At 56.6% G+C, this 57,671-nt stretch carries 49 protein-coding genes (2 of these 49 running past the window's edge); 24 read left to right on the forward strand and 25 right to left on the reverse strand.

Annotated features, from left to right (window positions below; genetic code table 11):
- From ACYVGU_RS04460 to phhA, 4 genes are all read left to right on the forward strand, one after another.
- On the forward strand, positions 1-489 hold the final stretch of the coding sequence (locus tag ACYVGU_RS04460; protein ID WP_460621078.1) for a helix-turn-helix domain-containing protein. It extends 810 nt beyond the left edge of the window; only the last 489 of its 1,299 coding nucleotides appear in the window; its start codon lies beyond the left edge, outside the window; the stop codon is at positions 487-489.
- A 119-nt stretch (positions 490-608) separates the two neighbouring features.
- Positions 609-1,016: a hypothetical protein gene (locus tag ACYVGU_RS04465; RefSeq protein ID WP_460621079.1), complete on the forward strand. Its 408-nt coding sequence runs from the start codon at positions 609-611 to the stop codon at positions 1,014-1,016.
- Between the two features lie 525 nt (positions 1,017-1,541).
- Complete coding sequence (locus ACYVGU_RS04470; RefSeq protein ID WP_460612263.1) at positions 1,542-2,276, forward strand: phenylalanine 4-monooxygenase; 735 nt, start codon at positions 1,542-1,544, stop codon at positions 2,274-2,276.
- Positions 2,277-2,685: 409 nt separating this feature from the next.
- The gene (gene phhA, locus ACYVGU_RS04475) at positions 2,686-3,450 is read left to right on the forward strand and encodes a phenylalanine 4-monooxygenase (protein WP_460621080.1); all 765 of its coding nucleotides are present in this window, start codon (positions 2,686-2,688) and stop codon (positions 3,448-3,450) included.
- Positions 3,451-3,564: 114 nt separating this feature from the next.
- Here phhA and ACYVGU_RS04480 read toward each other — a convergent pair whose 3' ends face one another.
- From ACYVGU_RS04480 to ACYVGU_RS04505, 6 genes are all read right to left on the reverse strand, one after another.
- Positions 3,565-4,050 (reverse strand): Mpo1 family 2-hydroxy fatty acid dioxygenase, encoded by a 486-nt coding sequence (locus ACYVGU_RS04480; RefSeq protein WP_460621081.1) that lies wholly within the window; start codon positions 4,048-4,050, stop codon positions 3,565-3,567.
- Between the two features lie 162 nt (positions 4,051-4,212).
- Positions 4,213-5,073 carry a dienelactone hydrolase family protein gene (locus ACYVGU_RS04485; protein ID WP_460621082.1) on the reverse strand — a complete coding sequence of 287 codons (861 nt, stop codon included), beginning with the start codon at positions 5,071-5,073 and terminating at the stop codon, positions 4,213-4,215.
- Positions 5,074-5,173: 100 nt separating this feature from the next.
- Entirely contained in the window at positions 5,174-6,502 is a 1,329-nt protein-coding gene (locus ACYVGU_RS04490) for an ABC1 kinase family protein (RefSeq protein WP_460621083.1), read from the reverse strand.
- 102 nt (positions 6,503-6,604) lie between these two features.
- On the reverse strand, positions 6,605-7,234 hold the full coding sequence (locus ACYVGU_RS04495; protein WP_460612259.1) for a TetR/AcrR family transcriptional regulator: 630 nt from the start codon (positions 7,232-7,234) through the stop codon (positions 6,605-6,607).
- Positions 7,235-7,351: 117 nt separating this feature from the next.
- Positions 7,352-8,674: a cryptochrome/photolyase family protein gene (locus tag ACYVGU_RS04500; protein ID WP_460621084.1), complete on the reverse strand. Its 1,323-nt coding sequence runs from the start codon at positions 8,672-8,674 to the stop codon at positions 7,352-7,354.
- Positions 8,675-8,794: 120 nt separating this feature from the next.
- A complete protein-coding gene (locus tag ACYVGU_RS04505; RefSeq protein WP_460621085.1) occupies positions 8,795-9,508 on the reverse strand; it encodes an SDR family NAD(P)-dependent oxidoreductase in 714 nt (237 codons plus the stop codon).
- Positions 9,509-10,224: 716 nt separating this feature from the next.
- Here ACYVGU_RS04505 and ACYVGU_RS04510 point away from each other — a divergent pair.
- The 3 genes from ACYVGU_RS04510 (at position 10,225) to ACYVGU_RS04520 (ending at position 16,116) form a co-directional block, all read left to right on the forward strand.
- On the forward strand, positions 10,225-13,674 hold the full coding sequence (locus tag ACYVGU_RS04510; protein WP_460621086.1) for a pyruvate carboxylase: 3,450 nt from the start codon (positions 10,225-10,227) through the stop codon (positions 13,672-13,674).
- A gap of 64 nt (positions 13,675-13,738) precedes the next feature.
- Positions 13,739-14,470, forward strand: a complete 732-nt coding sequence (locus ACYVGU_RS04515; RefSeq protein ID WP_460621087.1) for a hypothetical protein — start codon at positions 13,739-13,741, stop codon at positions 14,468-14,470.
- A 311-nt stretch (positions 14,471-14,781) separates the two neighbouring features.
- Complete coding sequence (locus tag ACYVGU_RS04520) at positions 14,782-16,116, forward strand: zinc-binding metallopeptidase family protein (protein WP_460612254.1); 1,335 nt, start codon at positions 14,782-14,784, stop codon at positions 16,114-16,116.
- 165 nt (positions 16,117-16,281) lie between these two features.
- On the opposite strand, the gene ACYVGU_RS04525 is transcribed toward ACYVGU_RS04520, so the two are convergent.
- The 9 genes from ACYVGU_RS04525 to ACYVGU_RS04565 all read right to left on the reverse strand — a co-directional run bounded on the left by ACYVGU_RS04525 (position 16,282) and on the right by ACYVGU_RS04565 (position 29,847).
- A complete protein-coding gene (locus tag ACYVGU_RS04525; protein WP_460621088.1) occupies positions 16,282-17,136 on the reverse strand; it encodes a transporter in 855 nt (284 codons plus the stop codon).
- Positions 17,137-17,325: 189 nt separating this feature from the next.
- Positions 17,326-19,797, reverse strand: coding sequence for a M1 family metallopeptidase (locus ACYVGU_RS04530; RefSeq protein WP_460621089.1), 2,472 nt, complete (start codon positions 19,795-19,797; stop codon positions 17,326-17,328).
- A gap of 140 nt (positions 19,798-19,937) precedes the next feature.
- Positions 19,938-20,831: a DUF5996 family protein gene (locus tag ACYVGU_RS04535; RefSeq protein WP_460621090.1), complete on the reverse strand. Its 894-nt coding sequence runs from the start codon at positions 20,829-20,831 to the stop codon at positions 19,938-19,940.
- 344 nt (positions 20,832-21,175) lie between these two features.
- A complete protein-coding gene (locus ACYVGU_RS04540) occupies positions 21,176-24,331 on the reverse strand; it encodes an efflux RND transporter permease subunit (RefSeq protein ID WP_460621091.1) in 3,156 nt (1,051 codons plus the stop codon).
- A gap of 144 nt (positions 24,332-24,475) precedes the next feature.
- The gene (locus ACYVGU_RS04545; protein WP_460621092.1) at positions 24,476-25,570 is read right to left on the reverse strand and encodes an efflux RND transporter periplasmic adaptor subunit; all 1,095 of its coding nucleotides are present in this window, start codon (positions 25,568-25,570) and stop codon (positions 24,476-24,478) included.
- A gap of 85 nt (positions 25,571-25,655) precedes the next feature.
- Entirely contained in the window at positions 25,656-26,942 is a 1,287-nt protein-coding gene (locus ACYVGU_RS04550) for a TolC family protein (protein ID WP_460621093.1), read from the reverse strand.
- Positions 26,943-27,357: 415 nt separating this feature from the next.
- On the reverse strand, positions 27,358-28,710 hold the full coding sequence (locus ACYVGU_RS04555; RefSeq protein ID WP_460621094.1) for a sensor histidine kinase: 1,353 nt from the start codon (positions 28,708-28,710) through the stop codon (positions 27,358-27,360).
- 47 nt (positions 28,711-28,757) lie between these two features.
- Complete coding sequence (locus ACYVGU_RS04560; protein WP_460621095.1) at positions 28,758-29,435, reverse strand: response regulator transcription factor; 678 nt, start codon at positions 29,433-29,435, stop codon at positions 28,758-28,760.
- Between the two features lie 70 nt (positions 29,436-29,505).
- Positions 29,506-29,847 carry a tetratricopeptide repeat protein gene (locus ACYVGU_RS04565; RefSeq protein ID WP_460621096.1) on the reverse strand — a complete coding sequence of 114 codons (342 nt, stop codon included), beginning with the start codon at positions 29,845-29,847 and terminating at the stop codon, positions 29,506-29,508.
- 75 nt (positions 29,848-29,922) lie between these two features.
- On the opposite strand from ACYVGU_RS04565, the gene ACYVGU_RS04570 reads away from it, so the two are divergent.
- The 4 genes from ACYVGU_RS04570 to ACYVGU_RS04585 all read left to right on the forward strand — a co-directional run bounded on the left by ACYVGU_RS04570 (position 29,923) and on the right by ACYVGU_RS04585 (position 33,261).
- Entirely contained in the window at positions 29,923-30,663 is a 741-nt protein-coding gene (locus ACYVGU_RS04570) for an electron transfer flavoprotein subunit beta/FixA family protein (RefSeq protein WP_460621097.1), read from the forward strand.
- An 87-nt stretch (positions 30,664-30,750) separates the two neighbouring features.
- Positions 30,751-31,728, forward strand: coding sequence for an electron transfer flavoprotein subunit alpha/FixB family protein (locus ACYVGU_RS04575; RefSeq protein ID WP_460621098.1), 978 nt, complete (start codon positions 30,751-30,753; stop codon positions 31,726-31,728).
- Between the two features lie 199 nt (positions 31,729-31,927).
- A complete protein-coding gene (locus tag ACYVGU_RS04580; protein WP_460612242.1) occupies positions 31,928-32,551 on the forward strand; it encodes a bifunctional nuclease family protein in 624 nt (207 codons plus the stop codon).
- A gap of 155 nt (positions 32,552-32,706) precedes the next feature.
- Positions 32,707-33,261, forward strand: a complete 555-nt coding sequence (locus ACYVGU_RS04585) for a metal-dependent hydrolase (protein WP_460621099.1) — start codon at positions 32,707-32,709, stop codon at positions 33,259-33,261.
- Positions 33,262-33,352: 91 nt separating this feature from the next.
- Here ACYVGU_RS04585 and ACYVGU_RS04590 read toward each other — a convergent pair whose 3' ends face one another.
- Together ACYVGU_RS04590 and ACYVGU_RS04595 are read right to left on the reverse strand one after the other, a co-directional pair.
- On the reverse strand, positions 33,353-34,162 hold the full coding sequence (locus ACYVGU_RS04590; protein ID WP_460612240.1) for an ABC transporter ATP-binding protein: 810 nt from the start codon (positions 34,160-34,162) through the stop codon (positions 33,353-33,355).
- 102 nt (positions 34,163-34,264) lie between these two features.
- Positions 34,265-34,996, reverse strand: a complete 732-nt coding sequence (locus tag ACYVGU_RS04595; RefSeq protein ID WP_460612239.1) for an MlaE family ABC transporter permease — start codon at positions 34,994-34,996, stop codon at positions 34,265-34,267.
- A 105-nt stretch (positions 34,997-35,101) separates the two neighbouring features.
- On the opposite strand from ACYVGU_RS04595, the gene ACYVGU_RS04600 reads away from it, so the two are divergent.
- Positions 35,102-35,812, forward strand: coding sequence for an SDR family oxidoreductase (locus tag ACYVGU_RS04600; protein ID WP_460621100.1), 711 nt, complete (start codon positions 35,102-35,104; stop codon positions 35,810-35,812).
- Positions 35,813-35,883: 71 nt separating this feature from the next.
- Here the strand turns inward: ACYVGU_RS04600 and ACYVGU_RS04605 are convergent, their stop codons facing one another.
- Positions 35,884-36,666 carry a head GIN domain-containing protein gene (locus tag ACYVGU_RS04605; protein ID WP_460621101.1) on the reverse strand — a complete coding sequence of 261 codons (783 nt, stop codon included), beginning with the start codon at positions 36,664-36,666 and terminating at the stop codon, positions 35,884-35,886.
- Positions 36,667-36,678: 12 nt separating this feature from the next.
- On the opposite strand from ACYVGU_RS04605, the gene ACYVGU_RS04610 reads away from it, so the two are divergent.
- From ACYVGU_RS04610 to gldG, 4 genes are all read left to right on the forward strand, one after another.
- Complete coding sequence (locus tag ACYVGU_RS04610) at positions 36,679-37,371, forward strand: SDR family oxidoreductase (protein WP_460621102.1); 693 nt, start codon at positions 36,679-36,681, stop codon at positions 37,369-37,371.
- 110 nt (positions 37,372-37,481) lie between these two features.
- Positions 37,482-38,390 carry a gliding motility-associated ABC transporter ATP-binding protein gene (gene gldA, locus ACYVGU_RS04615; RefSeq protein ID WP_460621103.1) on the forward strand — a complete coding sequence of 303 codons (909 nt, stop codon included), beginning with the start codon at positions 37,482-37,484 and terminating at the stop codon, positions 38,388-38,390.
- Positions 38,391-38,433: 43 nt separating this feature from the next.
- Positions 38,434-39,159 carry a gliding motility-associated ABC transporter permease subunit GldF gene (gene gldF, locus ACYVGU_RS04620; RefSeq protein WP_460621104.1) on the forward strand — a complete coding sequence of 242 codons (726 nt, stop codon included), beginning with the start codon at positions 38,434-38,436 and terminating at the stop codon, positions 39,157-39,159.
- A gap of 14 nt (positions 39,160-39,173) precedes the next feature.
- Complete coding sequence (gene gldG, locus ACYVGU_RS04625; protein WP_460621105.1) at positions 39,174-40,886, forward strand: motility-associated ABC transporter substrate-binding family protein; 1,713 nt, start codon at positions 39,174-39,176, stop codon at positions 40,884-40,886.
- A 32-nt stretch (positions 40,887-40,918) separates the two neighbouring features.
- On the opposite strand, the gene ACYVGU_RS04630 is transcribed toward gldG, so the two are convergent.
- Positions 40,919-41,362, reverse strand: a complete 444-nt coding sequence (locus tag ACYVGU_RS04630; RefSeq protein ID WP_460612232.1) for a BLUF domain-containing protein — start codon at positions 41,360-41,362, stop codon at positions 40,919-40,921.
- 258 nt (positions 41,363-41,620) lie between these two features.
- On the opposite strand from ACYVGU_RS04630, the gene dnaN reads away from it, so the two are divergent.
- The gene (gene dnaN / locus ACYVGU_RS04635; RefSeq protein ID WP_460612231.1) at positions 41,621-42,745 is read left to right on the forward strand and encodes a DNA polymerase III subunit beta; all 1,125 of its coding nucleotides are present in this window, start codon (positions 41,621-41,623) and stop codon (positions 42,743-42,745) included.
- An 80-nt stretch (positions 42,746-42,825) separates the two neighbouring features.
- Positions 42,826-43,164, forward strand: coding sequence for a gliding motility protein GldC (gene gldC, locus ACYVGU_RS04640; RefSeq protein ID WP_460612230.1), 339 nt, complete (start codon positions 42,826-42,828; stop codon positions 43,162-43,164).
- A 97-nt stretch (positions 43,165-43,261) separates the two neighbouring features.
- Here gldC and ACYVGU_RS04645 read toward each other — a convergent pair whose 3' ends face one another.
- From ACYVGU_RS04645 to ACYVGU_RS04665, 5 genes are all read right to left on the reverse strand, one after another.
- Positions 43,262-43,783: a hypothetical protein gene (locus tag ACYVGU_RS04645; protein WP_460612229.1), complete on the reverse strand. Its 522-nt coding sequence runs from the start codon at positions 43,781-43,783 to the stop codon at positions 43,262-43,264.
- A 304-nt stretch (positions 43,784-44,087) separates the two neighbouring features.
- Positions 44,088-44,624, reverse strand: a complete 537-nt coding sequence (gene dcd, locus ACYVGU_RS04650) for a dCTP deaminase (RefSeq protein WP_460612228.1) — start codon at positions 44,622-44,624, stop codon at positions 44,088-44,090.
- Positions 44,625-44,717: 93 nt separating this feature from the next.
- The gene (locus tag ACYVGU_RS04655; protein ID WP_460621106.1) at positions 44,718-45,599 is read right to left on the reverse strand and encodes a hypothetical protein; all 882 of its coding nucleotides are present in this window, start codon (positions 45,597-45,599) and stop codon (positions 44,718-44,720) included.
- 125 nt (positions 45,600-45,724) lie between these two features.
- Positions 45,725-47,050: a glutamate-1-semialdehyde 2,1-aminomutase gene (hemL, locus tag ACYVGU_RS04660; RefSeq protein WP_460621107.1), complete on the reverse strand. Its 1,326-nt coding sequence runs from the start codon at positions 47,048-47,050 to the stop codon at positions 45,725-45,727.
- Positions 47,051-47,164: 114 nt separating this feature from the next.
- Positions 47,165-49,075, reverse strand: coding sequence for an ABC transporter substrate-binding protein (locus ACYVGU_RS04665; protein ID WP_460621108.1), 1,911 nt, complete (start codon positions 49,073-49,075; stop codon positions 47,165-47,167).
- A 453-nt stretch (positions 49,076-49,528) separates the two neighbouring features.
- Between ACYVGU_RS04665 and ACYVGU_RS04670 the strand changes: the two genes are divergently transcribed.
- The 6 genes from ACYVGU_RS04670 to dgt all read left to right on the forward strand — a co-directional run bounded on the left by ACYVGU_RS04670 (position 49,529) and on the right by dgt (position 57,240).
- The gene (locus ACYVGU_RS04670) at positions 49,529-50,203 is read left to right on the forward strand and encodes a TetR/AcrR family transcriptional regulator (RefSeq protein WP_460621109.1); all 675 of its coding nucleotides are present in this window, start codon (positions 49,529-49,531) and stop codon (positions 50,201-50,203) included.
- 51 nt (positions 50,204-50,254) lie between these two features.
- On the forward strand, positions 50,255-51,985 hold the full coding sequence (locus ACYVGU_RS04675) for a peptidase domain-containing ABC transporter (protein ID WP_460621110.1): 1,731 nt from the start codon (positions 50,255-50,257) through the stop codon (positions 51,983-51,985).
- 96 nt (positions 51,986-52,081) lie between these two features.
- Entirely contained in the window at positions 52,082-53,482 is a 1,401-nt protein-coding gene (locus ACYVGU_RS04680) for an HlyD family secretion protein (protein ID WP_460621111.1), read from the forward strand.
- Positions 53,479-54,978 (forward strand): TolC family protein, encoded by a 1,500-nt coding sequence (locus tag ACYVGU_RS04685; protein ID WP_460621112.1) that lies wholly within the window; start codon positions 53,479-53,481, stop codon positions 54,976-54,978. The genes ACYVGU_RS04680 and ACYVGU_RS04685 overlap by 4 nt, the downstream gene beginning before the upstream one ends.
- A gap of 86 nt (positions 54,979-55,064) precedes the next feature.
- Entirely contained in the window at positions 55,065-55,760 is a 696-nt protein-coding gene (locus tag ACYVGU_RS04690) for a DUF1361 domain-containing protein (RefSeq protein WP_460621113.1), read from the forward strand.
- A gap of 58 nt (positions 55,761-55,818) precedes the next feature.
- Entirely contained in the window at positions 55,819-57,240 is a 1,422-nt protein-coding gene (gene dgt, locus ACYVGU_RS04695; protein WP_460621114.1) for a dGTP triphosphohydrolase, read from the forward strand.
- Positions 57,241-57,291: 51 nt separating this feature from the next.
- On the opposite strand, the gene ACYVGU_RS04700 is transcribed toward dgt, so the two are convergent.
- Positions 57,292-57,671, reverse strand: the 3' portion of a protein-coding gene (locus ACYVGU_RS04700) for a hypothetical protein (protein ID WP_460621115.1). The gene runs 2,857 nt beyond the window's last position; the window shows 380 of its 3,237 coding nt (coding positions 2,858-3,237); the start codon falls outside the window, past its right edge; the stop codon is at positions 57,292-57,294.

Genomic DNA, 57,671 nt, shown 5'->3' on the forward strand with positions numbered 1-57,671 from the left:
GCACCAACCCATACAGCAAGTTCAGCCTCTGGCGATACGAGTACGCTGCCCACCCTGCCTGATACATTCGTTGAACCACATCAAACGGCCACTGCGTCGGGAGTGCTTACGGCTCCGGCAGTAGCGACTGAAGCCCAGGATGTTTCCAGTGATATCAAGCGCTGGACCATCCGGCTCGCAAAGCATATGGAGCTGGAGCGACCGTACTTGGCCCCTGAGTTGACCCTAGGCGAATTGGCAACCCAGCTGCAGACTAATACCTCGTGGCTCTCGAAGGTGATTAATAGCGGGTTCGGGCAGAACTATAACGACTATATAAATGAGTACCGCGTGCGAGAGGCCGAGCGCCGGCTGCGCGACCCCCAGTTTCGGCATTACACGCTGCTTGCAGTGGCCTTAGAGTCGGGTTTCAATTCCAAATCAACGTTCAACCGGGTATTTAAAAAGCTCCGGGGTGCCACGCCCAGCGAGGTGGCTCGCCAAGGCTAGCAGGTATCGGCACCACGTGCCAAACTATAAGTTGGGTCGGGTCAGATTGCAAACTAGGGCGTTTTTCGTGTGTAGAGCCGGTTTCTTTAAGGTGTTATTTCACTTCAAACCTCTTGGTCATGCGCATCTTTTTGAGTTTCCGCCCCGTGCTTTTTCTGCTGGCAGCCGTCTTGCTGGCTGGGACTATTTCGGCGGGTCGGTCTGGTATTCATTCCCAACTGCTCATTGAGCCTGGGAAGCAGTTTGTGCTGGGCGGTGGGCAGCCTGGGGCCTTTAAGGTGGAAGCCCGCAACATGGGCAAAGTGCCGGTTGAGTTCAAGGAACGGCCTAGAGGTGGTGGCATCTTTGGGCGTACTACGCTGGCCCCGGGGCAGCAGGCTACGCTGCGCTTTATGGCTGGTTCATCGGCGCTGCTGCTCAATCCATCTGCCCAACAGGCCGAGCTGAAGCTACACGTAACCGGTGACACACGCCTGAGCATGGGCTATGAACCGAACGGAACCAGGGAGGCCGCTGGCAAACTATAAAACACAAGCCACTAGGTCTTGTCTTGCCACTAACCCCACTGGATGCTGCGCCTAGCTTTGCCTCGCCATACAGCAGTAACGCTTCGTGGCTGCTTGCTATGTAGTGCGATAGGCTGAAGCGGTTTGTGTTTAGGCCAAAATCAAATAGCTTAATGATGAAAATAGAAATAGGCCCTTAATAGCAAGGGTGAATCTCATGAAAAGAGCAATTTCATTCAATGATGACCCTAAAACTTATAGGGGAATTTGCAATATGAATAGCCAAGGTCAAGAAATAGGGTTGAAAAATATATTGCCTGATGGTGTTGGTTATTTCTGAAGAAGTATATATTTGCATCATCATGCTGAACCTAACCGCGAAATGCTTTAACCTGATTAATGTCCGCCCTATGCAGGGTGGAGTCGGGCTCTTTTGCGGTTATGAAAGCTAGAAGCAACATGAAGCTTCTCCTCTGAAAATCACACAAGAGCCCGACTCCGCTAGGAGCCGGGCTTTTTTTCTGCCCAATAATCTGCTTTAACCTTATGGTACAGCAACACTACGACCAGTACACGGCCCAAGACCAGTTGGTTTGGAAAGTATTGTTCGACCGCCAGACGGCCCTGCTGCATAAGCGTGCCTGCGCTGCATTCGGGCAGGGGCTGGCTGCCATTGGCTTTCACCGCAACGCCATTCCTAACTTTGCGGAAGTAAGCCAGCGGTTGCAGAAAGCCACGGGCTGGCAGTTGGAGCCAGTGGCGGGCATGCTCAATGATGCCGATTTCTTTGGGTTGCTGGCCCAGCGCAAATTTCCGGCTACGGTCTGGATTCGCTCCATGGCGCAGTTCGACTTCATTGAAGAGCCTGACTTGTTCCACGGTGTGTTTGGGCACGTGCCGCTCCTGATGGATAAAGCATTTGCCGATTTCCTGTATTTCCTGGGCCATGTAGCCGCGCAGCATCTGCATGATCCGGTAGCCTTGGCCCGGCTGGAGCGCTTGTATGGCTTCACGGTGCAGTTTGGCCTAGTACAGGAGCGGGGCGAAGCACGTATGTACGGCGCGGGTTTGTTGTCCTCATCCGGTGAAATTCACCATTGCATCAGCGACGTAACCCGCCGCTACCCCTTTGATCTGGCCACTGTGCTGCACACGCCCTACAGCGAGGCGCACTTGCAGGACCAGTACTTCGTGCTCAACAGCTGGGACCAGCTCACGGAAAGCGTGGCGGAACTGGCGGCGCTACTGGCTACCAACTGGCAGCTGAAGCCGGTGGAATAAGTGTAGCTTGCCCGCGGCCGTAGTATCTGGTTTCGGGCATGGTCATCTGAAACCAACAAATCAAAGTGTAGAGACTGACTTCGCAGAAAACCGGTTTTTTACAGAACAAAGCAGCTTTTGGGGGTGGGATACTAAGTGCTGCTGTTGCCCGGTTATCCGCACACGCGGGCTGTAAGGTTAGTTTCTACGCTTTTGGTTTGTTTCCTAAGCTCGTCCGTTTACTTTTGCATCACATGTTGTTACTGACCTCCCGCTATTACGCCTACGCTTATTACGCTCCTGCCCGGAGCGGAGCGGCCACGGCGTGTTTCAGAGGATAATAACTTTCTCTCCTGACACTTTCAAAAGCCTGCTTCCGCTCTGCGGAGGCAGGCTTTTTCTTTTTAACCCCCTTCATTTCTTACTCACTATGATGTCGCTTTCTGCTCCTGCCCCCACTGCTGCCCCCGCCGCTTTACCGTTTCTGACTCAGGAGTACAGCGCATATACTGCCGATGATCAGCATGTGTGGCAACTGCTCTTCGACCGCCAGATGGCCTTGCTGCCCGGCCGCGCCGCCGATGCTTTTCTGGAAGGGGTGCGTCTGATTGGATTCACGCGGGATGCCATACCCGATTTTCGGGAAGTGAACCCGAGGCTGCAGCAACTTACAGGCTGGGAGCTGGTAGTAGTGCCGGGCATCGTAGATGATGCCGTGTTTTTCGGGTTGCTGGCTCAGAAGAAGTTTCCGGCTACCACATGGCTCCGGAAGCTGGAACAGCTGGATTACCTGGAAGAGCCCGATATGTTTCATGACGTGTTCGGGCATGTGCCATTGCTGACTGACCCTGGTTTCGCCGATTTTCTGCAGCAGCTCGGCAGTGCAGCTCAGCACCACGCTCAGCGTTGGCCCGGCACCCTGGAGCTGTTCACGCGGCTGTACTGGTTTACCGCCGAATTTGGGCTAGTAGAGCAGGCAGATGGGTTGCGCATTTACGGCGCCGGGCTGCTGTCGTCGCACGGAGAAGTAAAGTTCAGCCTCGGCGAGCAGCCTACCCGCCTCGATTTCACCCTGGATGGCGTACTGGATACGCCCTTCGAGAAAGACAAATTCCAGGAACTCTACTTCGTGCTGCGCCAGATGCAGCAACTGCCCGCTGCACTCACCACCTTGCTGGCACGACTAGCTGAATAACAGGCAGCGGTTCAGCCCGTTTCAGGACCTAGTAAAACAAGCCGTCCCGCGCCTTCACAGCGCCGGGGCGGTTTGTTGCCTTCTGTGGCCTAGTGCTTTGGGCTCTGAGAAGGCCTAGTAGCGCCAGCCCAAACGCCGGTAGATAAAGTGCAGCAGCCACAGCGGCCCAATGAGCAGAAATTGCAGGTCTTTCAGAAACGACGGCTTTTTGCCTTCTACCTTATGGCCCCAAAACTGCCCAATCCAGGCCAGCACAAACACGATCAGGCAAACCGCCCATAGCGGCAATCCCGCCGCGGCATCTACTACGTGCAACAGGCCAGCCATTAGGGCCCACACCAGCACCATGCCCACAGCCAGCCGCCCCGATAAGCGCAGGTAGTAGCCCACGGCCAGTACCATAATCAAGGTAGCCCAGTTCAGCCAAGGGCTAATGTGCTGAAGACTTTGCGGCACCGGAATCGACCACAGCAGCCCCAAAATCGAGAACATGATCAAGGGCACGCACACCCAGTGCACCAACTTGTTGGTGGGGTTCTGGTGGCTTTCGCCGTACTCGTTAAGCAAACTTTGAACAGGGGAGTGGAGGTCGGGCTGCATAGCGCAAAGAGTGGTGGGAGCTAAAATATAGCAGTTTAAAGCCTATATCGAAAACAACCCTAGCATGGTGCCCGCCAACAAAAAGGGCTGCCCCAACGAGCAGCCCTTTTCAACGGTACAGACAGATGCGTACAATCTCACGCATCCGTTTACATCCGTGATTTACTTCAGTTTTAGGTTTTTCTTAAGGTAGGCCACGGAAGCGGCATGGGCTTCTTCCGCAAAGGTTTTGCTGTATTTGGGGTTAGATGGGTTGGCGAAAGCGTGGTCGGCATCGTAGGTTTTCACCGTCAGGCCTTTTTTGGCGGCGGCCATGTCTTTCTGGAACTGGTCTACTACTTCCTGATTAATCCACTTGTCCTGCTTCGCAAAAACGAAAAGCACATCGGTGTTCAGGGTTTTGAGCTTGGCCACGTCTTTCTCGGGCATGCCGTAATAGGCTACGCAGGCTTTAGCTTTCGAGCCGGCTAGCAGCGCCGTCTGGATGCTCCAACCGCCGCCGAAGCACCAGCCAATGCTGGCAATCTGGGCTTTAGGGCCGGCGTGCAGCAAAGCCCCGTTGATGATGGCCTGGGCGCGCTCTGTTTTTACGCCTTGCATAAGCTTGCCGGCCTGGTCGGCATCGGTGGCTATCTGGCCATCGTACAAATCGAGGGCAATGACATTCACGCCCGGCAACTCTTTAGCAAAACGAGCCGCTTCCTGCTTAATGTAATCGTTGAGGCCCCACCACTCATGAATCACGAACAGATACTTGTCGGAGCGAATGTTGCTCTTGATTTCGAAGGCTTTGCTGCTTTGGCCGTCAGTGGTTTTAAATTCCACCATTTCGCCGGTTCCTTGGTAGGTGAAGGGTAGGGGTGCATCGTGGCCGCCGGAAAAGTCTTCGTTTGAAGCCAGCATGGCAAATACCTCCGTAGCATTTTGGCCAGCGGCGGGCTTGGCACAGCAGCTCAGCGTCTGGCCAGAGGCCATAGAAACTACGCTCAGGAGCGCTACGCAAAGGGTCCAGATTTTTTTCATGAAAGGGGAAGATGGAAGTGAAAAAAGAAGCAGTCCGATGGTACCAGTGTAGATACACGAGTACCGCCGGACTGCTTAAACTGCTCAGCTTCCGTTAGGTTTAAGAATTGCTTACGTCCGTTGGATTTGTTTGAATGCAGGCGCGCAATTCAGTAAGTAAAGCATAGAGGCCCACATAGGTACGGTTCAGGTAAATAAAGTGCTCTGAGCCGCGTGGCTCCCGCTGCTGGCGTAGTTCGGGCTGCTGCATCAGGTCGTCGCCGAGGGTATAAAGGCTTTGCATATAGGCCGGGTCCCCGAAATCGAAAGTAGCCTGCCGGAAGGGGCGGCCCACCAGTTCGAGCGAAGACTGCATGGTGCTGACGTAGAACGTGCGTTGCGCTTCAGAGTCTTGCGGGCGTACTACCCCGGCTTCGGTCAGCAAGTCGGTTAAGCGGGTTTGATCAGCTAGGGCTTCGGGCGTGAGCAAGGCCGTGAACAGGCGGTGCACATCGGCCGGGATTTCCTTGACGCAGCCAAAATCCAGCACGCCCAGCGTGCCACCCGCCTCAGTGCGCAGCAGGAAGTTGCCCGGGTGCGGATCGGCATGCACCTGCAGCAAGGTGTTCAGCTGAAACATATAGAAATCCCAGAGCGCCTGCCCAAGCTGATTGCGGACTTCCTGGCTGGGCTCGGTGGTAAGAAACTCTTTGAGATGCTGGCCGGGCAGCCAGTCCATGGTAAGAATGCGGGCCGAGGACAGTTCCGGGTAATACTTCGGGAACTGCAGGTGCGGCAGGGTGGCACAAGCGGCCGCAATCTGCTGGCCGCGCCGTAGCTCCAGAGCGTAGTCGGTTTCCTCAATCAGGCGCGTTTCCACTTCCTGCAAATAGGGCCGAACGGTAGCTTCATCTAGCCCCAACACGCGTAAGGCAATGGGTTTTACCAGCCGGATATCGGAGCGGATGCTGTCGGCTACACCAGGGTACTGCACCTTCACAGCCAGATCCAATCCATCTTTTCGGGCAAAATGTACCTGACCGATGCTGGCGGCCTGGCGGGCATTCAGGTCAAATTCCTCAAACACCTCAAACGGCGACTTTCCGAAAGCATCCCGAAACGCCTTCACTACCAGCGGCCCCGAAAGCGGCGGGGTTTGGTACTGGGCCTGGGCAAACTGGTCGGCGTAGGCAGTGGGCAAGATGTTCTTTTCCATGGCCAGCATCTGGGCCACCTTCAGCACCGAGCCTTTCATTTCGCTGAGGGCGCCGTACAGTTCCGCCGCGTTGGCTTCGTGCAGGTCGGCGGTGGTGCTGTTGGCGCCTACGGCACGTTTGGCGTAGTGCTTCACGTAATTGGCGCCCACATTCAGGCCAGTTTTGGCAAAACGGGCCGCCCGCGCCACTTTGGTAGTGGGCAAGGAGGATAGTGATTTGGAGGTTTCGTCCATCAAAGGGGTAAAGAGAAACGCCAAAGCAGCAGAAGCCGCCAGCTTTTCAATGGAGATGTTGCGCAGGGTTTGGCCATCTAGGAACCCTAGCGAAAACGCACACTATTTCTGCACCAGAAACCGCACCAAGTCAAGGGCCGAGTCGAGGGTGTTGCGACCCACCAAATCGAAGCTGAGAGTAACGGCTTTCTCCACGGCGGCATCGGTGCGCTGGAAATCTACGGTGTCGTCTTTGGCAAAGAAGCCGAGCACAAACAGCACCTGCTGCCAGAACGCGCGCGGATACTGGTCTTCTACCAACGTACGGCGCGCTACTTCCTCGGTGCGGCGGCCGTCGCGCAAGATGCCGCCCACAAATACTTCAAAATCCTGGCGGAAATCATCGAGCACGCGGGGCGTAAGGCCAGGCATGCGATGCATAGAGCGGCGCAGGCTTTGCAGTGCGAAGCTGCGGTTGCGCTTCAGAATCTCAAGCAAAGTATAATAGAAACCCAGCAGCTTTTCGCGGGCGCCATACTGCTCCCACACGGGCTCTTTGCTGGCCGTAGCCAACGCCTCGCGCCCAAAATCGGCCCACAAATCCCGGTCGATGGCATCAAAGGTGGCATAGTAGCGGTAGAACTCCTGCTCAGGCAGGCCTAGCTTTTTGGTGAGTTTGAATACGGAGGCCGGCTGCACCCCTTTGCGCAGCACGTAATCGAGATAGGCTTGTTTGATGCGGTCCTTTTCCATGAAACTATAACCGATAAGATGGCCGGAAGTTGCTTGACACGGGCGTTTCGCTAGCGTAAAACCAAGGGTAAACCCAAGCGGGATTCAGAGATGCAGAAGGCCTAGGGAACAGGGCCCTCACGAGCCAGCTGCTCGGTAAGCCGTGCGTAGGGTTTCGATGGCGCGCTCCCGCGCAAATTTGTGGTCAACAATCGGCTTGGGGTATTCGCAGGTGCCAAACTCGGGTATCCATTGCCACACGTAGGCAAATGTGGGGTCATACTGCTCCTGCTGACTTTGGGGGCTGTACACCCGGAACCACGGCGCGGCTACTACGCCGGTGCCGGCCATCCACTGCCAGTTGCCTACGTTCTGCGACATATCGTAATCCAGCAGCTTATCAGCAAAATACCGGTCGCCCCAGCGCCAGTCAATGAGCAGGTGCTTTACTAGGAAGCCGGCTGCGGCAATGCGGGCTCGGTTGGGCATATAGCCGGTTTGGTTTAGCTCGCGCATGCCCGCATCCACCAAGGGGTAGCCTGTCCGGCCCTCGCACCAAGCCCGGAACTCCTCTTCGTTGTTGCGGTAAGGCACGTGGCGCAGGCGCGGATCGAAGCTTTCGGTGGCCGTAATGGGGTAGTGCCAGAGCAGCATCATGAAGTAGTCGCGCCAAATCAGCTCAGCCAGCAGCTTCGGGTTCAGCTCGCGGGCCTGGCGCATCAGCTCCCGCACGCTCAGCGTCCCGAAGCGCAGGTGCACGGAGCGACGCGTACTGCTGTCCACACGGCCGGGCGTGTCGCGGGTGAGGTGGTAGTTGCGCACCAGGCTTTCGGGGGGCAGTTCGGCTAGGGGTATTTCCTGCCGGAACTCCTCAAAACCCATGTCCTGGAGCGTAGGCCGCGGTGGGGCATCGGGGAGTTTGGCTAGGTGCTCTGAGGTATACAACTCTGCTGAAGGGTAAGGTTGCAGATGCGCGTCCTGAAGCTTTTCCAGCCACGCCTTGCGGTAGGCCCCGAACACCCGCGCCGGCTTGCCGGATTTACCCAGCAGCTCATTCTTGGCAAAAATCACCTGGTCTTTCAGGGCCTGAAAGGTGGCGCCGTAGCGGGCTGCCAACGCGGCCACGGCTGTATCCCGCTCCGTAGCGTAGGGCTCGTAATCCTCGTTGGTGAAGATGGCCGCTACCTCGTGTTGGGTTAGCAACTGCTCCAGCACCTCCAGCGGCCGCCCATACAGCGCCAAAAACGTACCACCGTGCTGCTCCGTCTGCTGGGCTAGGCGCTCCACCTGCTCATAAATAAACGTAACCCGGGCGTCGCGGCGGGAGGGAAGCAAATCCAGAATTTCCCGGTCGTAGATGAACAGCGGCACCACCGGGTGGCCGCTATGTAAGGCGGCAGCTAGGCCGGCATTATCATGCTGCCGCAGGTCGCGCCGATGCCAGAACAGAGTAATAGGCATAGATACAAGTATACGTTAGGCAAAAGCTAAAAATGGCTGGGGCAAGCGGTTTACCTCAGTCTGAAGGCTAGCAAAAGAATACTCGTCGTGCTGTACTAGCCTCCAGATCAGGGTAAACCGTTATTTCAATCGGCTCATTCCGCCATCAACGGGCAACACCTGGCCGGTTATGAACGAGCCGTGGTCGGAGAGGAGGAACGATGCCATGTAGGCCAGATCTTCGGGCTCGCCGATGCGTTGGAGCGGATGCCGCTTGGCGCTGGCCTCCATTTTTTCCGGCGTATTGAGCAGGGCAGCGGCCAGGGGCGTGTTGGTCAGGGATGGCGCCACGGCATTCACCCGGATGCCACTGGCAGCGTACTCAGCGGCCAGGGCACGCGTGAGACCCTCTACGGCTGCTTTGGCCGTGGCAATGCTGGCATGAAACGCCATGCCCGTATCGGCAGCCACAGTGCTGAAAAGCACTACAGAAGCCCCATTCGCCTTTTTCAGGCGCTTCATGGTGGCCTGCAGAATCTGAACTGCGCCTAGCACATTCAGCTCAAAATCGGCCCGGAAATCAGCCACCGGAATCCGCTCAAAGGGCCGCAGCTTGATGTTGCCGGGGCAGTACACCACGCCGTGCAGCACCTCAGGCAGGCCATCGAGGCGGCCTGCTAGATCTTGGGTTACGTCCAACTCCACAAAGGTAGTGCCCAACTCAGCCAGCTCTGGTGAGAGGTGGCGGGAGGCCGTGTACAGGTTGGCGTTGAGCTTGTGCAGCAGGCGGGCGGTAGCCAAGCCAATACCGGACGATGCCCCAACGAGGAGAATATTTTTGTCAGCAAATTCCATGGGAGGCGGTTCAGGTGAAAATGGTCTTCTGCTAACTGAACCGTGGCCGGAAGGTTTAGCTCCGGGAGTAGGCTAGGCGAAGAGGCTTCGGCAAGTTGCTGGCCCTAGGGTGCCTAGGCCAGTGGCTTCACCAAACCTTCTGAATGAAACGTCCCTCGGACAGGCCACCAGCGTCCTGCTGCTTTCCGTTATTTTCAGCTCAAAGGGTCTTCCCAGACGCTGCCGACCCCGACCAAGGGTGTTGGTATAGCTGCGGCACGCTTCTCACTGCTCGCCGTTGAACTCATACTCATATACCGGCTCCATCGCCGCGCTACTAGGCGGGCACCACGATAGCTGCCTTCAACACCTAGTCTGTTCTCACACCCCAGTGCCCGCTTGCCAGCCGGTAGTTGGGGTGTTGTGGGCGTGAGGCTGCGCGCTTAGCACTGGTACAGAAAGTACTAGAGATAAAAACACAGCCAAATAAAAATACATATTCTTATACTTGAATGAATAACTCTTTATGCGCTCAGTTCCCTACACAGCTTTCATTCGGAAGGGTGCACAGGTTTCCTCTTGACTGCGCTGCGTAGCTGGTGACTGTAAAAGTGGTTCTGTAATGCTGAGCTTATTTGCGAAAAAACACTTTTTAGCAAAAATTCGCTAACTGTTGTAAGTCGCTTTCCGTAGCTTGCACTCTCTTCCCTGTTCTACTCCTAACACCGCTTTCCACGATGAATATCCGCAAACTGCTGGTCGCCAACCGGGGCGAAATTGCCATTCGAGTACTACGGGCGGCCACCGAGCTAGGCATCCAGACCGTCGCCATCTACACCTACGAGGACCGCTATTCCCTGCACCGTTACAAAGCCGACGAAGCCTACCAAGTGGGCCGCGACGATGAGCCACTGAAGCCCTACCTCGATATCGAAGGCATCATCCGGACGGCTAAGGAAAACGGCGCCGACGCTATTCACCCCGGCTACGGCTTTCTTTCGGAGAATGCCACGCTGGCCCGGCGTTGCGGCGAAGAAGGCATCATCTTCGTCGGGCCGCGACCCGAAGTGATGGATGCCCTCGGCGACAAAGTAGCGGCTAAGAAAGTGGCGGTAGAGTGCCAGGTGCCCATCATTGAAAGCAGCATTCAGGACCTCACCGACCTGGACATTGCCCTAGAAGAAGCCCACCGCATTGGCTACCCCGTGATGCTGAAGGCGGCGTCTGGCGGCGGCGGCCGTGGCATGCGTGTCATCCGCGACGACGATCAGCTGGAACGCGGTTTCTTTGAAGCCCGCAATGAGGCCCTGAAAGCCTTCGGCGACGATACCGTGTTTCTGGAGAAGTTTGTGGAGCAGCCCAAGCACATTGAAGTGCAGCTGGTAGCTGATAACTACGGCGGCCTCACGCACCTGTATGAGCGCGACTGCTCGGTGCAGCGGCGCTACCAGAAGGTGGTGGAAGTAGCACCCTCGCTGAACCTACCGGACCACATGCGCCACTTGCTGTATGAGTACGCGTTGCGCCTAGGCCGTGCTGTAAACTACAACAACGTGGGTACTGTGGAATTCCTGGTGAACCCCGAGCACGACCGGATTTACTTTATCGAAGTGAACCCTCGCATTCAGGTAGAGCACACCGTAACCGAAATGATTACGGGCATTGACCTGATTAAAACGCAACTGCACATTGCCGATGGCCGCCGCCTCACTGACCCCGAAATAGGGTTAGGCCCGGAGGTGAAACCTATGAAAATAGGCGTAGCCATTCAGTGCCGCATCACCACCGAAGATCCTGAGCAGGACTTCAAGCCAGATTATGGTACCATCACGGCCTATCGCTCGGCGGGCGGTTTCGGCATTCGCTTAGACCAGGGCTCGGTGTATACTGGCGTCAAGGTGTCGCCCTTCTTTGATTCTCTATTGGTAAAGGTTTCGACGCACGCGCCCACATTAGCCGACGCGGCTCAGAAGATGGCGCGGACGCTCGATGAATTCCGGGTGCGCGGGGTGAGCACCAACATCCAGTTCCTTCAGAACATCATTGCCCACCCTGTTTTCATGGCGGGCGAGGCGAACGTGGACTTTATCAAAGACCACCAGGAGCTATTCAAATTCAAGGCGCGCCAAGACCGGGCTACCAAGGTGCTCAGCTTCCTCGGCGACGTGATTGTGAACGGCAACCCCGATGTGAAGGGCAACTTGGACCCCAAGCGTGAGCTGCGCAAACCTCGCCTGCCCGATGCTGACCTGACCAAAGCCCCTAGCCCCGGAACGAAGGACAAGCTCACGGAACTGGGCCCCGACGGATTTGCACAGTGGCTTCGCGCCGAAAAGCAAATCCATTATACCGACACGACCCTGCGCGACGCTCACCAAAGCTTGCTGGCTACGCGCATGCGCACCTTCGACATGCTGAAAGTAGCGGAGCGCTACGCCCACCAACATCCACAAACCTTCTCGCTCGAGTGCTGGGGCGGCGCTACCTTCGATGTGGCCCTGCGCTTCCTGCACGAAGACCCCTGGGAGCGGTTGGCTAAGCTGCGCAAAGCCGTGCCAAACATTTTGCTCCAGATGCTGATTCGAGGGGCCAATGGCGTAGGCTATAAGGCGTACCCCGATAACCTCACGGAGCGTTTTGTGCAGCAGGCCGCCGAAACCGGCATCGACGTATTCCGCATCTTCGACTCGTTGAACTGGATGCCCGGCATGGAGGCCTGCATTGAGTTTGTGCGCAATAAAACCGACCGGCTCGCGGAAGCCAGCATCTGCTATACTGGCGACATCCTGGACCCCAAGCGCAATCAGAAATACTCGCTTGAGTACTACCTCCGGTTGGCCAAGCAAATTGAAGATGCCGGCGCTCACATCCTGTGCATTAAAGACATGGCCGGCCTGCTGAAACCGTATGCCGCTACCGAGCTGATTACCGCCCTGCGCGACACCATCAGCCTGCCCATTCACTTGCATACTCACGATACATCTTCTTTGCAATCAGCTACTTATTTAAAAGCGATGGAAGCAGGAGTTGATGTAATTGACGTGGCCCTAGGCTCACTTTCGGGGCTAACCTCCCAGCCGAACTTCAACTCCATTGTGGAGATGCTGCGCGGCCAGGAGCGACACCGCGAGTTCGATCAACGCTCACTCAACGACTTCTCGAATTACTGGGATACGGTGCGCGAGTATTACTACCCCTTCGAGTCGGGCCTGAAGGCCGGAACTTCGGAGGTATTTCAGCACGAAATTCCGGGTGGGCAGTACTCTAACCTCCGGCCACAGGCCGCTTCCCTTGGCCTGATTGATAAGTTTGAAACCGTGAAAACCACCTTTGCCGATGTCAACCAGCTGTTTGGTGATATCATTAAGGTAACGCCTTCCTCGAAGGTAGTCGGCGATATGGCGCTGTTCCTGGTTTCCAACAACCTCACTACCTCTGATGTGCTGGACAAGGCCGCCACGCTGAGCTTCCCGGAATCGGTACGGGAGCTGTTTCGCGGCGACATTGGCCAGCCGGAAGGTGGCTGGCCCAAGGATGTGCAGAAGGCTATTCTAAAAGACGAGCAGCCCTTCACCGACCGGCCCAACGAGCACCTCGCGCCCATTGACTTTGAGCAGGAGTGGCAGAAGTTTGAGGATAAGTTTGGGCAGCGCGCCAAGTTCACCGACTTGCTCTCGTGGCTGCTCTACCCCAAGGTATTCGAGCAGTACTGGAAGCACCAGCAGGAGTACGGCGACGTTTCCGTTGTTCCGACCGGTGCCTTCTTCTACGGTCTGCAACCTGGCGACGAGACCATCATCGAAATAGCCCGCGGTAAAAGCATCATTGTAGGCCTGCAAAGCATCGGGCCGGTAAACGAAGACGGCTGCCGCACCATCTTCTTCAACCTGAATGGCCAGACGCGCAACCTGGAAATTCGGGATACTTCAGTGGAAGTCAAGAAGGTGCAAAACCCCAAAGCCGATAAAGCCAACACCAGGCAGATTGGGGCACCGCTACAAGGGCTTCTTTCCAAGGTACTCGTGGAAAAGGGCCAGCCGGTAAAGCGCAACTCACCGCTGTTCATTATCGAAGCCATGAAGATGGAAACCACCATCACGGCTACCGACGACACAACGGTGCAGGCCGTGAATCTGCCCGAAGGAACTCTCGTGAATGCCGACGATTTGGTGCTAACCTTAGGCTAGGGTCTGGTTGGCAGAAAACCAGTAAATTGGGGAATAATTGCTTTCACCGTTTCCGTTCTTCCTTATGTTTATTCGTTCTTTTCTGCTAAGTGCTCTGTTGGTTTCAGCGGGCACCGCGCTTGCCCAGCAGACAGCTATTGAGCAAACCGGGGCGGCCGCCCAGGCCAACCTCAATGCCTTGGTAAGCGGGTCGCCTACGGTGGTGCCGCGCGGCGCTACGGAAGCGACCAAAGGCTCGCCGTACGCGGATGGCCGCTGGCTGCCCGCTAAGCTGCGCATGACCAATAATATGCCCTTGGCATCTGTGCCTCTGAAATACGATGTGCTAAACCAGCGGCTGATGATGCGCCCGGTAAACCGACCCACCGACTCGTTGCAGCTTGATGACCGGTTGCTGGCGGGTTTCGTGCTGGAAGAGCCCGCAGTGGGAGCAGGTGGCGTGCGGCAGCGTACGTTCCGCCGATTCACGGAGGCTCCGGTGGCCACGCAGCGCCTAGAGTTTGTGGAAGTGCTGCACGAGGGAAAGTATGCTCTGCTGAAACGCTACGTGAAAGTGCTGCGCAAAGCCGACTATCAGGGTGCCTACAGCACCGACCGGCGCTACGATGAAATTGAGGACAAACCCTTGTACTATCTGCGCCGCCCCGATGGCACAGCCGTTCCGGTAAAACTCACGCTGAAGGGTATACAGACTGCGGCTCCGGAGCTGGCTTCAGCACTTAAGGCCGCCAAATTAGATGATGCTAAAACGGATGCCGAGTGGTCAGCAGCGCTGGCCAAGGCGGATGCCAAATAGCCTGTAAGAATTCCTTACTCAAACGGGAGGCCGAAGCCAGCTGCTCATGCTGATTTCGGCCTCCCGTTCTGGTTTCCAAGAGAAGTTACTAGGGCAATTCAGGCCCGCAAGTGCCGCTAAGCAGGTGATAATTTATTACGGTTTGCAGCCATCCAGAGGCTAGGGAATGACATGCTTGGGTTTGCTGGGTAAGTAGCCGAGTGGCAGCAGTATACTGCCTGGATAAGGGGGCAAACCAGGGCTACAAAAAAAAGCATCCTTGCCGAAGCGGAATGCTAGTTTGGCAAAGGTCAAAATAGCTACCTTCGGCTATGAAATCACTCTTTTTGGGCTTCTTTTTATTCTATTGCGCCCAGACTGCGCTAGGACAGAAAAAAGCAGTTAAGGTTATTAGTCCCAGCGTTGCCTCTACTACGGTTACGCGGGTAGTGCGGGCACTGGCCGCCGATGATATGCAAGGCCGGGCAACTGGCAAGCCCGGTAGCTTAAAAGCAGCGCAGTTCCTGGCTGCCGAGTTTCAGCGCATTGGGTTGCAGCCGCTGCCAGGCCTAAGCGGTTTTGAGCAAACTTTTCCGGCGTACGAGGTGCGTACGGCCGCGGCCCTGGTTTCCCTTAACGGCGTGATTGTCAACCAGGAGAAAATTGTGTTGGTATCGGGGCAGCCGCACCTAAACTGGACCGATGCCGATGAGCCTGCGCCCCGCATCGTAACCATTGATGCCAAAGCCAACCTGATGCGCGAAGTGCGCCCGCTGCTGGACCCCAAGGAAAATACCATTGTTTTCGTTGACCCGCTGCAAGTTTCCACCTTCGATAAACTAGCGGCTTATGTAAAGCGCGGCGGCTTACGCCCCGAGAAGCCAGCGCCTTTTACTACGCTCTTCGTGTTGGGCACCCCACCTACGGCACCGCTAAAGTTTATGGTTGCTGGTAATACTACCATCCGGACAGTGGAGCTGCGCAACGTGGTGGGCGTGCTGCCCGGTAAAGATGCTGCCCGTACTGCGGAGCAAGTGATTTTCAGCGGCCATTACGACCACCTCGGCATTGTGCCCGCCGTGCAAGGTGACTCCATTGCCAACGGGGCCGATGACGATGCCAGCGGCACTACGGCTGTAGTGGCCCTCGCTGAGTATTTCAAGCTGAAAAACGACAATGCCCGCCCGCTAGTATTTGTGGCGTTTACGGCCGAGGAAATTGGCGGCTTTGGGGCGCGCTACTTCTCTAAGCAACTCGACCCAAAACAGGTAGTGGCCATGTTCAATATTGAAATGATTGGCAAGCAGGCCAAGTTCGGCCCGAACACGGCTTTCATTACGGGTTTCGATAAGTCGGATTTTGGCAAGATGCTTCAGGAAAACTCGAAAGGCACCGTCTTCCGCTTTGAGGCTGACCCATACCCCGATCAAAACCTGTTCTACCGCTCTGATAACGCTACGCTGGCCCGCTTGGGCGTGCCCGCCCACACCATCAGCACCGACCAGATTCCGACCGATAAGCTCTACCACAGCGTTGATGATGAAGTAGAAAGCCTTGATTTGGCGAACATGACCGCCGTCATCACCGCCATCGGGCGCAGCGCTGCCGGTATCATCAGCGGCCAGCAAACGCCCACCCGCATTGCCGCCGATCAGGTAAAGCAGTAACAGAAGTAGCTGCCTAATTGGGTTTGCTAGGCACATCATGAACCCCAAACACCTGGCCCCCTCCAGCAACCCTAGTAAAGGGTAGCGGAGGGGGCCAGGTGTTTTAGTGTGGTATTCCAGGAAAGCTACTTGCTGCGCGACTAGGTAGCGCCGCCAAGGCCAATGTTACTTTCCGAGGCGGGCACTCAGGCCCGCGCCTACCGTAAAGCCACCGGCCGCTGGCGTAAGGCCGTGTGCCGCCGTTACATCAACTCGCAGACCGGGCAGGGGGCGATAGTATATGCCTGAGGTAAGGCCAGGGCGCCAGCCCTGCTGCCGCTGCCAAGTGGCGTAGGTTTCAGCAAAAAAGCCGAGGTGGGTGCCGGAGGTTAGCGGGCCGTTGAGGGCTAGGGTAGTCAGGTACTGGCCTTGTTTGGTGCCTTCCGCTTTAAAGCCCTGCTGCCGAAACCCTAGGTTGCCTTCGAGGCCAAACCGCTGCCCGAGCTGCTGCGAAACCAATAGGCGTCCGCCCGGCTCGTACACTTTGTTCTGGAAGCTGGCGTCGCCGTTCCGCAAGGTCATGTCGAACAGTACCACCACCTGCGAGCGGTTATTCTGCGTAGTAGAAGCCAAAAACTTAGCTCCCACGTTTAGCGGCGCAAAGCCCTGAGAGCCCGCAAATGCCACTGGCTTGCCCGCGTCAGTTGTAAGGGTGGTGGTGGTAGGCGTCAGGAGGTAGTTCTGAGTAGCGCGCAGCTCGATGTGGTTGAAAAAACCCACTCGCAGGGTACTGCCCCAGGCCGTGCGCCCGGCATAGCCCACGCTGCTTTTGGTGTCGTAGCTCGTAAGGCCGGTTTCCACCTGAAACTGGCCGGGATAGAGCATGTTGGTGGTGATGGTCTGACCGGGCCTGTCGGGGCGGATGAGGCGCACGAAGGGCGAGTCCTCATTGTTCTGGTTGGGGTCAGTGGTTTGGGCCAGGGTGCGGGCCGCGCCAGCAAAAAGCAAGGCGCCAGCGGTCAGCAGAGTGGTCTTTCGCATGTCCCCCCGACGCCATTCGGTTTGTAATAGTTCGATTTTACGAAGACGGTGTAACCTAACGGCCGCGTTTACGTGGAGCTCGTAGACGGCTTATTTAGGCCGTGAAGCTGGTTTTTACAGCAAATTGGGCAAGAAAAAAAGACCGGAAAAAATCCGGTCTTTTTCAAAAAATCAAGAAGTTGAAACAACTTACTCCGCTTGCTTAATGGCCTGAACGGCGGCTTCCACAGTAGCTTTCTGATCGGCGGGCTTGTCTTTCTGCACCTTCTCTAGCATCGCCAGAATTGGTTCATCAACGCCATATTTCTTGTACTGAATAGCCATCTGCTGCAAGCGCGTAACACCTTCCTTCAAAACAGTAGCATCATTGAGGCGGGTCATGAAGTTCACTAGGCTCTCCATCATCTCAAACTTGCCTTGAGGGCCAGCCGCGTCAAACTGATTGCGCACATACGTCCAAGTAGAGGCATCGCCGTGCTGGGCATACACGCTGGATACCGCCCGGCTCAAGCTGCCTTGGGCATCTTTCTCTAGTGACTGGGCTTTAGCCAACGCCTGCTTGGGCTGTACCTGTGCTAAGCCTTGTAAAGCCGCTCCCTGCACCGCATACGATTGGCTGTTGAGCGCTTGCGTGAAGGCTTTCTGGTCTTTCTTGTCCTTTAGCTCAGCTAGGGCCAGCAGCAAAGCCGCTTGGTTGTTGGTGTTTTTCTCACGGGCTAGCTGCCGGCGCAGTACCGGAGCAGCGGCCTTAGCCATGGCTTTGTCCTCGAGCTTTAGGCTGGATAAGGTTGCCAGGCGGAGCCCGTAATAGTTATCGGTGAGGCCAGCCAGCAGCAGGTTGCGGGCTGCCGCATCGGTAGTAGGTTTGGTAGCTGCCGCTGCAATGGCCTCCCGGCGGTCAACGTAGCGTGGGGCATTTTTGTACTGATACACAAAGTCCTCGAAGGGCTTGTTGTCAGTTTTTTGCCAGAGCAGCACTTTGTCGGCATCCACGTTCACTAGTGTAGGTTTGCTAGCGGCCGGAAAACGGAAAGTTTCGGTAGCCTGGCGCATCGTTACCATGTGGCGCTGGGGCTTGCCGTTCACGTACACATCCACCGCCATCGGCAGCTGGAACACCTTGCCGGGCTGGGTTTGCTTGATGGTGACGGATTGCTCCTTTCGGGCGGCATCCCAGGCGTAATCAATCGTCACGACGGGGTGGCCGGCATTAAAGTACCACTGGTTGAAAAACCAGTTCAAATCCTGACCCGAAACGGCCTCCAGCGCCAGGCGCAATTGGTGCGCTTCGCCGTTGCCGAAGCGGTTGTCTGTAAGGTATTTCTTGAGGCCCGCGAAGAACACGTCGTCGCCGAGGTGGTTGCGCAGCATGTTCAGAATCTGTCCGCCCTTCTGGTAGCTCACCAGGTCGAACATGTCTTCCTTGTCCGCATAGTGGAAGCGTACGAGGTGTTTCTGGGCATCTTGGGGGCTGCGCAGGTAGTTGCGCATGTACTGGTAGGCGTGCGCATCAGCGGCATCCTGGCCATACTTATGTTCCGCCCAAAGTGCCTCCGAAAAGTCGGCAAACGACTCGTTCACAGTCAGGTTGCTCCAGCTTTCAGCCGTTACCAAGTCGCCGAACCACTGGTGGAACAGTTCATGGGCAATGACGGATTCGCCGTTGGCATATTCTGCGTCGAGAGCTTCGCGGGCATCTTTTTGCAGAAACTCGCCATGTAGGGTAGCTGAGGTGTTTTCCATGGCGCCGCTCACGTAGTCGCGCACCACAATCTGCGCGTACTTATTCCAGGCATAGTCGACGCCCAAGCGCTGCGAGAAGAATTCCAGCATTTCGGGGGTGTGCCCAAAAATCTGCTTAGCGAAAGGAGCGTACTTGGGCTCGAGGTAGTAGCTAACCTCTTTGCCGCGCCAGGTGTCTTTGGCAATCTTGAAGTCGCCGACGGCCATCATGAACAAGTAAGGCGCGTGGGGCAGCTCCATCTTCCAGGTGTCGGTGCGCAGGCCCGCGCCGGCGGATTTCTGGCTTACCAATGCGCCATTGCTGAGCGTGACGTACTTGCTGGGCACGGTCATGCTGATTTCAGACGTAGTCTTCTGGTTGGGCTTGTCGATGGTCGGGAACCAGGCCGACGAGCTTTCTGTCTCGCCCTGCGTCCAAATCTGCACGGGCTTGCCGGCTTCGGTGCTGTCGGGGTTGATGAAGTACAGGCCTTTGGCATCGGAAATGGCCGCGCTGCCTTTGGCTTTCAGCTCATTGGGCTTGGCTGTGTACTCAATGTACACGGTGTATTGCTGGCCCGGGGTATAGAGCTTGTCTAGCCGGATATTGAGCTGCTCCTGGTTATAATCGTACTTCAAGGTCTTGGTGTCGGCCCCGTTTACCATCGTCACCGATTTGATATCCATGCCTTTGGCATCTAGCCGCAGCGAATCGGTAGCGTAGGCTAGGGGCTGCAACGTCACCCATTCTTTGCCATAGAGGTAGCGTTTCGCATAGTCGAACCGCACGTCCAGCTTGGTATGCACCAGCGCATTGATTTTGCGGGCAGTTTCGCGGTAGGGGAGTGTAGCAGATGAGTCGGGGCGGGCCGCCGGGCTTTGAGCAAATGCGGGAGCCGCGCCCAGTAACCCCAGGCTCAATAGGAAAGCTTTCGTCATGGATAAAAGAGCGTGTAATTAGGCTGCTAGTTGCAAACTTTTTAGCACAGATTTCTTCGCCATCGTGGATTCCGGAAGTCAAGCTTTGAAAAACGCTAGAAACACTAGCCCTGCTCATGGCCTCAACCGTCAGGAAGGCGCTATTGGCGCTCTAGGCTGCCTCGGTCCCAGTGCGCGAGGTTGGCGGCGGCGTTGTACGTGCTGTTGAGAAACTGTGCTAGCGTGGCGGCTGGATCTGGGCTTTGCCGCACGGCCTCATAAGGGAGCAGAAACTCACCTAGCTCCGTGCTATAATATGCAGCGGCGGGTGTCACGTGGGCTGCCGGCAGCTCTGTAGGGGCGGGGGCTGCATAGGCATAAAAAGCTGCTTCCTGCCCGTTGCCGCCGGGCCAGAAACCGTGGCTGATGACCTCATGCGAGTAGGCTTCGCGGGTAATGCTGTCGGCGCCGGCGCGGGGCGGAGCCGTACGGCCCGAAAAACGCGTGACGGCCAAATCGAAGCTGCCCCAGAAAAAATGCACCGGGCTGCACTTGCCCATAAACTGGCCCCGAAACTCCTCCATCACGGGAGCTACTAGGGTCAGGACGCGCCAAAACCGGTGGGCTGCTGCGGCATCGTAGGAGGCATGCTGCGTGTCCTCGAGAAACGGAATGGGATGCTCCAGCTCTACGGGCACAGGCCAAATGGTCATCTTAATGTCTAACTCCATCAGCAAGCGCATCACTTCCCGATAAAAATCGGCCACGGAGCGTGGCTCAAGCGCCAGCTGGCGTTCGGCCCCGTCGCTGCATTTGATGAGCAGCTGATGGTCCAGAAAGTCGAAGTCAATCTGAAAGGCGCGCTCCTCGTAGGGCATTGCCGAGGTAGTGAGCCCGCGAGCAGTAACGTAGAGCGGCACATTCCACCAATGATTTACAAGGGGCGTACAGGCCAGCCGCACTTTGCCGACTATTTGCGTCCAGAGGTGAAGGGTAGCTAACGTATCGGCCCATTCGGCAACAGGCAGCGCAGGCCAAGAGGAAGTAGGTGGCATATGCATCGTGCTAACTGGCAGAGATACGTAAACGAAAGCAACTCCTGTGTGCTAGGAAAACGCTTGGTGGCTCCTAGCAGTGCTTGATGGGTCGCCGGCTCACGCGAGGTTGAAGCGTTCTGCTAACCTAGGAAAACTACTGGTATCTACCTCTACCTCAGACGAGAAACTGTACAATTGCCCGATGTAGTTGGTGTAGGGTTTGACCGCCACGCTACCCTAGGAAAACGGGTAGAATGCCTGCTGCTGGTTAATACCTACGCAAAACAATCACTAGGCAGAAACCTAGCACAAAGCCCGGCACTGTGCCGGGCTTTGTGCTAGGTTTCTGCCTAGTACAATACTTAGGCTTCGACTAGTTGCGGCTGGTGTTGTGGGGCAGCTGGCGTGGTAGTTTCCGTGTGCCGGTCGCGGTAGGCGCGCTCGAAGATGAGCGGGAAAATAAAGAGCGTGAGCACGGTACCCGTGATGAGGCCCCCAATCACTACAATGGCAAGCGGCTTTGAGGTTTCGGAGCCGATGCCCGTGCTCAGGGCAGCCGGCAGCAGGCCAATAGTAGCCATTAGGGCCGTCATCACGACGGGGCGCACGCGGGTGGTCACGCCGTCGAAAATGCTGTCGTCGAGGCTCATCCTTCGGAGCAGATTCTGCTTAAAGACCGAGATAAGAATCACCCCGTTCTGAATGCAGATGCCAAACAGGGCAATGAACCCAATGCCTGCCGATATGGAGAAGTTGGTATGCGTAAGCAGGAGTGAGGCTATTCCGCCAATAATGGCAAATGGCACGTTCAACAACACCAGCCCAGCATCTTTGAGGTTGCTGAAAAGAATGAACAGAATAAAGAAAATCAGGCCCAGAGATATGGGCACTACCTGCATGAGGCGCTGAGTGGCGCGGCGCTGGTTTTCAAAGTCGCCGGTCCACTTCATTGAGTACGCTTTGGGCAAGCTCACCACCTCGTCTACCTTCTTTTGTGCTTCCTCAATGGTTGAGCCCATGTCTCGGCCCCGAATGCTGAACTTGACGGCGGCAAAGCGCTTGTTGTCGTCGCGGTAAATCAGCGAGGGGCCATTTACGGACAGAATATGTGAGATTTCCGCAATCGGAATCATTTTGCCAGCCAAGGTGGGCACCATCAAGCGGCTGATTTCGGCTGGGGTTTGGCGAAACTGTTCCTCGTACCGCACCCGCACCGGAAACTTCCGCTCGCCCTCGTAGAGCTGCGTGGCTTGCTTGCCGCCCACGGCCATTTCCAGCACCGCGTTGGCGTCGGTTTTGCTTACCCCGTAGCTGGCCATTAGCTGCTCATCTAGTTCCACGTGCAGTTCAGGCTGGCCCACGTTGCGCAGCAGCCCAAGGTCGTCGATACCGGGTATGTCCTTCAGTACGTTGTACACTTCCCGGGCCTTGCCTTCCATCACCTCCAGATCGGTGCCATAAATCTTGACGGCAATAGAGCCTTTTACCCCCGAAGCAGCCTCCTCCACGTTATCCATAATGGGTTGCGAAAAGTTGAACACTACCCCCGGAAAGCGCGCCAACTGTCCTTTCATGTTGGTGATGAGCTTCTCGCGGTAGGCAGCGTGCTTCATCTTATTCTGCACTGCCTTGGTGTGCTTGATCTGCACCAGAAACTCATTGTTGTAGAAGCCCGTGGGGTCAGTGCCATCATTGGGGCGTCCCGTTTGGCTAACCACGTCTGAAACCTCGGGGTAGGAAAGGAACACCCGGCGCATCTCGTTGCAAAGCTTGTTTGACTCATTGAGCCCAATGCTGAGCGGCAGCTGTGCCCGCACGTAAATGGAGCCCTCGTTCAGCTCCGGCAAGAACTCGGAACCCAGAAACTTGAACGCGCCCAGCCCCACCACAACTGCCACCGTGGCCAGCAGCAGGCTTATGGCTTTGTGCCCGTACGTGACGCGAAAGAAGCCTTGGGCTCCGCGGTTAATGCCCCGCACGAAAAAGTTGTCCTTTTCCCGCACATCCTTGTTCAGCAGAATGCTCGTGAGCACTGGTACTAGGGTCAGGGTGAAGATAAGTGCCCCGAGCAAGGCGAAACCCAGCGTCCAGGCCAGGGGCGAAAACATCTTGCCTTCCACCTTCTCAAAGGCAAAAATTGGCAACAGGGCCGTGATGATGATAGCCTTCGAGAAGAAGATAGCCTTGCCCATGTCGCGGCCGGTTTTCTTGATCAGGCCAAGCTTTGCTAGGTGGTTAAATCGCTGCATCCCTACCCGGTGGGCCTTATGGTCGAGGGCCACGAAAAGCCCTTCTACCATCACCACGGCCCCATCGATGATGATACCAAAGTCGATGGCGCCCATACTGAGCAGGTTGGCGCTCATGCCCTTCAGCCTTAGGCAGATAAAGGCAAAGAGCAGCGCCAGCGGAATAATCACCGATACAATCACGGTGGTGCGCCAATCGGCCATGAACAGGAACACAATCACCGTCACGAGCACAATGCCTTCGAGCAGGTTGTGAATCACCGTTTCCGTGGAGAAGTCGATGAGCTGCTGCCGGTCGTAGAAGGTTTTGATCTGCACGTCGCGGGGCAAAATCTTCTCGTTCAGCTCGCGCACCTTCGTCTGGAGGCTGGCAATAACTTCCGAGGGGTTTTCGCCCTTGCGCATCACCACAATGCCTTCCACCATGTCGTCATTCAGCCCGCGGCCCACTTTGCCCAAGCGCGGTAACGCCGACTCTCGCACTACGGCCACATTCTTAATCAGAATAGGGGCCCCGTTCACGTTTTTGATGACGGTGTTGTTGATATCGGAAATGTTGTTGAGCAGCCCAATGCCGCGCACCACGTAGTTCTGCTGGCCTTGGTTAATCACGTCGCCGCCCACATTGATGTTGGAGCGCTGAATGGCCTCGTACACATCCAGAGGAGTAATTGCGTAGGTATGCAGCTTGCTCGGGTCGACGCTGATTTCATAGCTTTTCACCTCGCCCCCAAAGCTGTTCACGTCGGCCACGCCGGGTACTGATTTCAGGTTGCGCTCAATTACCCAGTCCTGAATGGTCTTCAGCTCGCGCACCGATTTGGTTTTGCTTTCCAGCGTGTACCGATAAATCTCGCCGGTTGGGCCGTACGGCGGCTGCACCTCCGGGTCGATATTATCGGGCAGATCTACGCCAGCTAGTAAGTTGTTAACCTGCTGCCGAGCAAAGAAATCCTCCACGCCATCCTCAAAAATCACCTTCACCACCGATAAGCCGAAAAGTGAGGTAGAGCGTACGCTCGATTTCTTCTGGACTGGATTGAGCCCGATTTCAATGGGGGCCGTCACGAACTTCTCGATTTCCTCGGCGGAGCGCCCGGGCCACTGCGTGATGATGGTAATTTCGGTGTTCGTGACGTCCGGAAACGCCTCAATGGGCGTGTTGCGGTAGCTGATAACGCCGGCCACCACCGTCACTAGGGTCATCAGAAAGACGAACCCTCGATTTTTAAGCGAAAAGGCTATGATGCCTTCGATGAACTTGTTCATGACTAGGGGGTAAAGCGCTAATAATCAGATAAGCGGATGGAGCCTGCGCCGAAAATTTGGTGGCGAAAAGGCAAGGGTTTGGCTGTCAGCCCTGCCTAGGGCGACTTCTATGCACCAACCTGTTTGCTCCTGCTCTCTAAAGGATTAGTCGTTGAATTGCTGGTATAGCAGCAGCTGATTTTTGGCAATAATGGCGTCGCCTTCTCGCACGCCGGAGGCCACATAACTTACATCACCTACGGTTTTAGCCACTTTCACCTCGCGGGTTTCCACATGGCGGCGGTCTTTGTACACCATAATAAAATGGCGGTCTTTGTCGAAAATGACCGACTGGGCCGGTACGGCTAGCATCTTTTCATTTTCGATGTTGTACACCTTAATTTGGGCGTACATCTCGGGTTTTAGTAGGTAGCCCGGGTTGGGCAGGCGCACCCGCACGCGCATCACCTTGCTTTCGGGGTCCAGCACGTTAAATACCTTATCAATGCGGCCGGTGAAATGCTTGTCGGGGTAAGCCAGGGTCGTGACGTCGGCACTATAGCCGGTCTTCACCTTGGCAATATCCGACTCGAACACGTTGGCCATAATCCAGATGTCGTCGAGGTTGCTGACGGTGAACAGGTTGCCCACATTATCGGCGTTAAACTGCATGTGGTCCGAAACGTTCTTCTCGGTGATAAAACCCGAGATGGGCGCCCGCAACGTGTAGGTGCCATCAGATGAAACGCCATATATGCTGAGCTGTTTGCGGCTTTTGCCCGCGTTGCCCTGGGCTTTGCGCAGCTCCTGGCGGGCCAGGGTAACATCGCGCTCTGAGGCTAGGCCCGCCTGAAACTGATCTTCTAGCACCTGCAGGTTTTTGCGGGCAATGTCGAGGTCGGTGCCAGCGCTGCTGTTCTGGTTCTGCAGGTCGGCAATTTCCCCGCTTTTGATAACGGCCAGGACTTGGCCTTTCGTGACGTGGTCGCCGAGCTCTACGCTGAGTTGCTCCACCACGCCTCCTACCAACGGGTACACTTTCACGGTTCGGTCGCCATCAGTAGCAATCTGGCCTGAAAGCACCAACTCGTTGCGCACGGGCTGTACCCGCACGGTATCTAGCTGCAACTCCCGCAGCATCTGATCAGAAAGAATAAAGCTTGCTTCAGCTTTAGGGCTGGCATCAGTTTCTGGATTAGAGCAGCTTGCTAGGGTAAGGGCAAAAGCAACGGGCAGGTAGGGGAGAAGACGGCGGTTCATATGACGTAACAGCATGAGGGTTCAGAGAAAAATGGGGCTAGTCGACGCGAGTGAGCGAGGGGTAAAGCTGGATAAAGGGCAAGTCTTACTCGGCGCGAAACACCGGGCGGCCGATGGCCAGGTTTAGCTGCTCGAAGGCTCGCAGCCGGCTGGCCCGGAGGTTGTTGAGTTGCACCAAGTTGTTCTTGTAGCTCTCGTAGAAATCCAGATACTCGACAAGGCTCAGGTTGCGCTTGGCGTAGCTTTCATCAATGCCCTTCATGAGGCGGTCGAAGTCCGTTGTGTGGCCGTCGGCGCTTTGGGACAGTTGGTCGGTTTGGCGGGCTTGGCGCCAGGCTTCCTGCACCTCGTTCTGTACCATCAGCTGCTGTTGGGTAAGCTGGGCCTTGCTGATCTCAATCTGGTGTTGCGCCGTGCGGATGTTGCCTTGATTCCGGTTGAAAATAGGCACCGCAATACCCAGCGTTATCGCATTGTAGTTCTGGATATAGTTGCCGGCCCGGTCGTAGACGTATCCCACGGCCAAGTCAGGGGCTACTAGGGCGCGTTGTAGGCGTAGGTTCTGAGTCTGTTGTTGCACGGCTGCCTGCCGCGCTTTCACGTCGGCGCGAGTAACTTGGGCCGAGTCAATGAGTTGGCTTTCCGTACGCCCGGCCAGCGATAGGGCCTGCAGGCGTTTGGCATCGGCTAGGGGGTAGTAATAAGCCCCGGTGGTGTCGCGCAGCAGAATGCGCAAGTCGGCTTGCTGGCTGGCAATTTCATTGAGCAACGCCTGGCGCTCATTGCGCAGCTGAAACAGAAACGCCTGTAAGCGAATCACTTCCTTTAGGGCCACATTGCCTTTCGAATACTGGCCCTCGTAGAGGCTGATGGTGCGTTGGAAGCTAGCCACTTCCTGATTGTACACGCTTACGCTTTGCTGCTTATAGTACAGGTCGTAGAAGGTGCCCCGGAGCTGGAAGCGCAGGATGCGGAGCAAGTCTTCCAGAGTAAACTGCTCGACTAAGGTGTTCTGCTGCGCCACGCTAGTGGCGGCCTTGCGGCGGCCTGCAATTGAGAAAAGCTGCTGCACCTGCACAATGGTGTTACCAGAGCGCGATACGTCCAGCGTTTTGCCGGTGAACTGGTTATACGCGTTCTGCTCTATCGAAAAAGTGGGGTTGTCCCAGAGGCGGGCCTGCAAACTTTGGGCTTCCGCCGCCGATACGTTGTAGCGCTGGGCCAGCAAGCTGAGGTTGTTCTGCACAAAGCGCTGTTCTGCGCTGGCCAGGGTCAGGCGGAGGGTATCATTGCTGAGCGGGGCGCTGAAGGCAGAACGAGAGTAAAAGCTGAACAGTAAAGCTACTATCAGCAGAAAAGAGGAGCGTTGCATATCCGGTATTCGGTTTGGATATGCAAGAGTACGGGCCCCGTATTAGGGCAGAATTAGAGGTAGATTAGAAACGGATTAGAACCGAAAAACTTTTCCAAAAATGCGGTTCGGGGCGCATAACCGGCCAGTTTCAGTGGGTCAGACTTCTTCCTTGTGTCTGAGAAAGCGTCCGGGCCAGTTTCGGCTCTCAGGGTAGGTAGTGGAAATAAGATGTGACGAAAACACGAATTGCTCATGGCGTAGCTATAGTAGACAACGCACCGGAAAAGCCAGGTGCGGCACAAGTCTACGCCAGCGGTATTAGAGCCAGATTAGAACAACAGAAGTACGGGTAGCTTGCTCGAACTACAGGCCTAGGCTCGCCAGGGAAGTGGCTACCTGTTCGTGCGCCAGAGGGTTTGAGCTGCTACGGAACCTAGTCGCCGAACGTAACTTCAGCTAAAGTGCCTTCGTGCAGGCCGGAGGTGATAACCAACTCGCCGCCGTGCAGCTGCACAATGCGACGGGCTAGGGGCAACCCAACTCCGTGCCCTACCAAGTTGCGGGCGTTATCGGCCCGGAAAAACGGCTGATAAATGTACGGCAGGTCCTTGGGGCTAATACCAATGCCGTGGTCCTGAATCCGGATGCGGCGTTTCCCAGGCGTATAGTCGAGGCGTATTTCTACTGGCTCCTTGTCGGGGGAATATTTCAGGGCATTATCAAGCAAGTTGGTAAGTGCCCGGCAAAGAAGCTGGCGGTTGCCACGCACCTCAAGCTGTTCAGCCTGTTCCGGAAGGCTACCCAACACTACCTGAACCCGAAGGCGCTGCTCGGGCGCCATGGCTTCCCGAGCTTCCCACACCAGCTCATCAAGCCGGATAATATCGGTAGCGCCGCTAGTTGTCTGGGTTAAGTCGAGTAGGTTGTTGATAAGCAGCTTCATCTCCTGCAACTCAAGCAGCACGGAGCTGATTCCCTGTTGGTAATCTGCTGGCGTACGGTTGCGGTTCAGTAGTACCTGCAGCTCGCCGATACTAGCCGTAAGCGGGGTCCGAAGCTCATGCGAGGCGTTGCTGACAAAGGTGCGCTGCACCTCAAACCCATCTTCGAGGCGCTCTAGCATGCGGTTGAAGGTGCGGGCCAGGCGGGCTATTTCATCTTTTGGATTCCCTTGTTCGCTTACCCGCAGGTGCAAATCTTGGGTTGTAATTCGGTCTACTTGGTCATTTACGGCCGCAATGGGGGCTAAGACTTTGCCCGCAAACAAGCGTCCGGCTACATAAATGACCACCAAGCTGGCCGAGAAAATGCCGGCCAACACCATAACCAGATGCTGCAGCCGGGCCTTACCGGAAATATTCTGGGCCGCGGCTACAATAATAAACTTACCCTGGTTGTCATTGTAAAATATGCCCACCGCATGGCGAGGACCCAAATCAAAGTACACCTCCTTCTCTAGCAGAATCTGGGCTAAAATCTTATCAGGAACCCGAACATCCTGATTTTGCTCAATGAAGCGAGGCTGCAGCTTGGCGTCATAGATCTGGAGTATCTCGTCGGTAAGGGTGCGGAGGTAACGCTTCTGAAACGCCCGGAAGGCTTCGGTCCGCAGCTCGTCCTCTTCCAGAAAAACGTAGCCCGTCACCTCGGCCCGGTCTCGCAGGCGCTGCTGAAATTCGTCGCGGGTGTAGTCGGCGTGTAGGATATAGGTGAAGGTCATGGCCGCCAGCAGAATGACAGCCACCAACCCCAAGAATAGCCACGTCAGACGGTTACGAATAGTCATGCAGAAAATTTACTAGGTCGGAAAAGCAAGCGAAGGTGCACCTCGACCTACGATTCGCTCCGCAATACATAGCCCATGCCCACCACCGTATGAATTAGCTTTTGGCCAAAGCCCTTATCAACCTTGTTACGCAGGTAGTTCACGTACACGTCTACCACATTCGAGCCCGCATCAAACGATTCTTCCCACACATCGGCGGCCAGCTCGGCCCGGCTCAGCACGCGGCCGGGGTGGCGCAGCAGCAACTCTAGCAACCCAAACTCGCGGGCCGTAAGCTTGATGGTCTGACCAGCGCGGGTTACGGTTTTGGCTGCTGTATCAAGCGTAAGGTCTTGAAAAGAAAGCACTGAGCCTTTGGCCTGTTGCCCCCGCCGGCGAACTAGCGCCCGCACGCGGGCCACTAGCTCCGGAAAATCAAAAGGCTTCACGAGGTAATCATCTGCTCCATCCCCGAACCCAAGCAATTTATCTTGGGTGGTGCCCAGGGCCGTTAGCAGTAGCACCGGCGTTTGCTGGTCATGCTCCCGTAAGGCTTGCAACACCTCCCGCCCGCTGAAATAAGGCAGAATGACATCTAGAATCACTAGGTCGTAGGAGTGGGTGAGGGCTAACTGACGACCAAAGCGGCCATCGTAAGCTACCTCCAGCTCAAACCCTTCTTCTTCCAATCCGCGCCGAATGAAGGCCGATACTTTGGGCTCATCCTCAACAAGTAAAATCTTCATAGTGGCACGTGAGTCGCTCGAAGGTAGGTTGCGGCCTGCTAAGTCCCTAGGGCCGATGTGGTCCCGTCAGTTAGTCTTCGTCTTCGTAATCCAGCCCCAATAGTTGATTGAGGGCCTGTTGAATTTCGCTGGCGGCGTGCATCTGGCCGGCTTTTCGGGCCACACTCAGGCCTTTTCGGTAAACCTTTTCGGCTTCCTCAGGCTTTTCTAAGTGCTGCAGCATCTTGCCGGCGTGGTAATACGTACCCACGTACTCCGGATGCTCGTCCAGTAGCTTTTGGTAATACTCCATAGCCCGTAGAGGCTCCGTAGTGCGGTATTCCGTGGCCAGCGCGTAAATCGTAAACGGGTCAGTGGGGTCGTCTTGGTAGAAGGCTAAGAGTTGCTGTAAGCGGCTGGGCGTAGTTTCCATGGGGCAGTAGTTTTGAGTATCTTTGCCCCCAAATTTGGGACTTTCCCTGTCTTCTCCTCATATAAGTAGCCGTAGATGAAGTTTCTCGTTTGCATCAGCAACGTGCCTGACACGACCACAAAGATTACGTTCACACTTGATAACCAGCAATTTAATAAGGCTGGGGTGCAATTTGTAATCAATCCTTGGGATGAGTATGCACTCACTCGCGCCATTGAATTAAAGGAGTCGCAGGGTAGCGGCACCGTCACTGTGCTCAACGTTGGCGAGGCTGACACCGAGCCGAACATCCGGAAGGCCCTGGCCATTGGCGCCGATGATGCCATCCGCGTAAATGCTCATCCCAAAGATGCCTTCTTTGTGGCCCAGCAGATTGCTGCCATAGCCAAAGATGGTGGCTACGACGTGATTCTGATGGGTAAGGAAAGCATTGACTACAATGGCTTCCAGGTACATGGCATGGTAGGCGAGCTGCTCGGCATCCCGACGGTGGCGCCCGCCATGAAGCTGGACATGAGCGGCAATACCGCAACGCTCGAGCGTGAAATCGAAGGTGGTAAGGAAATCGTGGAAGTGAATACGCCCTTCGTGGCTAGCTGCCAGCAGCCTATGTGCGAGCCCCGCATCCCAAACATGCGCGGCATCATGACGGCCCGTACCAAGCCGCTGAAAGTAGTAGAGCCTACCGGCGACGCTGCCCGCACAGAAGTAGCCGCTTACGCGCTGCCCGCCCAGAAGCAGGGTGTAAAGCTCATCCCTGCGGAAAGCGCCGGCGACCTGATCCGTCTGCTCCGCAACGAAGCAAAAGTTATCTAATTAAACAGAATGAGCTGGAAGGTATGCGGTTAAAAAGCACCTGCTCTGAGCATACCTTCCAACTCACTACTCATAACTCCTCAGAAAATGTCTGTTCTAGTTGTTGTTGAATGTGATGGCGGCGAGGTAAAAAAATCCTCGCTGGAAGTAGCTTCTTACGGTAGCCAGGTAGCTCAGCTGCTCGGCACCACGGCTACCGCAGTAGCGGTGGGCGAAGCTACCGAAGCGAACCTGGCCCAGCTGGGCGAGCAGGGCATCACGAAAGTGCTATACGATGCGGAGCCTCGCCTCAAGGATTTTGTAAACGGAGCCTACACCAAGCTCATCGCTGCCGCCGCGCAGAAAGAAGATGCTAAGGTGCTGGTGTTGGCTAACTCCAACATTGGGGCAGCCGTTGGCTCGCGCCTTTCTATCCGGTTGCAGGCTAGCCTAGCTACAAATGTTGTAGAGTTGCCCAAAATGGACGGTAGCAGCTTCACGGTAAAGCGCGGCGCCTTCTCGGGCAAGGCCTTTGCCGATGTGAAACTCGACGGCGAGCGGAAAATCATTGCCGTAAAGAAAAACTCGATTGAGGCGCTGCACGAAGCTGGCAAAACCGCGCAAGTAGAGTCGTTCTCGGCTCAGCTAACGGATGCCGACTTTACCGATGCTCCCAAGCAGGTAATTATGCAGGACCAGGCCGGTGGCATTCTGTTGCCCGAAGCCGACAAGGTAGTATCAGGCGGCCGCGGTATGAAAGGCCCCGAGAACTGGCACCTGATTGAGGAACTGGCCAAAGCACTGGGTGCGGCCACGGCTTGCTCCAAGCCTGTATCCGACGTAGACTGGCGCCCTCACCACGAGCACGTAGGCCAGACCGGTATCACCGTTTCGCCGAACCTGTACATTGCCTGCGGTATTTCGGGCGCTATTCAGCACCTGGCCGGCGTAAACTCCTCGAAGGTAATTGTGGTCATCAATAAAGACCCCGAGGCCCCGTTCTTCAAAGCCGCAGATTATGGCATTGTAGGCGACGTGTTTGATGTGCTGCCCAAGCTCACGCAGGCAGTAAAAGAGTTAAGCTAGAGCCACTAAGTACTAGGGTCTCAGGAAAAAGGAACCGCCACCAAGCGAAGCCAAATATCCTGAGACCCTAAGTCTTTTTTAGCCGTATGCAGGTTGATACGCCGGGTTTAGTTTCTTTTGCATCCAGAATCTATTCTTGCGCTAGCCCATTTATCTGGTCTGGTTTCCAGTACCTACGTTTCTAAGCCCCTCATTTCCTTTGAAAAAGATACCGCTCGAAATTCTGGGCCTGTCGTCCAGCCAGTCGCAGTCGGGCTCATTTGCCCTTATTCTGGGTGAAAAGACCGGCAACCGACGCCTACCGATCATCATCGGTATGTTTGAGGCGCAGAGTATCGCCATCCAGATAGAGAAGATTAATCCGAACCGGCCGCTGACCCACGACCTGTTCAAGTCTTTTGCTGAGCAGGTGCACGTAGCCGTGCTGGAAGTACTGATTTCGGACCTGAAGGAAGGTGTGTTCTATTCCAAAATTGTGTGCTCCGACGGAGCCAGCACCTTTGAGCTTGACTCGCGCCCATCCGATGCCATTGCCATTGGCCTGCGTTTCGGAGTGCCGATTTTTACGGTAGAAAGCGTGCTGAGCGAAGCCGGCATCATCCTGTCGGACCTCGATGAGAATGCCGACGAGGACGATGACGACACCGACGAGGACGAAGACGAGGACAACGACCAGCCCTCGCCGAAGCCTTCGGAGCCCCGCGACCCTAGCGGCCAGGTTTCGTTGGATGAGCTGACGAAGATGCTGGCCCAGGCCCTGGAGCGTGAAGACTACGAGAAGGCCGCCAAAATCCGCGACGAACTCAACAAGCGCAACGACTAGCTTTGCGGTTAGTGCTTGCCCAGTGATTTACAAAACGACTTTCTGCCAGCTGGCAGAAAGTCGTTTTGCTTTTTCGGTGGCTCAGCTATTACCCAAGCTACTTATGCGGTTGTCCGTACCTTGCTGGCTCAACCTCCCGTTTGTATTTGCTGCACATGGATTCTACTACCCCCGCCGCTGACCTGAACCTGCGCTACCCCATCGGCCAGGCCGTACTGCCCGACGAACCCCTTGACCGCGGTGCCCGCACCGCCTATATGGCCCAGATAGCCACGCTACCTGACCAAGTGCGCGCTACCGTGGCCGGCCTGACGCCCGCTCAACTGGACACGCCGTATCGGCCGGGTGGGTGGTCAGTAAGGCAGGTACTGCATCACCTGCCTGATTCGCATATGAACAGCTACATCCGCTTTAAGCTGGCTCTTACCGAGGATAATCCCACCGTGCGGCCTTACGAGGAGCAGGCGTGGGCCGAGCTACCCGATACTGAGGCAACGCCAGTGGCCGTATCGTTGGCGCTCTTGGAGGCGCTGCACATCCGGTGGGTGAAGCTGCTGCGCAACCTAACCGATGCCCAATGGGCGCGCACATTCTACCATCCTGGCACGCAGCGTAAGTTCACCCTGGACCAAGCCCTAGTATTATACGCTTGGCACGGCCGGCACCACTTGGCGCACATCACGGAGCTTCGGCGTCGTGAGCAGTGGTAGAGCACAGTTCGAGCTCAACACAGCCCTAGTAAAAAGGCCCGTACTCAAGCTGAGTACGGGCCTTTTTACTAGGGCTGTTGCTGGAAGAAGCCTAAATATTTATGGCTTCGTCGGTGGTTGCGGCAGCCAAGCCACCTTCGGTTTCGTCGTCGACCTTTTTGGCGGCGCGCACTAGGCTGCTGCTGAAGATAAACTCCTTGAGCTCGGGTACCTGGGCATTCAGGATTTCGTCCTTGTTGCCGTCCCAGAGTTTTTGGCCTTTGTAGAGGAAAATGATATGGTCTCCGATTTCGATGACGGAGTTCATGTCGTGGGTTACTACCACCGTCGTGATGCCGTACTCGTGCGTGATTTCGTGAATCAGCTCGTCAATCTTGATGCTGGTGAGCGGGTCTAGGCCGGAGTTGGGTTCATCGCAGAACAGGTAGGTACAGTTGGGCGCAATAGCGCGGGCAATGCCTACCCGTTTTTTCATACCGCCCGAAATTTCAGAAGGCATTTTGGTACCTGCATTTTCCAGGCCCACGCGCTTCAGGCAAAATTCCACCCGGTCGCGGCGCTCTTCGCGGCTCATGTCGGGCGTGAGCATCTTGAGCGGAAACTCCACATTCTCATACACCGTCATCGAGTCGAACAGCGCCGAGCCCTGAAACAGCATGCCAATTTTGCGGCGGATATCCTGCCGGATGTTCACTTTATTGTTGGTAAAGGCTGTACCATCGAACGTGATGCTACCCAGGTCAGGCTTCATCAGGCCTACAATGCACTGGAGCAGCACCGATTTGCCCGTACCCGAGCCGCCGAGCAGCAAGTTGCATTTGCCAGTTTCGAAGGTGCACGTAATGCCCTTCAGCACCTGGTTACCGTCGAAAGCTTTCTGAACGTTATGAACTTCAATCATTTCTTATGGTCTTGGGGGTTCGGGAGCCTAGGACCGGAAAGTGAGGCAACTGTTCAAGCATGGCGCGAAAACCAGCTGCCAAGCACCAGAAACCCGAACAAATCAGAGAAGCAGTGCGGCCAGCACAAAGTCGGCCACCAGGATGGCAATAATGGAGTTGTTCACGGCTGTGGTGCTAGCGGCGCCAACTTCCAGGGCGCCACCCTGCGTGTAGTAGCCTTTAAACGACGAAATAGCCGAGACCAGGAAGGCAAATACCACCGACTTGATCAGGGCAAATACGATGTTGTAGGGAATAAAGTCGGTGCGAATACCTTCTACGTATTCCTGCGCCGAAACCGCGCCGGTGAGCGTGCCTGCCAAGTAGCCCCCGATGATAGACAAGGCCATTGCCAGAATTACCAGCAGTGGGAACATCAGCATAGAGGCTATAATACGCGGCAACACCAGATACGAGGCGGAGTTAATGCCCATGACTTCCAGCGCCGCTACCTGCTCTGTGATGCGCATAGTGCCGAGGCCGCCCGCAATGCTGGAGCCCACTTTGCCCGCCAGCACAATACTGGTTATAGTTGGGGCCAGCTCCAGAATTGTCATTTCGCGCACCATATAGCCGATGGTGCTTTTCGGAATGAGCGGGTTAGTTAGGTTATAAGCAATCTGAACGCAGGTTACGGCCCCAATAAAGGCCGATACGATGGCGACAATAAAAATGGAGTTGATGCCAATGACGATGCACTCATCAATGGTGCGGTTCCACAGCACTTTAAAACGCTCTTTCCGCGTGAGCATGCTCTGCAGGAAAAGCAGAAATTCACCGAAGGTTTTGACCATAAAAGCGAAAAAGAAAAGAAAAGCGGAAACTTGCGGTGGTAGGATACGCCGGGCATAGTGCCGAGCTGAACTCCTTACGTAAAAACCGATTCAGAAATCAAAGGAATGCAAAAAAATATCGTTGTAACGGGTGGCACCAAAGGAATTGGGCGCGCCCTGGTGTTACGCTTCCTGCAAGCCGGCCACCCCGTCATTACCTGTGCCCGCTCTGCTACAGATTTAGAGGAGTTGCAAGCCGCTGCTACCAAGCAAATTCCGGGTGCCGTGCTGCATACCCTGCCCACCGACTTAAGCCAGCGTGAAGACGCCGTCCGCTTTACGGAATTTGTGCGAAAGGTAGGAGAGGTAGCAGTGCTCATTAACAACACCGGCTCTTTTATTCCCGGCCGCTTGCAAGACGAGCCCCAGGATGGCTCTCAGCTGCGCCGCATGCTGGAAGTAAATCTGCTGAGTGCCTACGACGTGACCCAAGGCCTTCTGCCGGGCATGCTGGCCCAAAAATCGGGGCATATCTTCAACATCTGCTCTACGGCTAGCCTCACGGCGTATCCCAACGGTGGCTCGTATGGTATTGCCAAGCACGCGCTACTGGGCATGACGCGCAACCTGCGCGAAGAACTGAAAGATGCCGGCATTCGGGTGACGGCTGTGCTGCCGGGCGCTACGCTCACGGCCAGCTGGGAAGGGGTGGATCTGCCCGCGGAGCGATTTATTAAAGCCGAAGACGTAGCCGAAGCTATTTTTGGCACCTACAGCCTTTCGCCCCAGGCCGTGGTGGAAGAACTGCTGATTCGGCCCCAACTCGGTGACTTGTAACGCGCTGCAGGCCTAGTGGTGCATTACCTGTTCGGGAGCTGAGGGTTTGGCTACCTTAGTACCCTAGTAACTTAGGGCAGCGACGTGAGCTTTCCCTTACCCGTGATGCCCAGTTCTAGTAACGGTACGGCGCCGGCATAATACACCGTACCCGTGCCGGCGTGCGTGCCAGCTAGTAAGCGCGCCGGCCGAACGTACGCGTTGCCGCTGCTGTCGAAGTTGGTTTGCAGGTACACCTCCTGCAGCGGTAGCTCGGTGGCGTACAGGCTTCCGTTGCCGCCTAGGGTGTGGTGCAGCTCCGAAGCCGTGCCGCTTAGGTAGATGTCGCCGAGCTCGTACTGGCTCATGCCCAGGTAGGTACTGGCCAGGTTCAGGTGGTAGTCGCCGGAGCCTATGAGGTGGGCAAATAGGGTATCAGCGCGAAATGTGCCCACGGTACGAATATCGGCCTCGCCCCGCAGAAACATGCCCGATAGGCGAGGCGTGTGCAGCGTTACTTCCCGAGGTGTATTGTAGCGCCGAACCCAGTTGCAGCGACTGGTATTGCGGATGGTCAGGTAGCCGTCGGCTTCCTCCAGCCGGATATCTTCCTGCAAATTCTGGCCGGCCCGCACCTCGGCGTAGGTTTCTGTATCCTGCACCAGCAGTACCGTTACGTTGTCGTAGGTAGTCAGCGTGTGGAAGGGCTGCAGGGCACGGCGCTCGGCTCGAATGCTGCCGGTACTGGTGAAACAGCCTGCCTCATTTTCCTTCTGGCAGCCTGATAATATGAGGACGACTGCTACTCCTGCCGCAAGCCCACGTAAAAGCCGCCAGGGGGCGCTAACTTGCGGCCATAATTCAAACCAATACATTTACCTACAGCTATGGACCTAAGCGGCAAGGTAGCCATTATCACAGGCGTCAGCAAAGGCATTGGGCGCGCCACAGCCGAGGCCTTGCTGGCGCGCGGAGCCGTAGTGGCCGGTTGGGGACGCACCGCGCCCGAAGGACTGCAGCACGAGCGGTTTCAGTTTTTTGAGTGCGACATCCGCAACGAGGTAGCCGTTCAGGAGGCCTTTACCAATACCCAGCGCGAGCTAGGCCCGGAAATTCATGTATTGGTGAATAATGCCGGCATTGGCAACTTTGGCCCCATTGATGGCTTCTCTTCTGAAGAGTGGCACGCCATGTTTGATACCAATGTGCACGGCTTGTTTTACTGCACGAAAGCGGTGCTGCCACAAATGAAAAAGCAACGCGAAGGCCATATCATCAACGTGGCATCGTTGGCAGGTACAGCGGGCACAGCTAATCTGGCTGGCTATTGCGCCACCAAGTATGCAGTGCGCGGCTTTTCTGATGCGTTGTTCAAGGAAGTGCGGCCCGATGGTGTACGTGTAACTTGCCTGATGCCGGGCTCTGTGGAAACCAACTTTAATAACGCTACCCCCGGCCAAGAGCCCGACCCGCACAAAATGCAACCCGAAGATATTGCCGCCGCCATAGTGCACGCCCTGGAGGCGCCCCAAACGGTGATGATTTCCGAGCTGCAAATGCGGCCTACGCAGCCCAAATAGGAAAAAGTACTAGGCCTCCGGCCGGTTCAAACCCTAGTAGGGGCTAGTGCAATGTCGGTTCGCCGACTACGTTTACAGATGCGCCGCCAGGGCAACTCGCAATACACCTTATGGTAGAAGTTCAACACCTAACCAAAACCTTCGGCACCCAAGCCGCCGTCAACGATATCAGCTTCACGGTGGGTAAGGGCGAAATCCTGGGCTTTCTGGGGCCGAATGGGGCGGGTAAGTCCACGACGATGAAAATTGCCACCGGCTATCTGCCGCCCACTTTCGGGACGGTGGTAGTGGATGGCTTCGACGTGCAAACCCATCCGCTGGAAGTGCGGCGCCGGGTAGGCTACCTGCCGGAGCACAACCCCCTGTATCTGGATATGTATGTGCATGAGTACCTTGAATTCATTGGCTCGGTGCACGGCCTTTCAGGCGGCCAGTGCCGCCAGCGGGTAAAGCAGATGGTAGACCGCGTAGGGCTAGGGCGGGAGCAAAACAAGCAGATTGGGGCGCTTTCTAAGGGTTACCGTCAGCGCGTAGGGCTAGCGCAGGCCCTGATTCATGACCCCGGCGTACTAATTCTGGATGAGCCTACCACCGGCCTCGACCCCAACCAAATTGGCGAAATCCGCAATCTGATTCGGGAAGTAGGCCAGGATAAAACCGTTATTTTCTCTACTCATATTCTGCCCGAGGTAGCGGCGCTGTGCAGCCGCGCCGTCATCATCAACCGGGGGCAACTTGTGGCCGACTCGCCAGTGGCAGAATTAGGCGCCAAAGCTGCGGGCGAAACCATCATCCGGGCGGAGTTTGAGCAACCCATTGATCTAGTCCCACTGCGGGCGCTGCCAGGTATCAACCACGCTGAGCAGGAATCAGGCAACACCTACCGGATTCGGGCGGCGGCTGGCTCGGATCAGCGCGGGGCTATTTCCCGGCTGGCCTCGCAACAAGGCTGGGTGCTGCTTGGGTTGCGGCAGGAAGAGCAGTCCTTGGAGCAAGTGTTCCAATCGTTAACTAAATAAGCGGGGCTAGTCCTGCAACGCATTCTACCTAGCACATCCTTCGATGTACTCCATTCTTCGCAAAGAATTCAACTCCTTTCTTAACTCGCCGGTAGCGTACGTCGTCATCGGGGTGTTTCTGGTAGCAACCGGGCTGTTTGTATGGGTGTTTCCGGACAGCAGCGTGCTGGATTACGGCTTTGCTGATTTGCAGACGCTGTTCAATATGGCCCCCTGGATCTTTCTGTTCCTGATTCCGGCCCTGACCATGCGCACATTTGCCGAGGAGAAGAAGGCCGGTACCATTGAATTGCTGCTTACTCGTCCGCTAACCGATGGACAGATACTAGGAGGGAAGTACCTAGCATGCTTGCTGCTGGCCTTGTTAGCGCTGCTTCCCACGTTGCTCTACTACTACTCCGTCTATCAACTGGGTAACCCCCAGGGAAATATCGATTCGGCGGCTACGGTGGGTTCGTATTTAGGCCTTGTGTTGCTGGCGGCGGTGTTTTCGGCCATTGGTATTTTTGCCAGCGCCATCACCCGCGACCAAATCATTGCCTTTCTGGTGGCGGTAGTGGGGTGCTTTCTGGTATACTCTGGCTTCGATTCACTAGCCTCCGTGTTTGACGGAACCCCGGCCTACTACATTGGCCAGATGGGCATTGCGGCTCATTACCGCGACCTGAGCAAGGGCCTCATTGACTCCCGCGACCTACTGTATTTCCTGAGTTTGATTGCCGGCTTGCTGCTCGGAACCAAGCTAGTATTGCAAAGCCGTAACTGGTAGCCGCCCGAAAGACCATGTCTGAACAACTACCAACCCCAATACCCACTACCCGCAAACGCCGCGACCTCACGCGCTTTGGTTTGGCGCTGCTTGGCTTACTGTTGCTGAACTTCATCGGGAGTTTCTTCTTTTTTCGCCTCGATCTGACGGAGGAAAAACGCTATACCATGTCGCCGGCAACGGCTACGCTGCTTGAAAACCTTAAGCAACCCGTCACGGTGACGGTGTACCTGGATGGCGACTTCCCGCCGGCTTTCCGGCGGTTACAGCAGTCGGTGCGCGAAACTCTAAACGAAATGCAGGTGTACGGCGGCGCGAACCTGCACTACGTCTTCGTCGATCCATCGGCGGCTGGCACCGAAAAAGCGCGCAACGAATATTACGCCACTCTGCTCAAGAAAGGCTTGCGGCCTACTAACCTGGGAGCCAACGAAAACGGCAAGCGCGTTGAGAAGATCATTTTCCCATGGGCTACCGTGGCCGCAGGCGGCAAAGAACAGCAGGTGCTGCTGCTGCGCGGTAACCAAGCTGCGCCTTCTGATGTCCGACTCAACCAAAGCATAGAGGGGCTGGAATATGAGTTGGCTAGCGCTATCCGGAAGCTGAACCCTGGGCAACGCAAGCGCATTGGGGTGCTAGAAGGCCATGGCGAGCTCTCAAACGTGGAGGCCGGCGACCTAATTGGCTCTCTTCAGCAGTATTATGATGTGTTTCGGGTAAACCTGAATCAGGCCAAGCCCCAGGATTTACGCACCCTCAGCGCCATTATTGTGGCCAAGCCTGCCACGGCTTACACGGAGCCCGAAAAGTTTAAGCTAGATCAGTTTATCACGCAGGGTGGCAATGCGCTGTTTTTCGTGGATGCCATGCGCGTGAACCTCGACAGTGCCAACCGCGGCGGCATGTTGTCGTTTCCGCAGCAGCTAAACCTCGATGACCTGCTGTTTAAATACGGCGCGCGCATCAACCCCGACCTGATTCTGGATTTGAACTCCGGCGTCATTCCGTTGGTGACGGGTGCCCTCGGCGACAAGCCCAAAGTAGAGCCGATGCCGTGGCAGTTTTACCCGCTCATCAATAACTTCAGCCAGCACCCCATTACGCGCAACCTGGATGCGGTGTACACCAAGTTTGTGAGCAGCATTGATACCGTGAAGGCCGCCGGCATCCGCAAAACGCCTTTGCTGTTCACCTCACGCTACAGCCGGGTACTACCCTCACCAGTGCCCGTAAACCTCAACGACGCTCGGTTGGAGCCCAACCAAAGTTTGTACAAGCAGCAGTTCGTGCCGGTAGGCTACCTGTTGGAGGGGCAATTCAAATCGTTGTACGCTAACCGGGCGCAACCCGGAACCACTCAATTTCAGCCCGCCAACTCTCCGCAAGCCCGGCCAGCCAAAGTCCTTGTGCTATCCGACGGCGATTTTGTGCGCAGTGAGCTGGACCCTAAAACCGGCCGCCCGTTCCGCCTCGGCTTCGACCGCCTGGCCAACACCGAGTTTGCCAACCGTGAGCTGGTACTGAATGCTGTTGATTACATGCTAGATGAGTCGGGGCTGATTGTGGTGCGCGGTAAGCAGATTACACTGCGCCCCTTGGATAAGCTGCGCGCAGCAGAAGAGCGCCGTCGCTGGCAACTCCTGAACCTGGCGGCGCCGCTGGGGTTGCTAGCCGTGTTTGGCCTAGTGCGCGCTTGGCGCCGCAAGCGGCGGTATGCGTCGTTTTAGCGCCTAAGCAGGAAACCCAGGAGAAAAGCTGATTACAGCCGGATATCGTCTTCGTGAATAAAGGTAGCGAGCAGGGTGTGCAGTAAATCGTTGTCGGTTTCTGAGTAGGAAGCAAGAAACGAGCGGCTCTCGGGGTTCTGATAGCCCGGAAGGTGCCGAAATTCCTCGGGGCTGAAAGCTTTAAAGCCCATGGACCATTGCGAGAAGTTGCGCGCCTGAATCGGACCATCGGCCAGCTTTATCAGCCGGAAGTGGCGCGTGTCCTGCCGGATGCGCTCAAAGATGTAATCGACCTCTTCCTTCGGGCCCTCCAGTACCTGCATAATATCGCCGTGGCTATAGAGCAAGATGCCCGTCAGCTGATGATCCGTGTTCCAACGACGTGACTGCAACAGTAAATCTGCCAGGTCTTTTTCGGTCATAGGAGTCGTAGCCGAACTCTGGTAAACTACGTGATGGAGCAGGGGAAACGTCATGAGCAAGAACTGGCCTGAGGGAATGGAATGGCGAGGTAACTTTTTTGCTGAAATATTCCTATCTAGAAGCTTAAATAGGTGGGGTATGTATATTTTTTATTTCCTCAACTACGTCCCTGGCCAGAGCGGTGCTAGCCCTGGCACATGGCCGGAGAGTTTTGCAGGAGCCGTTTTCCCGCTGCCCGCCCATTTCTAAACCCGCCGCCGTTTCCTATCTTTGTCCTCTTCCAAAAAACGCCCCACCATCCCTACCTCTCTATGAAGTTCATCGTCTCGTCTTCCGCCCTGCTCAAGCAGCTCCAGAGCATCAATGGCGTGGTCACGAACAATCCTGTGGTGCCGATTCTGGAAAACTTCCTGTTCGAAATCGAGGAAGGTAAACTCACCATTACTGCCTCCGATCTGGAGACGAGCATGATGACCGAGCTACCCGTTGAAGCACGGGAAAGTGGCCGCATTGCTGCCCCGGCCCGCATCCTGCTCGACACGCTCAAGAACCTGCCCGATCAGCCCGTAACGTTCACGCTGGACGAGGAAACGTATACCATTGAAATTGCTAGCTCTAACGGCCGCTACAAGCTGGCCGGCGAGAATGCCACCGATTTTCCCCGCGTGCCGGTAGTGAAAGGCTCGTCGCCGGTAGAGATTCCGTCGTCGTCGCTTTCGCGGGCAATCAACAAAACCATCTTCGCGGTAAGCACCGACGAGCTGCGCCCCGCCATGACGGGCATTTTGGTGCAATTGGCCGATAGCCAGGTGACCTTCGTGGCTACCGATGGCCACCGCTTGCTGCGCTACCGCCGCTCTGATGTGGGTGCTGGCCAAACCGCCAACATTATCATTCCGCGCAAAGCATTTAACCTGCTGAAGGGCGCACTGCCCTCGGAGGCTACTACCGTGCGCATGGAGTTCAACAACTCCAATGCCTTCTTCAGCTTCAACCAGATGCGCCTTGTGTGCCGCCTGATTGATGAGCGCTATCCCGATTACGAAAACGTAATTCCGGTAAGCAACCCCAACCGCCTGATAATCAGCCGCCAGGAAATTCTGAACTCGGTGAAGCGCATTAGCATCTACTCCAACAAAACCACCCACCAGGTGCGCCTGCGCCTGGCCGGTTCGGAGCTGACCGTTTCGGCTGAAGACCTGGATTTCTCGAATGAAGCCAACGAAAAGCTGGCCTGCCAGTACGATGGCGAGGACATGGAAATTGGTTTCAACGCCAAATTCCTGACCGAAATGCTATCGAATATCGACTCGGAGGAAATTACGCTGGAGCTGAGCACGCCCAACCGCGCCGGCCTGCTCATGCCTACTACCCCCGACGACAACGAAAGCATCCTGATGCTAGTGATGCCCGTGATGCTGAACAACTACGTGTAAGCGTGGTTTCACTGACCTAACAAGTAGAACGTCATGCTGCCGCAAGCCCAGCATGACGTTCTTTTTTAATCTTTTGTAGCATGAAAAAATCCGAAATCCGCTTCAGCATTGCCCTGGACGATCAGAAAGTGCCAGAAGCTATCAGCTGGACTGCCACTGACGCGGGCCCCGATATTCACTTTGCCAAAGCCATCAATATTGCTCTCTGGGACCGGGATGAGCGTGGCACCATGAAAATTGACTTGTGGACCAAGGAAATGCCCGTGGATGAGATGAAGCGCTTTTATGTGGACACCATGGGTGCCATGGCCGAAAGCATCATCACGGCCACCAACGACTCCGTAATGGCTACCAAAATGCGCGACCTATGCCGCCAGCTTATGGACCATATCGAGGAAGAAGAGCGCAAGCAGCGCTAAGTACCTAGCCCCTCAAAAACGAAAAGCCCCATCAGGATACCTGATGGGGCTTTTCGTTTCTCTAGTGATTACAAGCTACTGGAACGTAATACCAAGCTTAGCGTCCGCGGCTTGGGGCAGGAGCGGGGGTAGCACTTCGGGCGGGGCCGATGATAGCCCCATTGCTGCTAGCCGGAGCCGGGTTCTGCACCGAGTTCACGAAAATGGCATCAGCCGAGCGATTATAGTTCATGCTGAAGCTGTTGTAGGCACGGCGCGAATCGTAATAGTTGCTATACTGGTCAGTGCTGAGCACCGACTGCAGCTCCTTATCACGCTCCTTGCACACTAAACCGCACTGCTCTTGGATAAGCTTTTCGTTGCCTGCATTCCTTCTGTTAATGGCAACGATTTTGGCCTGCTTTTCCTCGTTGATTACTTGCAGACGGCTTTTCTGATAACCATTGAGGCGCAAATCGCGGGCCATTTGCTCGGAGAGCTGGCGGGCATGCACCTGCACCACGTTGAGGCGGGGCGAAGTCTGGGTTTTATCCTGCGGCATTACAGTTGACTTCTGCTGAGCGTTAGCTCCAAGCGAAGTAACAAGCAAAGCGGCCGCAACAGCAAGTGACTTTTTCATCAGGAAAGGATATTGTGGACGACAGGTCAGATTCAGGTTGAACCAGCAGATTTCCATCAATGAACATCTGCCGGATGTCTTATTCTAACGAAAAACTGTGCCAGGTAGTTTACCACAGGGTATAAAATCCATGAATTCATTGAGTTGGCCCCTGGGGCATTCGTTCTGCAAAAGTACGCTTCCAAACTGCTAGCCCCATGAAAAGCAGCAAGCCTCAGCTGCCCCTTTTAAGGCAGCTGAGGCTTGCGGTAAGCGGTTGTACTGTTGTGGTACCCTAGTAAAAGTCAGGTTACCAAGGCAGAGCCTAGAACTTGTTTTTCCACATCATCGATTCCACCGGTTTAATGGTGCGCTCGTTGTATTTGGCGTTTGGCTTGCGGTTGTAGAAGGTTTGTACATCACCCTGCACTGCAAAGTAAATCAGCTGGCCCACGGGCATCAGGTGGTACACCCGCACGGGCATCGACACGCTGATTTCCAGCGTCCAGGTGTTGCAGAAGCCAATATCGCCTTTGCCGGCGGTGGCATGAATATCAATGCCTAGGCGGCCTACGCTGCTTTTGCCTTCCAGAAACGGCACGTGTGCGTGGCTCTCGGTGTACTCTTCGGTTACGCCCAGATACAGGGTGCCAGGTTGCAGCACAAAGCCTTCTTCTGGTATTTCAAACACGTCAATCTCATTGTGCTTGCGCGCGTCCAGTACCGGGTCGCGGTACGTGGCCAGGTAGCGGCCCAGGTGCACATCGTAGGAGTTGGTGCCCAGGCAGCTGGGGTCGTACGGCTCAATGACAATGTTGCCCCGCTCAATTTCGGCGAGAATCTGCTGGTCGGTAAGTATCATAAGGGCTGTATTATGAATTCAGGATTCATAATGTGGTGTTGGTGTCAGGGCCCTAGGGGTGGCATATGCCGCAACCCAGGGGAGAGTGGCTGGTTAGGTTGCTTCCTCGTCTTCGTAGCGGTCTTCGGGGAGGGCCGTGGTGCGTCGGCGAGCCGGTGGAGAGGCTGCTTTATTGTGCTCCAGGTCTTCGGCGAGCAAATCAATGCGGTTACGCAGGTCGGGCAAAACGCTGGTTACCAGATAAAGCAACAAAAGCAATGAACTGCCCGATAGCAGCAGCGTGAGGTAATCCATCCAATCGTGGCGCGGGGCTACATCCAGGGAGCGGGGCGAGGCATAGCCAGCTGAGGTAGAGGCCTCCACAGCGCTAGCTTCAGGTACCTGCTCTAGGTTGTCGGTAGTGGTGGTAACCGTGGTTTCCGTGATAGTACTGGGGGCATCTACATCGGCGGGCGGTACGGCGGCGCCATCCGCAGCCAGGTCCTCTGGGGCAGGGTCTTCAGAGGCATTAAACTGCGCCGCGCCCTGCTTGATAACGCGTTGCAACCCATGAATCAGGGCTACCCGCTCATCACGCGGCAGCACCCGGATAAAAAACTCAAAGTTGCGGTCGACGAGAATGGTGTTCAACTGCTTTTCGAACTCCACCAAATCGGTGCGGCCCTTGCCGAAGCGTGCTTTGTAGCGGTCAGAAACGCCGTTGTAGTTCAGGAAAAGCTTTTTCAGATCGTCGCGGCCTGGAAAGTTATCGAACTCTTTCCGTGCCTTCACGGACCGAAGTGAAGCCGGAAACTTGCCGCGGGCAAACGACTTGTCGTACACGGTTTCCATGGTCCGGAAGTTCAACTCGTCGACGGTACGGTCGAATAGCCGTTTGTTGGCGGCGGCGGGTGCTTCAGTCTGGGCCAGCAGCGCGGCCGGCCCGGCTAGCCATAGCAGCAGCAAAAGCGGAAGCAACAGGCGAAATCGGGGCATAGGGGCTTTGGAGTATTTCTCCAAAGGTAAGGGGTTGCCGCTGGGCTTACCTATAAAACCCGCTAAAACGTGAGAGGGCCGACGCTGGCGCCGGCCCTCTCACGTTTTACTAGGTCCTAGGTTGCTTACAACCCATGGGCTTCTTTCATCGATTCGCGGCAGGCCGTTAGGTACACATCCACCAGGTCATCAGTAATGGCAGTACTCACGAACAGGGCCTCATACTGCGCCGGTGCCAAGTAGATACCGCGGTGCAGCATAGCCCGGAAGTACCGCCCGAAGGCTTCCGTATTAGAAGTTTTTGCCGATTCGAGGTCGGTTACGGGCTGATCGGTGAAGAACACGCTAAACATGGAGCCCACTTGGTTTACGGTGTAGTTCAGCCCTAGCTCAGCAGCAATCTGGCGGGTACCATCGGCAATGCGGGTAGTGATGCGGTTAAGCTCGGTGTACAGCTCAGGATGCTCCTGCAGGTAAGTAAGCTGGGCAATGCCCGCCGCTGTAGCAATGGGGTTGCCAGACAGGGTACCCGCCTGGTACACTTTACCGGCCGGAGCTACATTATCCATAATATCCTGCCGGCCGCCATACGCCCCAACCGGCATACCGCCGCCAATGATTTTACCCAGTGTAGTCAGGTCGGGTGTGATGCCGTAGAGCTCCTGCGCACCGCCGCGGGCCAAGCGGAAGCCCGTCATCACTTCATCAAAAATCAGGACGATGCCGTGCTGTGTGCACAGCTTCCGCAGGCCCTGCAGGTATCCTTCTTGAGGAGCTACAAGGCCCATGTTGCCCACTACAGGCTCCAGGATAAGCGCTGCTACATGCCCCGCGTTGGCTTTCACGGCCTGCGTTACGGCTGCCAGATCGTTATACGGTACCGTAATCGTGTCCTGCGCAACACCCTGCGTTACACCTGGCGAATCGGGGGCACCTAGGGTGAGGGCACCGGAGCCCGCCGCAATCAGAAACGAGTCGCCGTGGCCGTGGTAGCAGCCTTCAAACTTAATGATTTTGTCGCGGCCGGTGTAGCCGCGGGCCACCCGCACCGCCGACATGGTGGCTTCAGTACCAGAGTTAACCAAGCGTACCTTTTCAATGCTAGGTACCATTTGCTTAATAAGCTCGGCCATTTCCACCTCGCGGCGGGTAGGAGCTCCAAAGGAAAGGGAGCCTAGTACGGCCTGCTGCACCGCTTCCAGAACCAAATCTGGCGCGTGGCCCAGAATCATTGGCCCCCAAGAATTGATGAAATCCAGGTAGCGGTTGCCATCCACGTCCGTCAGCCAGGCACCTTTTGCCGACTGCATAAACACGGGGTGGCCGCCTACGGCGCGGAAAGCGCGCACCGGCGAGTTTACGCCACCCGGAATATGCTGTTTGGCCTGCTCGAAAAGCTCGTTGCTGGTGGTGAGGGTTAGGCTGGGAGAGGTAACTGGGGCAGAATTCATAAAGCACAAAACCACGCCAAGCTCCAGCTTAGCGCAAGGGTAAAGGGGTGGAGTGGGGTACCTGCACGGCACCGAGCCAAGCACGAACCTGGAGTTTCGTGCTGCCTGAATAACCTACCTGACCCCTACTGGGTTCAGAACTTCAACTTCTAACCGCTCTAGTTTGGATAGGGGCACGTACTGGTTGTCGTGAGCACCGGCGGGGTAGCCAATGCCCTGAAATACGGTGCCCGATACCGGGCCGCTATTGGCCAGCTGCTGCTGAAAAGCCGGGCCATATTGGTGTAGCTGGCTCCCGAAAAAGTACAGCAGCTCAAACCCCGAGTACGCAAACACGGAGGGCGGCAAGTTCTGCCGCTCCACATACAGCTGCCGGAAGCGCCGCACGCCTAGGTTAGTTTTATCGATGAACTTGGTGTTGATGAAGTACACGTCGCGGGCATCCAGCTGGCCCAGGCTGATGCGGTTGTTGTCAAGCCAGGAGGCCTGCGTAATAAGCGGCAGGCGGGCATCCTGCAGCTTCAGGGCTGAGAGGGTGTAGGGGCCCGCCTTCTTATGATCCGAGGCCACTACTAGGTGTCCCACGGTCTTCAAGTCAACGCTACCGAAGGCCGCTGCCAGCGACTCATCGGAGTCAGAATCGATGCGGACTAGCTGCACCACGCGGCCACCCAGGGCTTCATAGGCTTGCTTGTAGGCCGCCCCGAACGCCGCTTCGTCTTTGGTGTCTTCGTAAAAAACCACGGCCGTGCGAGGTCCACCCAAGCGTGCAAACGCAAACTGCGCCGCCTGCCGGGCCTGCGTAGCGGTGCTCGGCTCAAACAAATAGTGCCACGGGTTGTCCAGCACTAGGTCCCCGTCCTGCGACAAGGGATTCACGGTAACAATCTGTTTTTGCTGGGCAAAGCGCGCCAGAATTTTGCTGCCCGACTTGTACACGGGCCCGATAATCATGTCCATGCTTGCCAGCTCCGGCAGGGCTAGTACCTGCTTCAGATGGAGCGTGTCGGCGCCGGTATCATAGGCAAACAGCTGCACCGGCCGGCCTTCGCGCTGCAACGAGTCCTGCGCCAGCCGTAACCCGGCGTATAGGTCGGTCACAAACTGGTTTTTGCGGCGGGTTTCCCAGCTGGTATCCGTCAGCTCGAAGGGCAGGAGCACCCCAATATTATAGGAGCTTTTCTTTTGGGCCTGGGGGCGGGGCGTGTAGCGGCTGCGGTCGAGGGCGTACTGGCTGATGAGCTGCTCCAGGGTGCCTTTGTCGGCATCGGTGTACCAGCCGCCGTTGGCCAGTTTATCGGCGTAGGCGCGGCCTAGTGCGGCATCCTGGGGGTAGGCTTTGAGCAGTGTCTGAAAAGTAGCTTTCTCCTTGATGCGCGGCAGGTAGGTAGCCTTCATGTTCTCGCGCTCGGAGGCCAGGCGGCCTTCTGGCAGCTGAGCCAGCACCCGCAAGCCATTCTCAAAGTCGCCTTGCTCAAACGAAATCTGGCCCTGCAGGAAAAAAGCCTCGGGCATGTTGGGCCACTGCGGATACTGGTTGCGCAACAGGTTCAGCATCTGCTCGGCCTCGGCAAACTTTTTGGCTCGGCTGGCCGCCACAGCATAGAGGTACGCCGCCTCAGGGGCCCTAGTAAATTGTGGGTTCGAGGCCAAAGGCTCCAGCTCTTTCATGGCCAGGTCATACCGGGTTTGGTCGAGAAGGAGTTTGCCGTTTTTGTAGCGGATGGTGGGGTCCGCGGAGCCCAGGTTGGCGGGCAGCGGCGGGCCGCTGGGCTTGGCGGAGGCGGGCTTAGCGGGTACCGCAGTAGCCGCCGGTTTAGGGCTGGTAGGCTTTGCCGTAGGGGCAGGGGTAGCAGGCTTGGCTGTGCTGGCCGGAGTGGGCGCTGCTTTTTTAGGAGCGGTAGACGTGGGCGTCTTGGCGGGCGCAGTAGGGGTAGTAGAACGAGGCTGCTGGGCCAGCGCGGGCGCCCCAAGGGCAACGCTGGTACAGCAAACGGCAAGTTGCAGGAGGGAGAGTATCCTCATAAGCCGGAAAACCAATGCAGGTAGGCAATACACAGGAGCCGCAACCTCGCGGCTCATCCGGCAAAGGTACGCAGGAACAACGGGGAAGGTAAAAATCAGCCGCATCCCTGCGAATACTCCTACTATAAGCAGGTGCCGGACTGCCGCAGGCCGGAGTGTGGCAGCATCAGGCGTGGCCGGGATATCGGAAGCTGGATCGTACACCTGAATTGTTGGGCCGAGGCCGGTTTAAACTCAACTACACCCTAGTAACGGATCCTGAAAATTAATCTGAACCTAACCTCGATTTAATACCAATTTAAGACGAAGGCCCTTGATGCGATTTACCTTTGCAGTACTAAAAAGCAGCGCGAACACACGGTTGAGCTTGTGTGCCTGGATTCTTATAATCTGCCTGGTTAGTAAAACTATCATGCTCAATAGTGTTTACTACTTGTCTGAAAGTAAAGCCTCATGAGTGCCACGCTACGTATTGAGTTAAATGATAAGCTGTACCTGCGCGACCCGCAGGACACGGAGCTGGGCCGGCGCATGATTTCGGAGAGCGTGAAGCTGATTGATGAGATTGGCCTGGAACAGTTTACATTCAAGAAACTAGCCCAGCGGATGGAGTCAACGGAAGCCTCACTGTACCGCTACTTCGAAAACAAGCACCGGCTGTTGGTATATTTAGTTTCGTGGTATTGGGCCTGGCTGGGCTTCCAGATTCGGTTTCATACCCACAACGTGCCAGAGCCATCGCAGCGGTTGCGGCTGGTGCTGGGCATCCTGACCCAGGCGCACAACGACGACCCCGCCACTACCGAACTGGATGAATCGGCTCTCTACCGCATCGTCGTGAATGAGGCCTCTAAGTCGTATCTGACCCGCGACGTAGACATCAACAACCAGGCGGGCCTGTTTCGGGAATACAAGCGCTTGGTTTCCGATATTGCCGATATCATCACGCAAATCAACGCCCGGTATCCGTATCCGTACGCGTTGGCCAGCACCCTACTGGAGGCTTCGAGCAAGCAACTGTTCTTCTCTCAGCACCTGCCTTCCCTCACCGATGCCAAAGCGCATCAATCCAGCGAAAATTATATTCGGACTTTTTTAGAAAGTCTGGTTTTTGGAGTGCTGACCTAAGCAACTCCCGGCGCATCTGACCTCGCACTGTCAGCAACCACTACTTTCCCCATGGCTGATTCAACTTCTTCCTCGCTTACTCCCGGCCAGCGCCTGTTTCGCCTGCTGGCAGCCGAACGGCGGGATATTACCTACCTGTATGTGTACGCGGCTCTTACCGGCCTCATTAGCCTGACGTTGCCCTTGGGTGTGCAGTCGGTTATTGGGTTTGTGAGCAGCGGTGAGGTCAGCACTTCGCTGATTGTGCTGATTGGGTTTATTGTAATGGGTACGCTGCTGGTAGGCGGCCTGCAGGTGATGCAGCTGTATCTGGTGGAGTTTATCCAGCAGCGCGTGTTTGTGCGCACCAGCCTTGACTTTGCCGTGCGCCTGCCCCGTATCCGGACCGAGGCGCTGGGCCAGGAGTACCTGCCGGAGCTCATGAACCGCCTGCTGGATACGCCCACCTTACAAAAAGGGCTTTCCACGCTGCTGGTAGAGTTTACGGCTGCGGCCCTACAAATTCTGTTCGGCTTGATCCTGCTGTCCTTTTATCATCCCATCTTCATTGTCTTCGGTTTCATACTGATTGGGTTGCTCGCCCTCATGATTCGCTTTACTGGGCCCAAAGGCCTGTCTACCAGCCTTTCTGAGTCGAAGTATAAGTACCGGGTGGTTGCCTGGCTGGAGGATGTAGCGCGCACCGTGCATACGTTTCGGCACGCACCGCGCCAGCAACTGGCCCTGCACCGCACCGATACGCTGGTAGAAGGCTACCTCGAGGCTCGGCAAAACCACTTTCGGGTGCTGCTTACCCAGTTCTGGGGCTTCGTGGCCTTTAAAACCCTGATTACGGCTTCTCTGCTCATCATTGGGTGCTGGCTGCTGGTGGCCAAGCAAATCAACATCGGTCAGTTTGTGGCCTCTGAAATTATTATCATCATGACGATTTCGGCGGTGGAAAAAGTGCTCCTGAAGCTGGATGTGGTGTACGATGCCCTCACGTCGCTGGACAAAATCGGACACGTGCTCGATCTGCCCGTTCTGTCCCCGAAAAACGGTTCCCAACTGGCATTGCCCCCCTCCGATAAAGGAATTCAGGTGGAAGTGCACCAACTCGGGTACCAGTATCCCTCGGGCACGAAGCAGCCGGTGCAAGGCATTTCCTTGAGCTTGCAGCCCGGTGAGCACCTAGGGCTGGCTGGCTTCGATGGCTCAGGCAAAACCACGCTGCTGCGCATTATGGCCGGGCTGCTGGAAGGTTACACCGGGGTAGTTGCCTACGATGGGCTGGCGCTGCAGGACATATCCAGCGAGACGCTGGGCCGCCACGTTGGCGATAACATTGCCCATCAAAATATATTCGACGGTACGCTGCTTCAGAACCTTACCCTGGACCAGCCCAACATCACTACCGCCGATGTAACCTGGGCCCTGGAGCTGGTGGGGCTGCGCGATGACACGTACGCCCGCTCGCAGGGCCTGAACACACCGCTTAGCATGGGCACCGCACTTTCCGACAGCCTGCGGCAGAAGCTGCTGCTGGCCCGGGCGCTGGTACAGCGCCCCCGGCTGCTGCTGCTGGATAATTTTCTGCCCGGCGTGGAGCCCGCTGAGCGGCTGCGCATACTGGGCCGGCTACTAGCCTCCGATCAGCCCTGGACCGTGGTGCTGGCCTCCAACGACCAGCGGGTGCTGGCCCTGTGTCCGCGCCTGATTGTGCTGCGCAAAGGCCGAATAGTGGCCGACGGTCCGTACGAAACCGTGTCGAGGCAGGCGGAGCTGCAAGAGCTGCTGGCCTAGGATGTACTAGCCCTCTAGGGCTGGTAAACCTCCTGAAAGCGACCCGCTTGGCGAGCTTTCGTAATTTATTTATCTCGCTTGTAATTCCTGATTGCCGTGCCTTTTGCTGAACATCCTCTGGAAGAAACCAACCCACTAACCGGACGCTTCCGTTCGTTCGGGATGGTGCAGACGCCTAGCTCGGGGCGCACCCTGGCCCGCTGGATGACTGGCCTGGGCTTGGTGGTACTGCTGGCCGGGTTTCTGCCCTGGACGCAAAACATCCGCTCCAATGGAAAGCTTACCACCCTGCGCCCCCAAGATCGTCCTCAAACTGTGCCTAGCACCATTGGCGGCCGCATTGAGCGGTGGCGGGTGCGCGAAGGCCAACTGGTAAAGAAAGGCGATACGCTGGTAGATATTGCTGAAATCAAGGAGAAGTACTTCGACCCCCAGTTGCTCCAGCGTACCCGCGAGCAGCTGGCCGCGAAAATTGCCGCCCTCGAGGAAAACCGTGGCAAAACCGTGGCCTTGGGCTCTCAGCAGGATGCCTTGCGCTCGGGCCTGAGCATCAGCTTGGATAAAGCCCGCAATAAAGTAAGCCAGACGCGGTTGAAAGTAAACAGCGACGAAGCCGAGCTGCGTGCCGCCAACAATGACTTTGATATTGCCCGTCAGCAGCTGGAGCGCCAGGAAGCTTTGTATAAGCAAGGCCTGAAAAGCCTGACCGAGCTGGAACAGCGCCGCCTGAAATTTCAGGAAAGCACCGCCAAGCGCCAGTCCGTTGAAAACAAGCTGGGCGCTAGCCGGCAGGAGCTGCTGAACGCGCAGCTGGAGCTTTCCTCGCTGCAGGCTGAGTACCAGGATAAGCTGGCCAAGTCGGAATCCGACCGCCGCTCGGCCGTGGCGTACCAGTTTGATAGCGAAGGGCAGATTGCCAAAATGCGCAATGAACTGGCCAACCTCAGCATCCGCTCGGGGTACTACCACATTGCAGCTCCGCAAGATGGCTACGTAGTGCGGGCCCTCAAAGAAGGCCTGGGTGAGATTGTGAAGGAGGGTGAAGCCATCGTCACGATTATGCCTAACACGCCGGAGCTCTCGGCTGAGCTGTACGTGAAACCCATGGATATTCCGCTGCTGCGGGTGGGGCGCAAGGTCCGGCTGCAGTTTGATGGCTGGCCTGCCCTAGTATTTAGCGGCTGGCCGGGCACCAGCTTCGGCACCTTTGGTGGGCGCGTAGCCGTCATCGACAACATCGACTCGCAGGGCCAGTACCGCATTCTGGTTACCCCTGACCCCGACCTGGAGCCCTGGCCCAAGCCATTGCGTGTAGGTTCCGGCGTATATGGCTGGGCCCTGCTCGATGACGTGCCGATTTGGTACGAGCTATGGCGCCAGCTCAACGGCTTCCCGCCAGACTTCGTGGGAGACCCTACAGCAGCAAAAGACAAGAAAGGCGTAGCAAAAGCCGATAAAAGCGCTAGCGGCGGGGGAGAAGAGGAGGAAGCGAAATGAGCAAACTAGCCATTGTATGCAGTGTCCTGGGGCTGCTCATTAGCGGGCACCTAGCGGCGCAGCCAGGTCGGCCCGTTAGCCCGGCCCGCCCGCCCGTGAATACGGTGCTGGCGGAGCCTAGCGTGCCAGTTGATTCCGGCCAGGTATTCAGCCTCACCGACCTGCTGACCTACGTAACGCTGCGGCACCCCGTAGCGCGCCAGGCAGCCCTGCTTCCCGAGCGCGCCCAACAGGAGGTGCGCTACGCCCGCGGCCTCTTTGATCCTACCGCCACCAGCAAGTACTACGGCAAAACCTTCGGCGGCAAAGAATACTTCCACGACTGGGACTCGCAGTTGCGTATTCCGGTGTGGTATGGGCTGGATGTGAAGGCGGGCTTTGAGCGCGGCGTGGGCAGGTATGTGAACCCCGAAAACCAGACGGCCCCGGCGGGCCTCAGCTACATTGGCCTCTCGGTGCCATTGGCGCAGGGCTTGCTGATTGATGAGCGACGTGCCGCCGTGCGCCAGGCGCAGGCCCTGCAAGGCCTGGCCGAAGCCGAGCGCCGCGGCGCCCTCAACAAGCTGCTGCTGCAAGCCGCCAAAGACTACTGGGACTGGAGCCTGAACTACCAGCGCCTGCAGCTGCTGAGCCGCAACACCACCCTAGCCGACGTGCGCTTCCAGGCCGTGCGCCAGCGCGTAATCTTTGGCGACCTGGCTGCTATCGACTCGGTGGAGGCCCTCACGGAGCTGCAGAACCGGCAAGCCACGCTCAGCCAAGCGCGGGTGCAATTCCGCAACGCCACGCTGCTGCTGAGCAATTACCTCTGGGACGAACAGCAGCAACCCCGCGACCTGCCCGCCTCGGCGCGGCCGCAGGTGCTGCCCGGCCCCACCGATTGGCGCACTCTGCCTCCCGATTCCGTGGCGGCCCTAGCCCTGCTGGCCCAGCAAATCCATCCGGAGCTATTGAAAAACCGCGCGAAAATCAGCCAGCTGGGCATTGAGCGGCGCTTGCTCACCAACAAGCTGCTGCCCAAGCTCAGCCTTGATTATAACCTGCTGCAGGCCGGTCAGCCCTTCAGCCCCGAAAAGCCCGCCAGCCTGAGCGGCAACTACCTCCAGAACAACTACAAACTGGGCGTGAGCTTTGCCTATCCGCTGCTGCTGCGGCAGGAGCGGGCTAAGCTGCAACTTAACCGCCTGAAAGTGCGCGAAGCCGAACTGGACCTGCAACAGGATACGCGAGAAGTGCAAACGACGGTGCGCACCGTAGCCAATGACTGGGAAGCGCTGCGCGAACAGTTGGCCCTGCAGGAAAATGTAGTCCGCAACGCCGAGCGCCTGCGCAACGGCGAGCAAATCCGCTTTGAAAACGGGGAAAGCTCGGTGTTCTTGATCAACTCCCGCGAGGCCAGTCTGGTATCAGCTAGGGTGAAGCTCGCTGAGCTGCAGGCTAAGTACGCGCAAACCCAAGCCACCCTGAACTGGGCTGCGGGCGGCCCCACCCAGTAGCAGAAATAGCTGAGCTAGGCCTGCTCATGCAGTAAACTGGCAACCTTCCGGCGCACAGGCTAGTTGAAATTTACGTACTTGTTCTCATGTCCATGTCCGTAGCTACTTTGTCGATGCCCCAGCTGCGCCAGCGCCTGAACCTGCTGCTAGTACTAGGTGCCTCCTTGCTCTTAAGTGTGCTGCTGATTACGTTTCGGGTGTTCCTGACGCAGAAGGTGTCCTTCATCTTTCTGCTCTGGAACTTGTTTCTGGCCCTAATTCCGTTTGGGTTGAGTACCATGCTGGGCCTAGCAGCCGGCCGGCTAAAAGCCCGGATTCTGGTGCCCGTGAGCCTCGGGTGGCTGTTGTTTTTTCCCAACGCGCCCTACATCCTCACCGATTTATTTCACCTGGAGCCCCGGGCCGGCGTGCCGTATTGGTATGATCTGGCCTTGATCTTGAGCTGCGCCTGGAACGGCCTGATGCTGGCGTACGCCTCCCTGTCGGATATGCAGCTGCTGGTGACGCGGCGCCTGGGCTGGTGGGCGGGCTGGTCGTTTGCTACGGTAGCCTTGCTGCTGAGTAGTTTCGGGATTTACCTGGGCCGCTACCTGCGCTTCAACAGCTGGGACGTGATAACCAACCCCATCACCCTGTTTTATGACATCGTGAACCGGCTGCTACATCCGGCCATGCACCGCGGCACCTGGGGCGTAACGCTGCTGTATGGGCTGTTTCTGTTGATTGGCTACGCCACCGTGCGCCTTCTTGGGCAGCAGCACCAGCAGTCCGAGCAAGCGTAGCGGAATCCGTAGCTTCAGCACTGCAGATATTGCCGCGCGCTTGTACCTTAGCCTGCTGATGATGCACCTCCAATCTGATTCGCTGAATACGCCCGGCATGACCTGGGAGCGGCTCCTGAGCCGCCGGCGCTACCCCGAGCAGCCCCAGCTACACGTTGTGACGGATGCGCCGCCGGTGCGTGGCGCTTTCGTACAGGACTACGACCGGGTGGTATTCAGCACGGCGTTCCGGCGGCTGCAGCGCCAAACCCAGGTAATGCCGCTGCCCGAAACCGACTTTGTGCACACCCGCCTCACGCATTCCCTGGAAACGGCGTGCGTAGGTCGCTCCCTAGGTCGGTTGGGCGGCCGAATCCTGTTGGAGGAAACCGAAGGGCTAGCCCAGCGCCTGCCCCACCTCGATAGTGACTTTGGCGATATTGTGGCCGCCGCCTGCCTGGCCCACGACATCGGCAACCCGCCTTTTGGCCATTCGGGCGAGGATGCCATTTCGGCCTACTTCCGTAGCCCCGCCGCCGAGCCCTTCGTGCGGGTGCTGAATGCCGCCCAGCGTGCCGACTTGCAGCAATTCGGGGGCAATGCCGCTGGCTTCCGGCTCCTGACGCATACGTACGCCGCCCATAGTAGCGGCTCGGCGGGCCTGGGCCTGACCTATGCTACCCTCGGCGCATTTGCCAAGTATCCGCGCCCCTCTATTGTAGAAGAAGCTAGCTTGGTACGCGGTACCAGCGAGAAAAAGTACGGCTACTTCCAGACCGAAGCCGCCCGATTTCAGGAAGTAGCCCACGAGCTGGGACTGCTGTCCAAGCCGCCCGGCACCGAGCGCGGCGGCTTTTACCACCGTCACCCACTAGCCTTTCTGGTAGAAGCAGCCGATGACCTTTGTTTCCGCATCATCGACTTTGAGGATGGATTGAAGCTAGGGCTGATTCCGTGCGAAACCGGCTTGGCGCTGCTACGCGACCTGCTGGGCGATGCGCCTGGCCGCCGCGGCTCGGTGCAGTGGCACGACTGGCGCGAGGAGCTCGGCTATCTGCGAGCCCGCCTCATCAACCGCTTGGTGCAGCAAGCCGCTCGCCTGTTCGCCGACCGAGCTGAAGATCTGCTCCGGGGCCGCTCCGATGAGCCGCTGGTGCAGCAACTGGAGGGGTGGGAGCAGCTTCAGCACATGCACCAACTCACGACAAAACACCTGTATCAAAGCCGCCCAGTGCTGGAAACCGAGGCCGCGGGCTTCGAGGTGCTGGCCGGGCTACTCGATGCCTTGCTGCACGCCACCTTCGATCCGCAGGAAAGTCCTCGCTCGCAAAAGATGCTGCAGTTGCTGCCCGAGCAATTTCGAGCTGTCGGACCCCAGGCGCAGATGTCAGCCTACGAGCAAATCGTGCTCCTGACCGATTACCTCGGTGGCCTCACCGACCAGAACGCCAGCCGCCTGTACCGCACCATCAATGGCATCGATCTGCCCCGGAGATATTAGATCCTTACGGCATCGCCTAGCCCCTGTATCAGCTCAAACCTAAGGGTAGGATTACCGCAACAGGCGCATGGTCGTATCAAGAGGTTGCTGGCGTAACAGGCGCTGAAATTCCTGCTGGAGCTTCTGCTGTTGCTGGCGCTGCTCCTGCTTTTGGAACACACGCACTTTGTAACGGGTGCCGGGCGTGCGACTCAGGTTCATGTACATCAGGCCCCGGTTGGGGCGCTGGGTGGCCTCGCCGCTCTGTATGCGCTCAATGCGCGTGCGGTTGTTGCCCAGCAAGGCCTGCATGGGGCTCAGGCCAATGTACAAGTTAGAGCGGCCATCTAACTGATACACGCCACTAATTGTCATGTCGGTGAGGTTGCTGCTAAGGCCCATGCCAGGGATGAGCAGCCGGCCTTCATCCAGCACGAAGCGCGGCCGTACCG

It is taken from the genome of Hymenobacter tenuis (assembly GCF_054780495.1).

Coding starts and splice junctions, on each gene's coding strand:
- ACYVGU_RS04605 (WP_460621101.1), bottom strand. CDS start 36,666: ATGTATTGGTTTGAATTATGGCCGCAAGTTAGCGCCCCCTGGCGGCTT.
- ACYVGU_RS04595 (WP_460612239.1), bottom strand. CDS start 34,996: ATGGTCAAAACCTTCGGTGAATTTCTGCTTTTCCTGCAGAGCATGCTC.
- ACYVGU_RS04470 (WP_460612263.1), top strand. CDS start 1,542: ATGGTACAGCAACACTACGACCAGTACACGGCCCAAGACCAGTTGGTT.
- ACYVGU_RS04500 (WP_460621084.1), bottom strand. CDS start 8,674: ATGCCTATTACTCTGTTCTGGCATCGGCGCGACCTGCGGCAGCATGAT.
- ACYVGU_RS04510 (WP_460621086.1), top strand. CDS start 10,225: ATGAATATCCGCAAACTGCTGGTCGCCAACCGGGGCGAAATTGCCATT.
- ACYVGU_RS04560 (WP_460621095.1), bottom strand. CDS start 29,435: ATGAAGATTTTACTTGTTGAGGATGAGCCCAAAGTATCGGCCTTCATT.
- ACYVGU_RS04685 (WP_460621112.1), top strand. CDS start 53,479: ATGAGCAAACTAGCCATTGTATGCAGTGTCCTGGGGCTGCTCATTAGC.
- ACYVGU_RS04600 (WP_460621100.1), top strand. CDS start 35,102: ATGCAAAAAAATATCGTTGTAACGGGTGGCACCAAAGGAATTGGGCGC.
- ACYVGU_RS04465 (WP_460621079.1), top strand. CDS start 609: ATGCGCATCTTTTTGAGTTTCCGCCCCGTGCTTTTTCTGCTGGCAGCC.
- ACYVGU_RS04575 (WP_460621098.1), top strand. CDS start 30,751: ATGTCTGTTCTAGTTGTTGTTGAATGTGATGGCGGCGAGGTAAAAAAA.
- ACYVGU_RS04530 (WP_460621089.1), bottom strand. CDS start 19,797: ATGACGAAAGCTTTCCTATTGAGCCTGGGGTTACTGGGCGCGGCTCCC.
- ACYVGU_RS04520 (WP_460612254.1), top strand. CDS start 14,782: ATGAAATCACTCTTTTTGGGCTTCTTTTTATTCTATTGCGCCCAGACT.
- ACYVGU_RS04630 (WP_460612232.1), bottom strand. CDS start 41,362: ATGACGTTTCCCCTGCTCCATCACGTAGTTTACCAGAGTTCGGCTACG.
- dgt (WP_460621114.1), top strand. CDS start 55,819: ATGATGCACCTCCAATCTGATTCGCTGAATACGCCCGGCATGACCTGG.
- gldA (WP_460621103.1), top strand. CDS start 37,482: ATGGTAGAAGTTCAACACCTAACCAAAACCTTCGGCACCCAAGCCGCC.
- ACYVGU_RS04550 (WP_460621093.1), bottom strand. CDS start 26,942: ATGCAACGCTCCTCTTTTCTGCTGATAGTAGCTTTACTGTTCAGCTTT.
- gldF (WP_460621104.1), top strand. CDS start 38,434: ATGTACTCCATTCTTCGCAAAGAATTCAACTCCTTTCTTAACTCGCCG.
- gldC (WP_460612230.1), top strand. CDS start 42,826: ATGAAAAAATCCGAAATCCGCTTCAGCATTGCCCTGGACGATCAGAAA.
- ACYVGU_RS04585 (WP_460621099.1), top strand. CDS start 32,707: ATGGATTCTACTACCCCCGCCGCTGACCTGAACCTGCGCTACCCCATC.
- ACYVGU_RS04665 (WP_460621108.1), bottom strand. CDS start 49,075: ATGAGGATACTCTCCCTCCTGCAACTTGCCGTTTGCTGTACCAGCGTT.
- phhA (WP_460621080.1), top strand. CDS start 2,686: ATGATGTCGCTTTCTGCTCCTGCCCCCACTGCTGCCCCCGCCGCTTTA.
- ACYVGU_RS04590 (WP_460612240.1), bottom strand. CDS start 34,162: ATGATTGAAGTTCATAACGTTCAGAAAGCTTTCGACGGTAACCAGGTG.
- ACYVGU_RS04515 (WP_460621087.1), top strand. CDS start 13,739: ATGTTTATTCGTTCTTTTCTGCTAAGTGCTCTGTTGGTTTCAGCGGGC.
- ACYVGU_RS04555 (WP_460621094.1), bottom strand. CDS start 28,710: ATGACTATTCGTAACCGTCTGACGTGGCTATTCTTGGGGTTGGTGGCT.
- ACYVGU_RS04610 (WP_460621102.1), top strand. CDS start 36,679: ATGGACCTAAGCGGCAAGGTAGCCATTATCACAGGCGTCAGCAAAGGC.
- ACYVGU_RS04570 (WP_460621097.1), top strand. CDS start 29,923: ATGAAGTTTCTCGTTTGCATCAGCAACGTGCCTGACACGACCACAAAG.
- ACYVGU_RS04525 (WP_460621088.1), bottom strand. CDS start 17,136: ATGCGAAAGACCACTCTGCTGACCGCTGGCGCCTTGCTTTTTGCTGGC.
- ACYVGU_RS04490 (WP_460621083.1), bottom strand. CDS start 6,502: ATGGACGAAACCTCCAAATCACTATCCTCCTTGCCCACTACCAAAGTG.
- ACYVGU_RS04565 (WP_460621096.1), bottom strand. CDS start 29,847: ATGGAAACTACGCCCAGCCGCTTACAGCAACTCTTAGCCTTCTACCAA.
- ACYVGU_RS04485 (WP_460621082.1), bottom strand. CDS start 5,073: ATGAAAAAAATCTGGACCCTTTGCGTAGCGCTCCTGAGCGTAGTTTCT.
- ACYVGU_RS04535 (WP_460621090.1), bottom strand. CDS start 20,831: ATGCCACCTACTTCCTCTTGGCCTGCGCTGCCTGTTGCCGAATGGGCC.
- hemL (WP_460621107.1), bottom strand. CDS start 47,050: ATGAATTCTGCCCCAGTTACCTCTCCCAGCCTAACCCTCACCACCAGC.
- ACYVGU_RS04675 (WP_460621110.1), top strand. CDS start 50,255: ATGGCTGATTCAACTTCTTCCTCGCTTACTCCCGGCCAGCGCCTGTTT.
- gldG (WP_460621105.1), top strand. CDS start 39,174: ATGTCTGAACAACTACCAACCCCAATACCCACTACCCGCAAACGCCGC.
- ACYVGU_RS04645 (WP_460612229.1), bottom strand. CDS start 43,783: ATGAAAAAGTCACTTGCTGTTGCGGCCGCTTTGCTTGTTACTTCGCTT.
- ACYVGU_RS04655 (WP_460621106.1), bottom strand. CDS start 45,599: ATGCCCCGATTTCGCCTGTTGCTTCCGCTTTTGCTGCTGCTATGGCTA.
- ACYVGU_RS04690 (WP_460621113.1), top strand. CDS start 55,065: ATGTCCATGTCCGTAGCTACTTTGTCGATGCCCCAGCTGCGCCAGCGC.
- ACYVGU_RS04670 (WP_460621109.1), top strand. CDS start 49,529: ATGAGTGCCACGCTACGTATTGAGTTAAATGATAAGCTGTACCTGCGC.
- dnaN (WP_460612231.1), top strand. CDS start 41,621: ATGAAGTTCATCGTCTCGTCTTCCGCCCTGCTCAAGCAGCTCCAGAGC.
- ACYVGU_RS04545 (WP_460621092.1), bottom strand. CDS start 25,570: ATGAACCGCCGTCTTCTCCCCTACCTGCCCGTTGCTTTTGCCCTTACC.
- ACYVGU_RS04540 (WP_460621091.1), bottom strand. CDS start 24,331: ATGAACAAGTTCATCGAAGGCATCATAGCCTTTTCGCTTAAAAATCGA.
- ACYVGU_RS04495 (WP_460612259.1), bottom strand. CDS start 7,234: ATGGAAAAGGACCGCATCAAACAAGCCTATCTCGATTACGTGCTGCGC.
- ACYVGU_RS04480 (WP_460621081.1), bottom strand. CDS start 4,050: ATGCAGCCCGACCTCCACTCCCCTGTTCAAAGTTTGCTTAACGAGTAC.
- dcd (WP_460612228.1), bottom strand. CDS start 44,624: ATGATACTTACCGACCAGCAGATTCTCGCCGAAATTGAGCGGGGCAAC.
- ACYVGU_RS04505 (WP_460621085.1), bottom strand. CDS start 9,508: ATGGAATTTGCTGACAAAAATATTCTCCTCGTTGGGGCATCGTCCGGT.